Source organism: Rhodococcus sp. BS-15 (genome assembly GCF_000813105.1).
In the GTDB taxonomy this organism is placed as follows: Bacteria; Actinomycetota; Actinomycetes; order Mycobacteriales; family Mycobacteriaceae; genus Rhodococcoides.
Map to the genome: position 1 here is coordinate 1 of NZ_BAOX01000009.1, position 45,460 is coordinate 45,460.

43 protein-coding genes and 4 pseudogenes are annotated in these 45,460 nt (G+C 63.9%); 20 read left to right on the forward strand and 27 right to left on the reverse strand.

The annotated features are described in order from the left end of the window. Positions 1 to 172: 172 nt before the first annotated feature. Together RHBS_RS02360 and fdhA are read right to left on the reverse strand one after the other, a co-directional pair. Positions 173 to 751 carry an RNA polymerase sigma factor gene (locus RHBS_RS02360; RefSeq protein WP_183130216.1) on the reverse strand — a complete coding sequence of 193 codons (579 nt, stop codon included), beginning with the start codon at positions 749 to 751 and terminating at the stop codon, positions 173 to 175. Between the two features lie 201 nt (positions 752 to 952). Then, positions 953 to 2,170 (reverse strand): formaldehyde dehydrogenase, glutathione-independent, encoded by a 1,218-nt coding sequence (gene fdhA / locus RHBS_RS02365; protein ID WP_121872594.1) that lies wholly within the window; start codon positions 2,168 to 2,170, stop codon positions 953 to 955. A gap of 207 nt (positions 2,171 to 2,377) precedes the next feature. Here fdhA and RHBS_RS02370 point away from each other — a divergent pair, with 207 nt between their 5' ends. The 8 genes and pseudogenes from RHBS_RS02370 to araA all read left to right on the forward strand — a co-directional run bounded on the left by RHBS_RS02370 (position 2,378) and on the right by araA (position 12,129). Continuing rightward, positions 2,378 to 3,391, forward strand: coding sequence for an aldose epimerase family protein (locus RHBS_RS02370; protein ID WP_183130217.1), 1,014 nt, complete (start codon positions 2,378 to 2,380; stop codon positions 3,389 to 3,391). Positions 3,392 to 3,502: 111 nt separating this feature from the next. Continuing rightward, positions 3,503 to 4,504 carry an ABC transporter substrate-binding protein gene (locus RHBS_RS02375; RefSeq protein WP_121872595.1) on the forward strand — a complete coding sequence of 334 codons (1,002 nt, stop codon included), beginning with the start codon at positions 3,503 to 3,505 and terminating at the stop codon, positions 4,502 to 4,504. 11 nt (positions 4,505 to 4,515) lie between these two features. Next, the gene (locus tag RHBS_RS02380) at positions 4,516 to 6,129 is read left to right on the forward strand and encodes a sugar ABC transporter ATP-binding protein (protein ID WP_121870572.1); all 1,614 of its coding nucleotides are present in this window, start codon (positions 4,516 to 4,518) and stop codon (positions 6,127 to 6,129) included. After that, positions 6,126 to 7,190: an ABC transporter permease gene (locus tag RHBS_RS02385; RefSeq protein WP_128644729.1), complete on the forward strand. Its 1,065-nt coding sequence runs from the start codon at positions 6,126 to 6,128 to the stop codon at positions 7,188 to 7,190. Before RHBS_RS02380 ends, RHBS_RS02385 begins: the two co-directional genes overlap by 4 nt. Before the next feature lie 102 nt (positions 7,191 to 7,292). Next, positions 7,293 to 8,225: a galactofuranose ABC transporter, permease protein YjfF gene (gene yjfF, locus RHBS_RS02390; protein WP_272913835.1), complete on the forward strand. Its 933-nt coding sequence runs from the start codon at positions 7,293 to 7,295 to the stop codon at positions 8,223 to 8,225. Between the two features lie 35 nt (positions 8,226 to 8,260). Further along, positions 8,261 to 9,931 (forward strand): ribulokinase, encoded by a 1,671-nt coding sequence (gene araB, locus RHBS_RS02395; protein ID WP_121870574.1) that lies wholly within the window; start codon positions 8,261 to 8,263, stop codon positions 9,929 to 9,931. Beyond that, entirely contained in the window at positions 9,931 to 10,608 is a 678-nt protein-coding gene (locus tag RHBS_RS02400; protein WP_121870575.1) for an L-ribulose-5-phosphate 4-epimerase, read from the forward strand. Before araB ends, RHBS_RS02400 begins: the two co-directional genes overlap by 1 nt. A gap of 37 nt (positions 10,609 to 10,645) precedes the next feature. Then, a pseudogene (araA, locus tag RHBS_RS02405) lies at positions 10,646 to 12,129 on the forward strand (L-arabinose isomerase). A gap of 9 nt (positions 12,130 to 12,138) precedes the next feature. Here araA and RHBS_RS02410 read toward each other — a convergent pair. The 6 genes and pseudogenes from RHBS_RS02410 to RHBS_RS02430 form a co-directional block, all read right to left on the reverse strand. Next, on the reverse strand, positions 12,139 to 13,077 hold the full coding sequence (locus RHBS_RS02410; RefSeq protein WP_121872596.1) for a TAXI family TRAP transporter solute-binding subunit: 939 nt from the start codon (positions 13,075 to 13,077) through the stop codon (positions 12,139 to 12,141). Positions 13,078 to 13,102: 25 nt separating this feature from the next. Further along, positions 13,103 to 14,466: pseudogene (locus tag RHBS_RS02415) on the reverse strand (MFS transporter). Between the two features lie 121 nt (positions 14,467 to 14,587). Beyond that, complete coding sequence (locus tag RHBS_RS02420) at positions 14,588 to 15,709, reverse strand: HAMP domain-containing sensor histidine kinase (protein ID WP_306303499.1); 1,122 nt, start codon at positions 15,707 to 15,709, stop codon at positions 14,588 to 14,590. Beyond that, positions 15,634 to 15,987 (reverse strand): hypothetical protein, encoded by a 354-nt coding sequence (locus RHBS_RS31700; protein WP_306303500.1) that lies wholly within the window; start codon positions 15,985 to 15,987, stop codon positions 15,634 to 15,636. The genes RHBS_RS02420 and RHBS_RS31700 overlap by 76 nt, the downstream gene beginning before the upstream one ends. A 1-nt stretch (position 15,988) precedes the next feature. Continuing rightward, positions 15,989 to 16,648, reverse strand: coding sequence for a response regulator transcription factor (locus RHBS_RS02425; protein WP_121870578.1), 660 nt, complete (start codon positions 16,646 to 16,648; stop codon positions 15,989 to 15,991). Positions 16,649 to 16,773: 125 nt separating this feature from the next. Continuing rightward, positions 16,774 to 17,451, reverse strand: coding sequence for a hypothetical protein (locus RHBS_RS02430; protein ID WP_128644731.1), 678 nt, complete (start codon positions 17,449 to 17,451; stop codon positions 16,774 to 16,776). Positions 17,452 to 17,568: 117 nt separating this feature from the next. On the opposite strand from RHBS_RS02430, the gene RHBS_RS28670 reads away from it, so the two are divergent. Beyond that, positions 17,569 to 17,724, forward strand: a complete 156-nt coding sequence (locus tag RHBS_RS28670; RefSeq protein WP_183130218.1) for a hypothetical protein — start codon at positions 17,569 to 17,571, stop codon at positions 17,722 to 17,724. Positions 17,725 to 17,950: 226 nt separating this feature from the next. On the opposite strand, the gene RHBS_RS02435 is transcribed toward RHBS_RS28670, so the two are convergent. After that, positions 17,951 to 18,358, reverse strand: coding sequence for a DoxX family protein (locus RHBS_RS02435; RefSeq protein ID WP_121870580.1), 408 nt, complete (start codon positions 18,356 to 18,358; stop codon positions 17,951 to 17,953). A 90-nt stretch (positions 18,359 to 18,448) separates the two neighbouring features. On the opposite strand from RHBS_RS02435, the gene RHBS_RS02440 reads away from it, so the two are divergent. The 4 genes and pseudogenes from RHBS_RS02440 (at position 18,449) to RHBS_RS02455 (ending at position 23,766) form a co-directional block, all read left to right on the forward strand. Next, entirely contained in the window at positions 18,449 to 19,768 is a 1,320-nt protein-coding gene (locus tag RHBS_RS02440; protein ID WP_121870581.1) for a competence/damage-inducible protein A, read from the forward strand. Positions 19,769 to 19,840: 72 nt separating this feature from the next. Further along, positions 19,841 to 22,422 (forward strand): annotated as a pseudogene (locus RHBS_RS02445) (AMP-binding protein). Beyond that, positions 22,413 to 23,012 carry a sulfite oxidase-like oxidoreductase gene (locus RHBS_RS02450; protein WP_121870582.1) on the forward strand — a complete coding sequence of 200 codons (600 nt, stop codon included), beginning with the start codon at positions 22,413 to 22,415 and terminating at the stop codon, positions 23,010 to 23,012. The pseudogene RHBS_RS02445 and the gene RHBS_RS02450 overlap by 10 nt, the downstream one beginning before the upstream one ends. Before the next feature lies 1 nt (position 23,013). After that, positions 23,014 to 23,766 carry a ferredoxin reductase gene (locus tag RHBS_RS02455; protein WP_121870583.1) on the forward strand — a complete coding sequence of 251 codons (753 nt, stop codon included), beginning with the start codon at positions 23,014 to 23,016 and terminating at the stop codon, positions 23,764 to 23,766. Between the two features lie 11 nt (positions 23,767 to 23,777). Here RHBS_RS02455 and RHBS_RS02460 read toward each other — a convergent pair whose 3' ends face one another. Next, positions 23,778 to 24,758: an alpha/beta hydrolase gene (locus RHBS_RS02460; RefSeq protein WP_128644732.1), complete on the reverse strand. Its 981-nt coding sequence runs from the start codon at positions 24,756 to 24,758 to the stop codon at positions 23,778 to 23,780. A gap of 429 nt (positions 24,759 to 25,187) precedes the next feature. After that, positions 25,188 to 25,676: a nucleoside deaminase gene (locus RHBS_RS02465; RefSeq protein ID WP_121870586.1), complete on the reverse strand. Its 489-nt coding sequence runs from the start codon at positions 25,674 to 25,676 to the stop codon at positions 25,188 to 25,190. Positions 25,677 to 25,785: 109 nt separating this feature from the next. Between RHBS_RS02465 and RHBS_RS02470 the strand changes: the two genes are divergently transcribed. Continuing rightward, positions 25,786 to 26,361 (forward strand): GNAT family N-acetyltransferase, encoded by a 576-nt coding sequence (locus RHBS_RS02470; protein ID WP_128644733.1) that lies wholly within the window; start codon positions 25,786 to 25,788, stop codon positions 26,359 to 26,361. A 39-nt stretch (positions 26,362 to 26,400) separates the two neighbouring features. Here RHBS_RS02470 and RHBS_RS02475 read toward each other — a convergent pair whose 3' ends face one another. Next, positions 26,401 to 26,898: a MarR family winged helix-turn-helix transcriptional regulator gene (locus tag RHBS_RS02475; RefSeq protein ID WP_128644734.1), complete on the reverse strand. Its 498-nt coding sequence runs from the start codon at positions 26,896 to 26,898 to the stop codon at positions 26,401 to 26,403. A gap of 65 nt (positions 26,899 to 26,963) precedes the next feature. Here RHBS_RS02475 and RHBS_RS02480 point away from each other — a divergent pair, with 65 nt between their 5' ends. Together RHBS_RS02480 and RHBS_RS02485 are read left to right on the forward strand one after the other, a co-directional pair. Beyond that, positions 26,964 to 27,491 carry a phenolic acid decarboxylase gene (locus tag RHBS_RS02480; RefSeq protein ID WP_128644735.1) on the forward strand — a complete coding sequence of 176 codons (528 nt, stop codon included), beginning with the start codon at positions 26,964 to 26,966 and terminating at the stop codon, positions 27,489 to 27,491. A 1-nt stretch (position 27,492) separates the two neighbouring features. After that, entirely contained in the window at positions 27,493 to 28,326 is an 834-nt protein-coding gene (locus RHBS_RS02485) for an alpha/beta hydrolase (RefSeq protein WP_128644736.1), read from the forward strand. Between the two features lie 139 nt (positions 28,327 to 28,465). On the opposite strand, the gene RHBS_RS02490 is transcribed toward RHBS_RS02485, so the two are convergent. The 9 genes and pseudogenes from RHBS_RS02490 to RHBS_RS02525 form a co-directional block, all read right to left on the reverse strand. Beyond that, on the reverse strand, positions 28,466 to 29,257 hold the full coding sequence (locus RHBS_RS02490) for an enoyl-CoA hydratase-related protein (protein WP_128644737.1): 792 nt from the start codon (positions 29,255 to 29,257) through the stop codon (positions 28,466 to 28,468). An 84-nt stretch (positions 29,258 to 29,341) separates the two neighbouring features. After that, the gene (locus RHBS_RS02495) at positions 29,342 to 29,941 is read right to left on the reverse strand and encodes a TetR/AcrR family transcriptional regulator (RefSeq protein ID WP_121870590.1); all 600 of its coding nucleotides are present in this window, start codon (positions 29,939 to 29,941) and stop codon (positions 29,342 to 29,344) included. Between the two features lie 40 nt (positions 29,942 to 29,981). Then, positions 29,982 to 31,490, reverse strand: a complete 1,509-nt coding sequence (locus RHBS_RS02500) for an acetyl-CoA acetyltransferase (protein WP_128644738.1) — start codon at positions 31,488 to 31,490, stop codon at positions 29,982 to 29,984. Positions 31,491 to 31,544: 54 nt separating this feature from the next. Further along, a complete protein-coding gene (locus tag RHBS_RS29620; protein WP_220709109.1) occupies positions 31,545 to 32,945 on the reverse strand; it encodes a hypothetical protein in 1,401 nt (466 codons plus the stop codon). 182 nt (positions 32,946 to 33,127) lie between these two features. Continuing rightward, positions 33,128 to 33,529 carry a DUF427 domain-containing protein gene (locus RHBS_RS02510; RefSeq protein ID WP_121870591.1) on the reverse strand — a complete coding sequence of 134 codons (402 nt, stop codon included), beginning with the start codon at positions 33,527 to 33,529 and terminating at the stop codon, positions 33,128 to 33,130. Positions 33,530 to 33,755: 226 nt separating this feature from the next. After that, complete coding sequence (locus RHBS_RS02515; protein WP_128644739.1) at positions 33,756 to 34,913, reverse strand: diguanylate cyclase; 1,158 nt, start codon at positions 34,911 to 34,913, stop codon at positions 33,756 to 33,758. After that, on the reverse strand, positions 34,906 to 35,451 hold the full coding sequence (locus RHBS_RS32045; protein WP_374700516.1) for a hypothetical protein: 546 nt from the start codon (positions 35,449 to 35,451) through the stop codon (positions 34,906 to 34,908). The genes RHBS_RS02515 and RHBS_RS32045 overlap by 8 nt, the downstream gene beginning before the upstream one ends. A gap of 42 nt (positions 35,452 to 35,493) precedes the next feature. After that, positions 35,494 to 36,318, reverse strand: a complete 825-nt coding sequence (locus RHBS_RS02520) for an alpha/beta hydrolase (RefSeq protein ID WP_237668948.1) — start codon at positions 36,316 to 36,318, stop codon at positions 35,494 to 35,496. 166 nt (positions 36,319 to 36,484) lie between these two features. Continuing rightward, positions 36,485 to 37,281 (reverse strand): annotated as a pseudogene (locus RHBS_RS02525) (SDR family NAD(P)-dependent oxidoreductase). Between the two features lie 79 nt (positions 37,282 to 37,360). On the opposite strand from RHBS_RS02525, the gene RHBS_RS02530 reads away from it, so the two are divergent. Both RHBS_RS02530 and RHBS_RS02535 read left to right on the forward strand, forming a co-directional pair. Further along, positions 37,361 to 37,924: a TetR/AcrR family transcriptional regulator gene (locus tag RHBS_RS02530; protein ID WP_237668944.1), complete on the forward strand. Its 564-nt coding sequence runs from the start codon at positions 37,361 to 37,363 to the stop codon at positions 37,922 to 37,924. Further along, the gene (locus tag RHBS_RS02535) at positions 37,921 to 39,234 is read left to right on the forward strand and encodes a lipase family protein (RefSeq protein ID WP_128644740.1); all 1,314 of its coding nucleotides are present in this window, start codon (positions 37,921 to 37,923) and stop codon (positions 39,232 to 39,234) included. Before RHBS_RS02530 ends, RHBS_RS02535 begins: the two co-directional genes overlap by 4 nt. A gap of 57 nt (positions 39,235 to 39,291) precedes the next feature. Here RHBS_RS02535 and RHBS_RS02540 read toward each other — a convergent pair whose 3' ends face one another. After that, positions 39,292 to 40,455 carry an epoxide hydrolase family protein gene (locus RHBS_RS02540; protein ID WP_121872603.1) on the reverse strand — a complete coding sequence of 388 codons (1,164 nt, stop codon included), beginning with the start codon at positions 40,453 to 40,455 and terminating at the stop codon, positions 39,292 to 39,294. A gap of 208 nt (positions 40,456 to 40,663) precedes the next feature. Between RHBS_RS02540 and RHBS_RS02545 the strand changes: the two genes are divergently transcribed. Together RHBS_RS02545 and RHBS_RS02550 are read left to right on the forward strand one after the other, a co-directional pair. Further along, the gene (locus tag RHBS_RS02545; RefSeq protein ID WP_128644741.1) at positions 40,664 to 41,509 is read left to right on the forward strand and encodes an AraC family transcriptional regulator; all 846 of its coding nucleotides are present in this window, start codon (positions 40,664 to 40,666) and stop codon (positions 41,507 to 41,509) included. Then, positions 41,506 to 41,907 carry a VOC family protein gene (locus tag RHBS_RS02550; protein ID WP_187298332.1) on the forward strand — a complete coding sequence of 134 codons (402 nt, stop codon included), beginning with the start codon at positions 41,506 to 41,508 and terminating at the stop codon, positions 41,905 to 41,907. The genes RHBS_RS02545 and RHBS_RS02550 overlap by 4 nt, the downstream gene beginning before the upstream one ends. 199 nt (positions 41,908 to 42,106) lie before the next feature. Here RHBS_RS02550 and RHBS_RS02555 read toward each other — a convergent pair whose 3' ends face one another. The 5 genes from RHBS_RS02555 to RHBS_RS02570 form a co-directional block, all read right to left on the reverse strand. After that, positions 42,107 to 42,817 (reverse strand): MerR family transcriptional regulator, encoded by a 711-nt coding sequence (locus RHBS_RS02555; RefSeq protein ID WP_128644743.1) that lies wholly within the window; start codon positions 42,815 to 42,817, stop codon positions 42,107 to 42,109. Between the two features lie 112 nt (positions 42,818 to 42,929). Then, positions 42,930 to 43,214, reverse strand: a complete 285-nt coding sequence (locus RHBS_RS30070; RefSeq protein ID WP_237668945.1) for an alpha/beta hydrolase — start codon at positions 43,212 to 43,214, stop codon at positions 42,930 to 42,932. After that, positions 43,169 to 44,248 carry an alpha/beta fold hydrolase gene (locus RHBS_RS02560; protein ID WP_374700517.1) on the reverse strand — a complete coding sequence of 360 codons (1,080 nt, stop codon included), beginning with the start codon at positions 44,246 to 44,248 and terminating at the stop codon, positions 43,169 to 43,171. The genes RHBS_RS30070 and RHBS_RS02560 overlap by 46 nt, the downstream gene beginning before the upstream one ends. Further along, positions 44,131 to 44,658 carry a hypothetical protein gene (locus tag RHBS_RS32050; RefSeq protein WP_374700518.1) on the reverse strand — a complete coding sequence of 176 codons (528 nt, stop codon included), beginning with the start codon at positions 44,656 to 44,658 and terminating at the stop codon, positions 44,131 to 44,133. The genes RHBS_RS02560 and RHBS_RS32050 overlap by 118 nt, the downstream gene beginning before the upstream one ends. Before the next feature lie 280 nt (positions 44,659 to 44,938). After that, positions 44,939 to 45,460 (reverse strand): BBE domain-containing protein (locus tag RHBS_RS02570; protein ID WP_187298333.1); only part of this gene is annotated, 522 nt, incomplete at its 5' end.

Genomic DNA, 45,460 nt, shown 5'->3' on the forward strand with positions numbered 1-45,460 from the left:
GGCGGCAGCGGTCCATCGACCGAATGCCGGGCCCGCCTTTTCGGCCGGTGCCGGTTCGGTGGCCGCAGCGAGCCCCTCGCATAGGCCTGATCGGACATCGGTGCGATGCCGCTGCGAAACTCGCGCAGGCTGCCGCTTCGCTCGAAGGTGCTCATGTCGGTCTCGTGCAGGTTCATGATTTCTCCTCGAACGATCGTAAAGTTTTGCGGGCCTGGTGCAGTCGAGATCGAACGCGCGCCACGGGCACGTCGAGCGCCGACGCGACCTGCTCGTACGTCAGGTCTTCCCAGGCGACCAACAGCAGGACGTCCCGGTCGAACGAGGACAGGGCGGCCAACGCGCCTGCTAGTGCCTGGGTCCGACGATGTGCACTGTCTCGGTCGACGACAGCGGACTCGAAGCCCGTCTCCGCGACCGGATCGATGCCGTGTCGCGCCAACGCACGGTAGCCCGAGACCTCGCGGCGGCGGTGCCGTGAGAGCTGATGTCCCGCAATGCCGTACAGCCAAGGCAGCACGCCGCCCCTGGTCGGGTCGTAGCTCGCCCATCCCGAGAACGCCACGGAGAACGTGTCCGCCGTCAGGTCGTCGGCGAGGTCGACTCCCACTCGACGAGCCAGGTACCGGTGGATCGTGCGGGCATGGTCCTCGTAGACTCCTGCGAATTCACCTGCCTCGTCCGAAGGTGGCATCACCGTGTTCGGGTGCCGCCCGGGACGGATCCGGGTCGGGCCGAAACGCATCATCGTCATACCTGTTACTTGCCTCGGGGCATCGGAACAGTTGAAGTACACACCAGTGACACCGCTCACACTGCACCAGGACATCCGAAGCGGGGTCGTCGGCGGGATTCGCCTCGCGTGGCCTGTCGGTTCGGGTTGCGTCCGTTGCACACACGGAAAGGCCGCCCTCTCACACTGGGTAGCGAGGGCGGCCGTCGTCGCGCGGTGGCGTCAGCTGGCGATCATGCCGTGTGGATCGATGACGAACTTCTGTGCGACTCCACTGTCGAATTCGCGGTAGCCCCGCGGAGCGTCGTCGAGCGAGATCACAGTTGCATTGACAGCTTTCGCGATCGAGACCCGCTCCGAGAGAATCGCATTCATCAGTTCGCGGTGGTAGCTCATCACCGGGCACTGCCCGGTGGCGAAGGACAGCGATTTTGCCCAACCGGTGCCGAGGCTGAGCGACAGAGCACCACGCTGAGCAGCCTCGTCCACACCGCCGGGATCGCCGGTCACGTACAACCCCGGGATGCCGATTCCGCCGCCCGCTGTGGTGATGTCCATCAGCGAGTTCAGGACCGTGGCCGGGGCCTCCCTGGACGAATCTCCACCGTGACCGCGGGCCTCGAAGCCCACCGCATCCACCGCGGCGTCGACCTCGGGCACGCCGAGAATCTGTTCGATCTGATCTTGCGGTGCGCCCTTGCCCACGTCGACGGTCTCGCAGCCGAACGTTCGCGCCTGGGCCAGCCTCTCGGCGTTCATGTCGCCGACGATCACCACCGATGCTCCCAGCAATTGCGCACCGACTGCGGCGGCGAGGCCGACCGGTCCCGCGCCCGCGATGTACACCGTCGCACCGGGTTTCACTCCTGCGGTGACGGCCCCGTGGAATCCGGTGGGAAAGATATCCGAGAGCATGGTCAGGTCCAGTATCTTCTCCAGAGCCTGGTCGCGATCGGGGAACTTCAGCAGGTTGAAGTCTGCGTAGGGTGCCATGACGTACTCGGCCTGGCCGCCGACCCACCCGCCCATGTCGACGTAGCCGAATGCCGAGCCCGGTCGATCGGGGTTCACATTGAGACAGATTCCCGTCTTGCGCTCCTTGCAGTTTCGACACCGTCCGCAGGCGATGTTGAACGGAACCGAGCAGATGTCTCCCACCTTCAGGAACTCGACGTCGCGTCCGACCTCGACGATTTCACCGGTGATCTCGTGGCCGAGCACCAGCCCTTCAGGTGCAGTAGTTCGCCCACGGACCATGTGCTGATCACTGCCGCAGATGTTGGTCGACACGACCTTCAGGATCACTCCGTGCTCGCACTTGCGTCCGATGTTCGCCGGGTTCACTCCGGGGCCGTCGGTCAACTCCAGGCCCGGAAATGCGATGTCCTGAACCTCTACCTTGCCCGGTCCGGCGTACGTCACTGCTCTGTTGTCTGCCACGATTTCTCCTGTTCGGCGGATTCCTGGTGCGATCGACAGACCGAGATCGATTGGGCGCTCACAGTTTTCGTGCATCTTCGTCAGTGAACGCGAGACGATGTGGCCTGCATCACACCATAGTATGCGCACGTGCGAATGCGGGTCGCGCCGCCCGCCGCACGCAACGATCACAGCACCGATCCCACTGGCCGGCGCTATCGTCGAGCCGTGCCATCCGATGAGAATTCCAGCCAGACCGTCACGATCGGCTCCGCGCCCGGCGTCGAGGTGGACGTGCTCACCTACGGTGCCACCCTGCAGCGCATGTCGGTCACCTGCGGCGACGGACAGCGACGCGACGTTCTCGTGGGCCTAGCCGGGGAGAGCGAATTACGCTCGTCCACAGCCTATTTCGGCTCCACGGTGGGTCGGTACGCCAACCGCATCGCGGATGGACGGCTCGACATCGACGGACGGCCGGTACAGCTGACGATCAACGACGGCGTCAATCACCTTCACGGCGGCGCCGACGGCTTCGACTCGCGACACTGGACCGTCGTCGAGCGATCGGTGGACTCGGTCGAACTCGAACTGATCAGCCCGGACGGGGATCAGGGCTACCCGGGCGAGGTTCGTGCGCGGGCACGGTTCTCGGTCACGGACGACACCGTGCGCTTGGAGTTGACCGCCACCACGACCGCGACGACCGTGGTGAACCTGACCTCGCATGCATACTTCGACCTCGACGGTCACGGCATCGACGACCACGTGCTCCAGGTCTTCGCGTCGTCGTTCACTCCCGTGAATCCGGACGGCATTCCCACCGGGAGCATCGACGACGTCGCAGGCAGTGCGCTCGATCTCCGAGAGCCGGGTCGCGTCGGCGATCTCGCCCGCGCCGGCCACCCGCAATTGTCGGCGGCCAGGGGAATCGACCACAACTTCGTCGTCGACGGCGACGGGTTGCGGTGCGCGGCAAGGCTCTCCTCGGCGCGCAGCCGTACCGCACTCGAGGTGTGGACCGATCAGCCCGGGCTGCAGGTGTACACCGGCAACTTCCTGGACGGTAGCGATGTCTCGCGCCGCGGAACCATGCTGCGCCAGGGAGACGGCATAGCGCTCGAACCTCAGCTGTTTCCCGACGGGCCGAATCATCCGAACTTCCCGTCGGCCGAACTGAACACCGGCGAGACGTACCGGTCCCTCATCGAGTGGAAGTTCTCTGTCGACCACCGTGGGTGAGCGTTAACAATTCTTCGATCGATCTTGGCCGAACTATTGACGACTGCCGATGTTAACGCTCACACTATGTTGCACACGTCACAGCGGAGTGGCGACATCGAGGAGATCACCATGGCGTCCAAAACATTTTTTGCGGCAAGCGCGCTCGTCCTGAGCGGCGCGATCGTCCTGAGCGCGTGCAGCAGCGGAGGCGACGACGCGTCCGGCGGCGGCAGCGAAGGCGGTACCGTCCTGGGCTTTTCCCAGGTCGGTGCCGAAAGCGGCTGGCGGACCGCGAACACGACATCGATTCAAGAGGCAGCCACCGAAGCCGGCGTCGATCTGAAGTTCTCCGACGCACAGCAGAAACAGGAGAACCAGATCAAGGCGATTCGCACCTACATCCAGCAGAAGGTCGACGTCATCGCCTTCAGCCCGGTTGTCGAGACCGGGTGGGAACCTGTTCTGCAGGAAGCGAAGCGAGCCGACATCCCCGTGATTCTCACCGACCGTGCGGTCGACACCACCGACGATTCGCTCTACGCGACATTCCTCGGGTCGGACTTCGTCGAAGAAGGCGTAAAGGCCGGTGACTGGTTGGTGCAGAACAGCGCGATCGCCGATACCACCGGAGACGGCAAGATCAACGTGGTCGAACTCGAAGGCACCACCGGTGCCGCTCCGGCCATCGACCGCGCCGAGGGATTCCGCCAGGCTATCGGCAGCGAGCCGAACATCGCCATCACAGCGTCGCAGACCGGCGACTTCACGCGCGACGGCGGCAAGCAGGTCATGGAGTCGTTCCTGAACTCCAACCGCGGCCAGATCGACGTCGTCTTCGCTCAGAACGACGACATGGGCATCGGCGCAATCCAAGCCATCGAGGCCGCCGGACTGGTGCCGGGCAAGGACATCAAGATCATCACGGTCGACGCTGTCAAGGACGGAATGCAGGCCCTCGCCGACGGCAAGATCGACTTCATCGTCGAGTGCAATCCCCTTCTCGGACCTCAGCTGATGGAGCTGACCGACAAAGTCGTCAAGGGTGAGGACGTACCCAAGCGGGTCGTCACCGAGGAGACCACTTTCACGTCCGATCAGGCGGCCGCCGTACTCGCCGACCGCCAGTACTGAGGTACGTCTTCATGACCACCGATACCGTTCCCGCTGCGGAGCCGGTTCCCATCGTGGAGATGAAGAACATCTCGATCACCTTCGGTGCCGTTCGAGCCCTCGACGGGGTCTCGCTCCGACTCTTTCCCGGCGAAGTGCACTCACTGATGGGTGAGAACGGTGCCGGTAAGTCGACGTTGATCAAAGCTCTGACCGGCGTCTATTCGATCGACAACGGAACCGTCACCATCGACGGGACCGAGCACGAGTTCGCCACTCCGAGCGCGGCCCAGGCTGCAGGTATCAGCACCGTCTACCAGGAAGTGAATCTGCTTCCCAATCTGACGGTTGCCGAGAACATGCTCCTGGGCCGCGAACCCCGTCGGCTCCCCGGAAAAGTGTTGGGAGCCATCGGCGGAATCGACAGACGCGCGATGAACCGTCGTGCACGCACCACTCTGGACCGGCTCGGTCTCGACATCGAACCGTCGTCGATCGTCGGTGATCACCCGATCGCCGTGCAGCAACTCGTCGCGATCGCCCGCGCGGTCGACGTCGATGCTCGGGTTCTGATCCTCGACGAACCGACGTCGAGTCTGGACAAGGACGAGGTCGAGACTCTGTATTCGGTGATCGAGCGTCTTCGGGGCAACGGGACGTCGATCGTGTTCGTCTCGCACTTCCTCGACCAGATCTATCGCATCTCCGATCGGATGACGATCCTGCGAAACGGCAAGTTCGTCTCCGAGCGACTGGTTGCCGACACCCCGCAGTTCGAGTTGGTCGAGCTGATGATCGGACGCGAACTCGACACTCTGCGCGAACTCGACAGCCGCGAACCGGTAGTGGTGGCGCCAGGAGACGCTCCCGTCGTGGAGGTACTCGGCATCGGCCGCAAGGGCGCTCTCGAGGCAACGGATCTTCGCCTTCACGCAGGCCAAGTCGTCGGCGTCGCAGGCCTGCTCGGCTCAGGTCGCACCGAATTGGCCCGACTGCTCGCCGGGGCCGACAGGGCGGATTCCGGATCCATCGAGGTGCACTCCACCAAACATCGCATTCGCAGTCCTCGGCAGGCCGCGGACCGACGCATCGCGCTCACCAGCGAGGATCGCAAGGCAGACGGCGTCGTCGGCGACCTGTCGGTGGCAGACAACATGATGCTCGCACTGCAGGCGAAGCGGGGATGGCTACGACCCATTCCCCGAGCGACGAGACACAAGCTCGTGCAGGACTACATCACTGCACTCGACATCCGGCCCGCAGATCCGAATGCCTCGATGCGCAACCTGTCCGGTGGCAACCAACAGAAGGTTCTGCTCGCCCGCTGGCTCATCACCGAACCGGAACTGCTGATCCTCGACGAACCCACGCGTGGCATCGACATCGGCGCGAAAGCTCAGATTCAAACTCTGGTCGCCGATCTCGCGGCCCGGGGAATGTCGGTGGTATTCATCTCCGCCGAACTCGAAGAGATTCTGCGCCTGAGCGACCGCATCGTGATCATGCGCGATCGCCGCAAGATCGACGAACGCATCAACGACGGAGTGTCGGTGGGCGACGTGCTGGCCACCATCGCAGCGGGCGTTCGTACCGACGAACCCACCGCGGTCACCGCCTCGAACATCGACAGGACTGTCGCACCATGACTCGAACTCTCGAACCGAAGACCGCCGCGCCTGCGCGCGTCCGCTCCGCTTTCACCCAGCCCGTGGTCTGGCCGCTGCTGGCATTGATCGCACTGATCGTCGTCAATGTCGTTGTCACACCGGACTTCCTCGATATTCGCATCGAGAATGGCGGACTGTTCGGTAACGTCGTCGACATCGCGCGCAACTCCGCGCCCCTCATCCTCGTCGCCGTCGGCATGACGCTGGTGGTGGCCACTCGCGGTATCGACCTCTCCGTCGGCGCGGTCGCAGTGATCGCCGCCGCGGTCGCCTGCACCCGAATCGCCGCCGCACCGGACGAGGGTGCCACGACGACCATGATCATGGCCGTCGTCTGGGCGCTGGGCGCGTGCTTGCTGCTCGGTCTGTGGAACGGACTTCTCGTGTCCGTCTTCGGTATTCAGCCCATCATCGCGACGTTGATTCTGATGGTCGCCGGCCGTGGGCTCGCCATGTTGATCACCGACGGAAACATCACGACCGTCAACAACGCTGCGTTCAGCGAACTCGCGTCCGGCACCTTTCTCGGTCTGCCGCTCGCCCTCATCATCGCGCTCGTGGTGGTTGCGGGTACCGCGGTGCTGACGCGTCGCACCGCTCTGGGAATGCTCGTCGAGGCAGTCGGAATCAATCCGGAGGCAAGCAGATTGGCCGGTGTGCGCTCGCGCACGATCGTCTGGACCGTCTACGTGTTCGCCGCGGTGTGCTCGGGAACGGCCGGCCTGATCATTGCCGCCAACACCAACTCGGTGAACGCCAACAGCCTCGGCCAATGGATCGAGCTGGACGCCATTCTGGCCGTCGTCATCGGCGGCACCGCGCTCACCGGTGGCCGATTCTCCATCGCGGGCACCGTGGTCGGCGCACTGCTGATCGGCACTCTCACTCGCACCATCACCAACGTCGGCATTCCGTCCGAGGCCAACTACCTGTTCAAGGCAGTCGTCATCATCGTGGTCTGCCTCCTGCAATCACCGCGAATCCGCGCCACGCTGCGGTCCTTCGTGCGACCCGACTCGACCAAGGCGGTACGAGCGTGAGTGATCTGCTGACTGCTCCCCCCCACCACCTCCACCAGTGCACCGGTCCCGTCGCCGTCGACGTGGGACCGCATCCGGCGCTACTCTCCGCCGACCCGATTCCTGCCGGTCATCGCAACATTCGCGCTGTTCATCGGCCTCTTCGGACTCGGCGAATTCCGCTACAGCGGATTCGCCGACCCACAGGTGTTCCTGTCGTTGCTGATCGACAACTCCTTCCTGATCGTTCTCGCGGTCGGAATGACGTTCGTGATCCTCACCGGGGGTATCGATCTGTCCGTCGGATCCGTAGTGGCACTGTCGACCATGATCGCTGCACGCACACTGCAATTGGGCTGGTCGCCGTTCGTCGTCATGGCGGTGGTGCTGCTGTGCGGAACGGTGCTCGGCACGATCATGGGAGCGTTGATTCACTACCTGCAGATTCAGCCGTTCGTCGCCACACTCGCCGGCATGTTCCTCGCCCGCGGCCTGTGCTACATGATCGGCGTCGAGTCCATTCCGATCACCGACGACACCTTCTCGTCCATCGCCTTCGCCGTGATCGAACTCCCCGGGGGTTACACGATCACGTGGAGCGTGGTGATCGCACTCGTCGTAGTGGCGGTCGCCATGTACGTCCTGGCCTGCACCCGCTTCGGTCGCTCGGTGTACGGCATCGGCGGCAACGAAGCGTCCGCACTGCTGATGGGGCTCAAAGTTGCCGCGGTGAAGGTGGGCGTCTACGCGATCAGTGGATTCTGCGCTGCACTCGCCGGACTCCTTTTCTCCTTCTACGCCCTGTCCGGCTACAGCCTCAACGCCGTCGGTATGGAACTCGACGCGATCGCGGCGGTGGTGATCGGCGGAACGTTGCTCACCGGTGGACGCGGATACGTGCTGGGTTCGCTTGTAGGCGTGCTCATTCTCGGTGCGATCCAGACATTCATCGCGTTCGACGGAACGCTGAGTTCCTGGTGGACGCGAATCACTATCGGAGTCCTACTGCTTCTGTTCGTCGTGGCCCAGCGACTGATGACGGCGAGACGTAGATGACTACGACCCATACCGCAACACACCAGGGAGTTCCCATGAACGCTGACCGATACACGGTGGGGGTCGACTACGGCACACTGTCCGGACGCGCCGTCGTCGTTCGAGTGTCCGACGGTGCCGAAATCGCCTCGGCAGTGCACGATTACCGACACGCGGTGCTCGAGGAGACGCTGCCCGACGGCACGGTGCGATTGCCCGACGCGTGGGCCCTGCAGGTGCCCGACGACTATCGCGACGTCCTGCGTCGTGCGGTTCCGGCTGCGCTGGCCGCCGCAGGCATCGCACCCGAGCAAGTGGTCGGCATCGGAACCGACTTCACTGCGTGCACCATGGTGCCCACCTACGCCGACGGCACTCCGCTGTGCGAGGATCCACGCTTCGCCGATCGTCCGCACTCGTACGTCAAACTGTGGAAACACCATGCAGCACAGGGGCAGGCCGACCGCATCAACGATCTCGCTGCGCGTCGCGGCGAGAGTTGGCTCCCTCGCTACGGCGGACTGATCTCCTCGGAATGGGAGTTCGCCAAGGCGCTGCAGATTCACGAGGAAGATTCCGAGATCTACGACGCGATGGACCGATGGGTCGAAGCGGCCGATTGGATCGTCTGGCAGCTCTGCGGACACTACGTACGCAACGCGTGCACAGCCGGATACAAGGGCATCTATCAGGACGGGCACTACCCGTCCGTCGACTTCCTCACCGGACTGGCACCGGGCTTCGGTTCCTTCGTCGCCGACAAGCTCGATCAGCCGTTGGGCGAGTTGGGTTCTCGAGCAGGTACGTTGACCGCCGAGGCCGCGCAATGGACCGGGCTGCCCGAGGGTATCGCCGTTGCTGTCGGCAACGTCGATGCGCACGTGACGGCACCCGCGGCCGGAGCGGTGGAACCGGGCCGGATGGTCGCCATCATGGGAACATCGACCTGCCACGTGATGAGTTCGACCGTGCTGAAGGAAGTTCCCGGCATGTGCGGGGTGGTGGACGGCGGAATCGTCGCCGGATCGTTCGGCTACGAGGCAGGACAGAGCGGCGTCGGCGACATCTTCGGATGGTTCACGCGCACTTCGGTTCCCGCGTCGTACAGCGAGGCGGCGGCCGCGGCAGGTGAGTCGGTCCACGAACACCTGACGCGGCTCGCGCAGACGCAGGACGTGGGTGAGCACGGGCTCGTCGCGCTCGACTGGCACAGCGGGAACCGGTCGGTTCTGGTGGATCACGAGCTCTCCGGGCTGGTCGTCGGGACCACGCTGGCCACGCGTCCCGAGGACACCTACCGTGCGCTGCTCGAAGCTACGGCGTTCGGAACCCGCGTCATCGTGGAGACGTTCCGCGACAGCGGCGTTCCGGTCGAGGAGTTCGTGGTGGCGGGTGGGCTGGCCCGTAACCCCCTGCTCATGCAGATCTACGCCGACGTGTTACGAATGCCGTTGTCGGTCATCGACTCTGCCCAGGGACCGGCCCTGGGATCCGCCATTCATGCCGCAGTGGCGGCCGGGTGCTACTCCGATGTGCCCGTTGCATCGAAGTCGATGGGCAAGGTTCGTCGCGCCGCATTCGTGCCCGACGAATCGCGATCTCAGGCGTACGACGCTCTCTTCGAGATCTATCTGGAATTGCACGACCGGTTCGGCCGGGACGTGCCGATCATGCGCCGTCTGCGAGCACTCCGACGCGACGCACTGACCCGAAAGGTGGATGCATGATGACCGTTGTCGACGACGTGCGTGAGGTCATCGAGGAGGTCCGCCGCGACGTATGCACCCTGCACGCCGAGCTGGTGCGGTACGGACTGGTCGTGTGGACGGCAGGCAACGTCTCGGCGCGGGTCCCCGGCCGGGACCTGATGGTCATCAAGCCCAGTGGCGTCTCCTACGACGACCTGACGCCCGGCAACATGGTGGTGTGCGATCTGTACGGCAGGGTGGTCGAGGGCGACCATGCACCGTCCTCGGACACCGAGGCGCAGGCCTATGTCTACCGACACCTGGAACACATCGGCGGTGTGGTGCACACACATTCGCCCTATGCGGTGGCGTGGGCGGCCCGAGGGGAACCGATTCCGGTGGTCACCACGATGTGCGCGGACGAGTTCGGCGGCGACATTCCGGTCGGGCCCTTCGCCACGATCGGCGACGACTCGATCGGCCGCGGCATCGTCGACACCCTGGCAGACAGTCGATCTCCGGCAGTCCTGATGCAGAACCACGGCGTGTTCGCAGTGGGGCCGACGGCCAGGGCTGCCGTCAAAGCAGCTGTCATGTGTGAGGACGTCGCGAGGTCGGTACACCTGTCCTATCAACTGGGACAACCACTTCCCATTCCGAGCTCGAAGGTCGACGCACTCTACGACCGCTACCAGAACGTCTACGGCCAGCGCTGACCGGCGCGCCGAATCTTCTCTCCACGGAGGTACCCCCATGTCCGAAGTATGGTTTCTCACCGGCAGTCAAAGCCTCTACGGCCCCGAGACACTCGATCAGGTAGCCGTCCAGTCCCGCGAGATCGCGGACAAACTCGATGCGGCACTACCCGTCTCGGTGGTCTGGAAGCCGGTGCTGCTCGACGCGTCGTCCATCCTGCGCTGCATGCGCGAGGCGAACGCCGCCGACGAATGTGTGGGCGTGGTGACCTGGATGCACACCTTCTCCCCCGCCAAGATGTGGATCGCCGGGCTCGACGCGTTGGACGTGCCGCTGCTGCACCTGCACACGCAGGCCGGAATGTCGTTGCCGTGGTCGACGATCGACATGGAGTTCATGAATCTCAACCAGGCCGCCCACGGCGACCGCGAGTTCGGACACGTCGAATCTCGGGTGGGTGTTCTGCGCACGATCGTGGCAGGCCACGTCGACAATCCCGCGGTGATCGAGCGGGCGGAACAGTGGGTGCGAGCAGCTCTCGGCCGCGCGGAGCTGAGGTCACTGTGCCTGGCACGTTTCGGCGACAACATGCGCGACGTCGCAGTGACGGAGGGCGACAAGGTCGAAGCGCAGTTGCGATTCGGAGTCTCCGTCAACACCTACGGCGTCAACGATCTGGTCGAGGTCGTGGACGGCGTGAGCGATTCGTCCGTGTCCGACCTCATCGACGAATACCGGTCGCTGTACGACATCGCGCCGAGCCTCGACAAAGACGGCGACCGCCACGAATCACTGCGGTACGGCGCCCGCGTAGAGGCCGGCCTACGGCAGTTCCTCACCGAGGGTGGCTTCAAGGCCTTCACCACCAACTTCGAGGATCTCGGTGGCTCCGCCAGTTGCCGGGCCTAGCGGTGCAGCGCCTCATGGCCGACGGCTACGGGTTCGGCGGTGAGGGCGACTGGAAGACCTCGATGTTGTTGCGCGCCATGAAGGTGATGGCCGAGGGTCTCGACGGTGGAACGTCGTTCATGGAGGACTACACCTACAACCTCGTCCCGGGGGCGGAGAAGATCCTCGGCGCGCACATGCTCGAAGTATGTCCCTCGATCACCGACTCGCGGCCCACCCTGGAGATCCATCCACTGTCCATCGGTGGCCGCGAAGACCCAGTGCGCCTGCGCTTCACGGCGGACCCCGGCCATGGCGTAGTCGTCGGACTCTCGGACGTCGGTGAACGATTCCGATTGACTGCCAACGTGATCGACGTCGTGGAGCCCGACGAGGCTCTGCCGAAGCTGCCGGTCGCCTGCGCGGTATGGGAACCGCAGCCCTCACTCGCGGTGTCGGCGGAATCCTGGCTGACGGCCGGTGCGCCCCACCACACGGTTCTGAGTACCGCGATCGGCTTGCCTGTGCTGGAGGCATTCTCGGACATGATCGGTGTCGAGCTGCTCACCATCGATTCCGACACCACGACACGAGGATTCCAACAGACACTGCGATGGAACGCGGCCTACCACCGACTCGCAGCGAGGTTGTGAGGTCGTCGATCATCCGTGGCGTCGTCGATATTCCTGCTCGGCTCCGGGGTGAAGGGGAATGTTGCCGGTCATGACGAGCGACCGCGCGTCGAGAAATTGGCTGCCGATCGCCTGACCGGGAACGAGGCCGGACGACTGATCGAGAAGCACACTCACCAGTGCGGCGACAACACGGTCCGGCACCTCCGGATGTGCCAGCAGAAGATTCGGAATCCCGACGGTGGTGACCTCCGGGTGTTCGCCGTACACGTTCGCCGGAACCCGCACGGCCTCGTACGCGGTACCGAATTCGCGTCTCAGATCAGCGACGACGGCGCCCAGATCGAGTAGACGGATCGCGGCTCGCGGCTGGGCAAATGCCGGAGTCGGCAACCCGCCCGCCCACATCACGGCGTCGACTTCGTTGGCCGTCAAAGCATCTGCCGCCGAGCTCATCGACAGCTGAACCTGTTCGACAGCACCTGCTTCCGCCATACCCGCTGCGCGAAGGACTCGCTGAGATACTTCGGTGGCACCGGATCCCGGGGCACCGACACTCACGTTTCGCCATCGCAGATCGTCCATGGTTTCTATAGCTGAGTCTGCCCGCACAGCCACTTGGAAGTAGTTCTCGTAGACGCACCCGACAGCTGCCAGCTCTCCGCTCGGATGACTGTAGGCGGCGTCCATGAGTGTCAAGGCCAGCTCGGCCCGCCGAGATCCCAACGCCTCGAGGTTGTCGACGGATCCGGCCGTCGTGAGCGGAACTATCTCGGCGGCATCGGTTTCGGCGGCAGCGTCGGACAACAGTCCGGCGAACTCCCAGAAGAAGCCGCCGACCTCGCCCGCCGCGAGCCGCAGCTGCATCGGCGGGTCCGAGGTGCAGGCGCCCACGACGGCAGCGCTCAGTGCCAACAGACCTGCCTGCAGCGCCGTTCTACGTGAGAACGACGCTGCGGGCTCGGGCATGTCAGTCACTGTAAGGCGTGACAGGTCACTGGAACGCTCGACCCTGCTCTCGGTCGAGCACGGTCTCGGACTTGTTGCGCAGTACGAAGATGTACACCAGCAGCGAGATAGCGATCACGACCGTCACGTAGAGGATGAACCAACCACGTGCCCGCCGTTCTTCGCGGCTTGATAGATCAGTGGTGCTGTGCCACCGAAGGCCGAGTTGGCGAGTGCGTATCCCAGGCCGACGCCGAGTGCCCGGACGTGCGAGGGGAACAGCTCCGCTTTGACGATCGCATTGATGGAGGTGTAGCCGGTGAGGATGACGTAACCGACGCACACCAGTGCGAGCGACTGCACCACCGAAGTCGCCGTCGGCAGGTACGTGATGAGCACGTAGGTGTACAGCACGCCGCCGATGCCGAAGAAGACGAGCAGCGGCTTGCGACCCACCTTGTCGCTGATCATTCCGCCGATGGGCTGCAGCAGCATGAGGAAGACCAGTCCGGCGAGGTTGATCCAGGTACCGGTCATCCCCCGGTCCTCGTACGCGGTCTTGACCATCGAGGGTGCGTTGACGCTGTAGGTGTAGAACGCGATGGTGCCACCGGCGGTCACCATGAAGCAGATCAGCAACGCGCGCCAGTGGTTGGCGACCAACTCCTTCAAAGAACCGGAGGCTTTGTCCGCACCGCTGCGAACGGCGGCGAGTTGATCCTTCGTCAAGGATTCGTCCATGCTGCGGCGCAGCCAGAAGACCACCACTGCCGCCACTCCGCCGATGAAAAAGGCTATGCGCCAACCGAAGTCCTCGATCTGTTCGCGCTCGAGGAACACCTGCATCAGCAACAGAGTCACCTGTGCCAGCACATGTCCACCGACGAGGGTGACGTATTGGAACGAGGAGAAGAATCCCCGACGCTCGCGCGTGGCGGCCTCGGACATGTACGTCGCCGACGCACCGTACTCACCGCCGGTGGCGAAGCCCTGAACCAGGCGGCACAGGATCAGGATTACGGCGGCCCATACGCCGATGCTCTCCCGGCCCGGAGTGAGCGCGATGACCAGCGAGCACGCAGCCATCATCGAGACGCTGAACGTCAGCGCAGCCCTGCGCCCGTTGCGATCGGCATACCGGCCGAAGAACCACGATCCCACCGGTCGCATCAAGAAGGTGACGGCAAAGATCCCGTACACGTAGATCGTGGAATTCTTGTCGGCGGAGTCGAAGAACTGATTCTCGAAATACGTTGCGAAGACGGTGTAGACGTACACGTCGTACCACTCGACCAGATTTCCGGACGACCCCCGCAGCGTGTTGAAGACAGCACGGCGGGTGGCAGCGCGAGAGGAAACGGGTGGACTCGGGAGCGTCGTACCGGCGATCGAGGTGGCCTCGTTGGCCATGGTTTGGTCCTTCCACAGTCGGGCATTTGGGCTGCCGGTCGACGATCGGCAACCGAAGCCTCCCTACTGTGACGGCAAGCACAGGCCGGAACCAAGCCGTTTCGGATTTCCTAACACTCCCTTAGGAAACGACTTTCGGAAGGCGCAGTTCGATCCGCAGTCCCACTGGTCGACGCTCCATGACCCGAAGGGATCCGCCGGCTCGCTCGGTCAGAGCGTGGACGATCGACAGACCCAGACCGGTGCCGTCGCCGTGCGAACCGGAGGCTCGGTAGAACCGATCGACGACCTTGCCGAGTTCGTCTGCGGGCACGCCAGGTCCGTTGTCGGACAACCACATCGTGACGTCCGCGTCACTGCTTCGGTAGTCGATCTCGATGCCGGAGCCGGAGCCGGCGTACTTGGTTGCGTTGCTCAGCAGAGCGTCGAGAATTCGAGTCAGGTCGTCCTCGGACATCGCAACGCGACACTCCGCATCGGCATCCGGCTCCGAGACGTGAACGGTCATTCCCGCCACGAATATCGTGCTCGACCAGAATTCGACTCGATCTGCGACAACCGCACCGAGATCGCAGCCGGGAGACCGGGTGCTCGCCGGGGTCTCGGCAGCTGCGAGAACGAGCAGATCTTCCACCACGGAGCTCAAGCGATCCACCTCGAGTGTGGTCCGCAGGTGTGCATCGGTTGCCGAATCCGGCACCCGCATTCCCAGAACGTCCATCCGAATTCGCAACGCTGCCAGTGGGTTCCGGAGAGCATGGGCGGTGTCGGCCACCAATCGACGTTGCGCAGCGGTGGCGGCCTCGACGTCGTCGGCCATGGCCTCGAAGGCACTGGACAGCTCACGCACCTCCGGTGGCCCGACGTACGGCACCGGCTCGAGACGATGCGATCCCTCGACCGACACCTGATCGTGGAACTTGTCGCCGAACGAATGGACTCGCGAGGACAATGCGCTCAGCGGACGAACGACCCAGCGCGACAACGCAACAGCGATCACCGCGACCGTCGCGAGGATCAGCATGGCACCGACAGCGATGACCACCCAGGCAATTGCGACGTCCCGACGCGCAGAATCGGTGGACGCCTCGAGAACCACTGCGCCGTCCACTTGCGTTCCCCCACCGACCGGGGCGGCAATCAACACCGAGGAATCCGACCACGGCGTCAGACTCGACGGTAGGTCGCCGCGCTGATTGCGCAACGCTCCTGCCACCGCCTGCTGGATGTCGGAACGCTGCACGTCCAGGCCGGACGCGCCCGCACCCCTCCGGTGCGATCGACGACGGCAACTCCCTCGTCGTACAGACTGTTGTAGCGTTGCAACGATTCTCGGATACGGGCTACACCGGATTCGTCTTCTCGCGAGCTGAGTTCTGCAAAGAACGATGCTGCGGCGGCCCGATTCTCGCCGAATCGTTGAGCCCGTTCGCGGCCGACCAACAGCGCGAGGGGAACCGACAGAGCAAGCACGACGACGGTGGAGTAGATCATCAACACCAACAGGACTCGCCGCCGCACGTCAGGTATCCCAGCGGTAGCCGAAGCCGCGGATGGTGACGATCGCACCCGGGCGAGCAAGCTTGGAACGCAACGCCGTCATGTGTACGTCGAGCGTTCGTGAGATCGCGACATAGGCGTCGCCCCAGATTGCGTCCATCAACTGTTCCCGGCTCACTGCTTCGCCGCGTCGCGTCACGAGATGGGCCAACAGGTCGAACTCCTTGGTGGTCAGCGCAACTGAGCGTCCGCCGACTTCGACGGCACGGCCGGAGAGATCGACGACGACGTCACCGAGTGTCAGCCTGTCCGCCGTGGGTTCGGTCGCCGCGCTTCGACGATGCGCGGCCACCTCGAGTCTCGCGTGCAATTCACCCAAACGAGCCGGCTTGACGACGTAGTCGTCGGCGCCGCCGCGCAGTGCCCGGACCACCGAGCGCTCGTCGTCCCGTGCCGTCAGCACCACCACCGGAACCGAACTCAGGGTCCTGAGCTTTCGGAGAACTTCGAGGCCATCCATGTCTGGTAGTCCGAGATCGAGCAGCACGACGTCCATCTCGTGGTAGCCGAGCAGGGCATCGGCACCGCGGCGCATGCGGACAGGCGTGTGCCCCACCTCGGTCAACGCGTCCACCAACGCATCCCCGAGTCCGTCGTCGTCCTCCACCACAGCTATTCGCATCGAACTCAAGATAGGCCACTGGACGCGCGCGGACGTGACTGTTCACGATCGGGTGTCGTGCGCGGGATGCCGCCGGTGGGCGACGGTAGTGAACGCCCAGGTGCGGAATGGATCGACGAAAAGGATCAGCGTCGATCGACACCCGCGGGCCGAGTGATCAGGCGGGCGCGCTCGCGAAGGCCGGGTGCCAGTGCGATATCGATGACTTGCTCGAGCGTCAGTACGCCGTTGGCGCTCACATCGATTCGGGTGCCGTCGGTGGCCTGCGCAACGACGCGACTCGCGTCTTTGCTGTCCTGAATGTCGAGCACTGTTCCGTCGGCCTGCGTCGAGCGCTCGTCGACGACGCCCGCGAAGCACGGACCGACCGGCTCGGAGGACAGCCAGACAGTGACTGTCAGCGTGCCGGTCCGATCGCCGACGGTGACGGTTCCGAACGCGTCGGCGTATCCGTCCAGTGACTGCCGTACTGCGAGTGCGTCGAAGCCGAAGGCCGGTGCGAACGGATCGGGTTCGACCACTGCCCCGGTGGGTAGTGCCACGATCAGGGCATCGGTCATCGCTTGTGCTTTGGCCTCGAACCTCCACGGCACCTCGGAAACGTCGGCGTCGCCCTCGCTGACGAATGCATAGTTCACTCGCACCAAATCCTCTGGCGGAATGACCTCCGCGCAGCCTGGAATCGCGATCGGTTCAGGCTGCGGTTCGTGCAGCAGGCCGGCCACAACCGTGCCGACAGCAACAATCCCGACGATCACCGCAACCGTCGACCATACCGAGCCTCGTGCGCCTGTCGATTTCATGCGGTCCTCGTCCTTCAGGGAATGAAGTCTTCGCGGGGTGTAATTCTGAGCTCAGCGGGGCACACCCATGAGGTCCAGCTGTTGGCGACCTTATCGCCTCGACCCTGTGGAGATTCAATGACGATGCCGACCGATGCAAGCGATGCAGTTCCGTCCCACGGCAGCAACGACGGCCCCCGCGAGCACACCGCCGAAACCGACGCGATCGAGGGCGCGCACGTGGACGACGAGAACGTGCCACACCCGCCGGAAAACGGGACCGAACTGAGCTGAACCGCGCGCCGAGAAACGCTGTATGACGGCGGAGCCACCGGAATCAGCCCGAGTTGCATTCGTGGACAATGAATTTCGCGGCAAATTCGCGCGCATTCGTCAGACGCGCGCGAGTTCGTCGACGATTTTGCGAGCACTCGGCGAACGCGCGCGCGTTTGCGGAGAACAGGGAGAGCCTCGGCTATCCGAACGGTCGTCCAGCGGCGACCTGAAGGAACTCGGAAATCTATGTTCGTCGCAACGGAATGATGCTGCGAACTCGCTCGTCCCGTAGGTACAGCGCTCCCCACGCTGCGATACCCACATAGATCGCAAAGAACACCGTACTCAGCAGCGGCTTCTCGACGCGCCAATTGGTCAGCACCGCACCGCCGAGGTAGCCGGTGAGCACGATGGCACCCAGGATCGACCTCGCGGGAACTGCGTAGAGAACCAGGATGACCAGCATGACGATGCCGGTGATCGGCGCCATCTCGTCGCGCAGGCCTAGGTCGACCGATGCATCCTTCACCACCTGCAAATTCAGAATGTGGCTGATCGCGTCGAACAGGAGGAAGACGATCACGAGGATCTGTAGAACGAGGCCGATCCGCGGGGCGATCTTCCCCGACGCCGGGGTGTGGGTGGTGGTCATGGCTGTCTCCTCGGTAGCGGTCGATGTCACTTCTTGGACCCGGGCCAACCGCAGAAGTCACCGGCACTCGCCAGTCAGTAAGGTCGAAGGATGACTGTGCGAGCAGGTGTGGTGGTCACGGGAACCGAGGTTCTGGCCGGTCGCGTCACCGACCGGAACGGCCCGTGGGTTGCTCAGCGACTTCTCGAGATGGGGGTCGACGTTGCCCACATCACCGTCTGCGGTGATCGGCCGGACGATCTGACTGCGCAGGTTCGGTTTCTGGCCGACCAACGCGTCGACCTGATCGTCACCACCGGCGGTTTGGGTCCGACCGCGGACGACCTCACCGTTCCGACCGTCGCCGCGCTGTACGGCCTTGAATTGACGCTGGACGCCGAGCTCGAAGAACGTATCCACGCGATCGTGCAACGGTGGCGAAGCCGAATGAGCTCGGCAGCCGACTCCGAGCCGCTACGGGCCGGCATCCGAAAGCAGGCGATGGTTCCGGCAGGCGCGCAGTCCATTTCACCGACCGGAACCGCACCCGGAGTCGCGATATCTGCTGACGATTCCCGGTCACTGCCCGCCGTCCTCATCCTGCCCGGCCCTCCTCGCGAACTGCAGGCGATGTGGCCGGAGGCCCTCGACAGCGCTCCCATCGCCGAGGTTCTCGCCCGCCGCACACAGATGCGTCAGGACACCATTCGCGGCTATCGACTGTCCGAGGCCGACCTCGCCGCAACCCTGCGCACGGCCGAAAGCGAGATCACTGGATTCGGCGATCTCGAGATCACCACCTGTCTGAGTCGCGGCGAGCTCGAGATGGTGACCCGCTACGCCGAATCAGCGCGAACGGCATACACAGATCTCGAACGTCTCATCGACAAAGAACATGGCACACAGGTCTTTTCGACCGACGGTTCCACCATCGACGACATCGTCGCGAACCGTCTGTCCGGGCATCGCATCGCCACGGCGGAATCGTGCACCGGCGGCATGATCGCCGCACGTCTCACCGATCGCGCAGGATCGTCGGCGTATGTCATCGGGGCCGTGGTTTCCTACGCCAACGAGGCGAAGACCGGCCTTCTCGACGTCCCCGCCGAGGTCATCGATCGACACGGAGCCGTGAGCGAGCCAGTGGCCGCGCTGATGGCCGAAGGCGCACTGAAGCGGCTGAACGTCGACATCGCGGTATCGACCAGTGGCGTCGCGGGCCCGGGTGGCGGCACCGAGGCCAAGCCGGTCGGCACCGTCTGTTTTGCCATCGCCTCCACCGGCCAGCCGACCGTCACTCGCACCCTTCATCTCCCCGGCGACCGGGCGAGTGTGCGCGCACTGTCCACCACCGCAGCAATGCATATGCTCGCCGACGCGTTGGGATCCCCACCTGACGACCCAGGACCGGTCGGCGGATCAGATGCCTGAGGAGGCATTCAGCGCAGAGCCGTCTAGTTAGGTTCGGCATCCCTTATATACACTCCGTCGGTGCTCAGCGAGATGACCTACCTCGACCGCCCCGGTGTGCGCTTCGCGCGCGATCTCGGCCGCTTCGGTGACGAACCTGCCCTGATCACGTCCCACGAGACACTCACCTACCGTGACCTCGACGAACGGGTCGAGCGTCGGGCATCGGAACTCGGGACGACGCGTTGCCTCGTTCTGATCGCCGGGTCAAACGACGTCGATGTGATCGTCACGTATCTGGCGGCGCTGCGGGCCGGGCATCCGGTACTGATGGCTCCGGGCGACAGTTCAGGCCACTTCGACGGCCTGATCGACGCCTACCGGCCCGATGTGGTGGTGCGCACCGTCGACGGCCGCAGTGTCGTCGAGAAGGACGATCGACGACCCAGGCATCACCTGCACCCCGACCTCGCGTTGCTTCTCAGCACGTCCGGCTCGACCGGTTCACCCAAGCTCGTCCGACTCTCGCACCGAAACGTGCAGTCCAACGCCGAGTCGATCGCGGAGTATCTCGCATCCGCGCCACCGACCGAGCAGTGACGACGCTGCCCATGCACTACTGCTACGGGTTGTCGGTCGTGCACAGCCACCTTCTGCGCGGTGCCGCGTTGATTCTGACCGATTCTTCCGTGACCGATCCTGACTTCTGGACCCTCGCGCGGACGCAGCGCGGAACCACGTTCGCGGGTGTGCCGTACACCTTCGATCTACTCGACCGGATGGGGTTCGAGGAGCTGGATCTGCCCGATCTGCGCTACATCACGCAGGCCGGCGGCAAGATGCCGCCGGACCGCGTCCGGAAGTACGCCGAGCTGGGTCGACGTCGGGGATGGGACCTGTTCGTCATGTACGGGCAGACCGAGGCAACGGCCCGAATGGCCTATCTGCCATCCGATCTGGCCGCCACTCACCCGCACACCATCGGCCGTCCGATCCCCGGGGGTTCCTTCCGCCTAGAGGTAGCCGACGACTGCCCCAGTGGGACAGGCGAACTCGTCTACTCGGGGCCGAACGTCATGCTCGGCTACGCCGAGAGTCCCGACGACCTTCGCCTCGGTGACACCCTCGACGGAGAACTGCACACCGGCGACCTAGCCCGGCTCACGGACGACGGACTCTACGAGGTGGTGGGCCGTCGAAGTCGATTCGCGAAGGTGTTCGGACTGCGTATAGACCTTCAGCGCGTCGAATCCGCGCTCGCGCAGAGCGGGCTGACGGCGTGCTGCACCGGTGGTGTCGACGAGTTGGTCGTCGTCTCGGAGGGCGGAGACATCGACGCCGCCCGCCGCACTGCCGCGCAGGCCAGTGGTCTTCCCGCGGCAGCGGTTCGGGTGTGTCTCGTTGATCAACTGCCGCGAACACCAACCGGAAAACCCGATCTGCGAGCGGTGGCGGACATCGCTGCCCGGCACGATCTCGACCCGTCGGACACCGTCCCGACGACCGCCGACGTGAAGGCGTTGTTCGCCGAGATCCTGCACTGCTCACAGGTGGAGGACGACAGTACGTTCGTTAGTTTGGGCGGCGACTCGCTGTCGTACGTCCGAATGTCCATGCGGCTGGAGGCCATGCTCGGCAATCTGCCCGGGAACTGGCACACCACACCGGTGCGAGACTTCGATCGAGGTCCGCGCTCACGCCGCGGCTGGTGCCGAACGGAGACGAACGTTCTGCTGCGCGCCCTCGCGATCGTTGCGATCGTCGGCTCGCACATTCACCTGTTCGCGGTACTCGGCGGGGCCCACGTTCTTCTCGGGATAGCCGGCTACAACTTCGCCCGCTTTCACCTCGGGGCCGCAGATCGAAACGAACGGACTCGACGTGTACTCCGAAGCGTTGCCCGGATAGCCGTCCCCAGCATGGTGTGGATCGGATTGGTCATCGCCCTCACGGGGGATTATCGAATCACCAGTGCCTTTCTGCTCAATGGGATCTTCGGCCCCGACGGGTGGTCTGCGGAATGGCGGTACTGGTTTGTCGAGGCGATCGTGTACATCGTTCTCGCCGCTGCTGCGGCACTGGCCATTCCATTCCTCGACCGTCTCGAGCGTGGCCATTCGTTCTGGTTCCCGATGGGACTCGTGGGCCTCGGACTCGTCACCCGCTACGGACTGATCGACATCGACGACAGCCCCAACCGCATCCTGACCGCGTCGGTCGTCTTCTGGTTGTTCGCATTGGGTTGGGCTGCGGCGCAGGCGAACACGATACGGCAGCGACTGTGTGTGACAGCGGCCATCGTGGCCACGGTCCCCGGGTTCTTCTTCGGCGACACGCAACGAGAAGTCATCGTCACCATCGGCCTGTGCATGTTGGTGTGGCTGTCGTCGATTCCGTTCCCCGCGTTGCTGAGCCGGGTGGCAGGAGTGTTGGCGAGCGCCTCCCTCTTCATCTATCTGACCCACTTCCAGGTCTACCTGCCGCTGCGCGACGACCATCCTTGGTTGGCATTCGCCCTGTCGATCGTCGTCGGGATTCTGTACTGGCAGGCGGTCGAATTCGCATTCTCCCTCCGCCGTCGAATCGTCGATGTCTTCGCAGACCGCCTTAGAGCACGCGCCTTCGACTTGTCAGACTCCCGACCACGAGCGCACAATTTGCCACCATGGCATTGATCTCGAAGGGCTTCGTGGGTCGACGACGCGGCGACGACGGGCGCACTCCCCCCGGTCAGTATCTGACCAAGGATTTTCCCGTCCTCGCGATCGGGCCCGCGCCCGTGGTCGCGACCGACACGTGGTCCTTTTCGATCACCACCGAACGCGGCGATACGCGCAGCTGGACCTGGGACGAATTCGCGGCACTTCCGCACGAGAGCCCGACCGTCGACATCCACTGCGTCACCAAATGGTCGAAGCTCGACACCACGTGGAAGGGCGTGAGCCTGGACGTTCTGCTGGACGGTCTCGATACCGATGCCGGGTACGTCGTCGTGCACGGCTTCGACGGCTACACCACCAACCTCCCCCTCGAGGACCTCAGGGACGGGAAGGCCTGGCTCGTCACCGAGTTCGACGGCGCTCCCCTGACACGCGAACACGGTGGTCCCGCACGGCTTCTCGTCCCGCATTTGTACTTCTGGAAATCGGCGAAGTGGATCTCACGCATCGAGCTCACTCTCGAGAACGAGCAAGGCTTCTGGGAGCGCGGTGGGTACCACGACTACGGAGATCCGTGGCGCGAGCAGCGTTATCAGGGCGACTGACGTGACATCGGCGGCCGGGGCGAAACCCTGGCTCGTTGCCACGGTGCAGACCGTGCGGCGTGAGACACCCACCGCATCCACCCTCGTTCTCGACGTCGACGGTTGGCCCGGCCACCTCGCCGGGCAGCACGTGGACGTCAAGCTCACCGCCGAGGACGGCTACAGCGCACAGCGAAGCTACTCCTTGGCGTCGGCACCCGACGACACGTCGCGCATCGAGATCACGGTGCAGAACGTCGCAGACGGCGAGGTGTCGCCGTACCTGGTCGAGGCCGTAGAGGTCGGCGATCGCATCGAAATCCGCGGGCCGGTGGGTCGATGGTTCGTCTGGCGGCCGTCCCAGCCCTCCGAGACCCCGTCTCCACCGATTCTGTTGGTGGGCGGCGGTTCCGGCATCGTCCCGCTACGCGCAATGGTTCGGGCTCAGGCGTCCGCGACGGGCGGCCGAGTGCCCTTTCGGGTGCTGTACTCCGTGCGCGAACCCGCGGAGGTCTACTTCGCGGACGAGTGGGCTCGCCCTCCGGCCGGCGTGGACGTCACCATGATCCACACGCGGCGTGCACCTGCCGGCAACGCTCGGCCCCTCGGCCGCATCACGGTCGAGGACCTGGACGCCCACGGATGGCCGGCCGAGTTCGAGCCGCGATGCTACATCTGCGGTCCCACGAGCTTCGTCGACACGGTGGCCGACATGTTGGTGGACAGGGGTCACTCGGCAGCGAACATCCGAACGGAGCGTTTCGGACCGAGCTGAGACGCAATGAATCAGACGATGTCGCGGAGGAACTCGATCTTGAGGCGGCTGTATTCGTCGGTCCACTGTGAATCCACCGACATGAACGAATGGTCGAGTCTCGCCTCGTTCTTGCTGTACAGGTTCAGGCGATTGGCGACGCCCACTCTGTCCAGCTCGGCGCTCAGTTCGGCTGCCTGATCGGGGAAGGTACCGGTGTTGCCGTCGGAGATGAAACTCGGTGGAAAGTCGGCGGTGACATTGTCGATGACGTTCGCCTGCGCCACCAGTGCTGCGTCGGTGGTATCGAGGTAGTTTCGGGCGGCGACGTCGAAGAAGAAACCGTTGGACGGGCTCGGTGATTGCGGCGCGCCCGCTCTGCCGACATCGAGGGCAGCACTCTCGAACACGATCGCCTTCAGCGCATTTCGGTCCATGGTGGGTTCGATACCCAGCGCTCGCGCGTAATCGGAGTTGGTCTGCACGGTGGCATAGTTGCCCACGATGTGGCCACCTGCACTGGTTCCGGCGAGCACGACGCGACTCATGTCGAGTCCGTAGCGGTCGGCGTTCGTTTCCAGGAACTGCATGGCCTGGCCCAGTTGGATTGTCTGCGTGGGGAATCGGTAGCTGGGCGCAAACGCGTAATTCACCGACACCACGTTGTAGCCGGCGTCGAGCATGGGGCCGGCCCACGACGCACCGCCGGAATCTGTGCTGGGAGCACCATCCGTTTTGTCCCCGACGATCCAGCCACCACCGTGAACCGTGATGTACGTGGGCCGGCCGACCGATGGATCGTCGTCGGCGATGTAGATGTCGAGGAACGAATTCGGAAGCGTCGAGCCGTATTCGATGTCGTTGGTGAGGCGGGCACCGTCGACCATCGTCGTCGCTGACTGCGCGTCGGGCTCGAAGGAATTGCTCTGCCCCAGTGCATGCAGCGATCGAACCAGCGGTGCCGGACTGGCCGCAGTGCTGACCACCACGGCGGAGACCACCAGTGCAACCACTGCGGCGAAGCGGCCGGGATGGCGGTGGCCGCCCTACGAGTGGAGGCTTCCGAACGGCCTGCCCACGCCGTCGCGAGCAGAAAGAAGCCGAGCGCAATCGTCGCGGTCAAGGTCGTGACCCACAGAGCGTGGATGCCTGTCACCAGCCATGCGGCCTGAGCGACGACGGTGACGGACCCGAGCGACGTTCCTACGGCTACGCGCTTTCCAGCAGAGGAGGCGCGCACGAGAGCGATTGCCACGACTGCCGCGGCGATGACCCACAATCCCACCGCGAGTTGCTGACCAATGAGGAGGAACTCGAGCCATGCGAGAACCACGCAGACGCCGCCGGTCATCGCGAGCGCGGTCGTCATCGCTCTCGTACGGCGCCCTGCTCCGACCTCGATGCCGTCCGGCACGGTCTTCCCCTCTTCGTTCTCGAGTGCGCTACCGAGCAGACGCGTGTCGTTGCCTGTGCAGTTCACGAACGGCATCGCTGAACTCGGCCACCGGACCGTCCACCACGATGCCCGGCACGATCTGTTCGATGGGCGACGGCGTGATCGCCAGTGGTGCAGCACCGAATTCTTCGAGCCACGTGAGCAATTGAGCCGTCGACGTGGCGTAGACGATGCGGCCGAGTCCGACTATTCCGTGGCTCGCAGAGCACATCACGCAGTGCTCACCGGAGGTGTAGACCGTCGATGACCGCCGTGCACCGGGGTCCAGGTTGGTCGCAGCCCACCGAGACAGCGCGATCTCGGGGTGCTGGGTGGGATCGTTCAGGTCGCCGACCCTGTTCCTGTCCTCGGCCAACAGCTCGCCGCTGTCCGAGACCAGCACCGAGCCGAACGGATCGTTGCCCGTGCGCGCCGCCTCCGCCGCCAAATCCACAGCGCGGGCCAGGAATGCACGGTCGCTCGAGGAGATACTCACATCGCACCGGTGCCGACGATCGAAGTTTTCACGCCCTCGACCGTACCGCCTCGAAACTCACCGCCTGCTGGACCAGTGGTGCGGCACAGATGCTCGGTATGGTCGGCGGGTGAGCTTCTCGATACGGCCTGCCTCGTCGTTCGCAGATCTGCGGACGATTCTCGGCCCGAAGAACCCGACGTCGTCGGTCTGTTGGTGTCTGAGCCACCGTGTCGATTCCGCCACGAACAAAGCGCTCGTCGGCCCTCAGCGCGCCGAATACGTGGAGAAACTGACCCGTCGAAGAGTTGCGCCGGGCGTGCTGGCCTACGACGGGGACGAGGTGGTCGGCTGGGCTGCGGTTGCACCACGCTCGGAGTTGCCGTTCGCGCGGTCGAACAAGATTCCGCACGTCGACGATCTGCCGGTCTGGACAGCCTGGTGCTTCCGCGTCAAAGCCGGACATCGCAGACGCGGGATTGCGCACGAGTTGTTGGACGGTGCCGTTCGGTTTGCGGCCGATCACGGTGCCCCGGCGATCGAGGGATACCCGGTGGACAACAAGGGCGCGAAGGTCGATCTGACGATGGCCTATGTCGGCACACGCGGACTGTTCGAGTCGGCTCGCTTCGAGTTCGCTGCCGAGACGACGTCGGTGTCGGGCGGCATCCCACGGGTGATCATGCGAAAAGACCTGCGCCACTGAAGAAGAACAGCATCGACCGGAGTGGACGTGTGCGACGCTTCAGCTCTGTCGGGGCTGTCGAGAAGAGGGGGCCTCGCCGGCTTCCAGTTCAGCGCGGATCTGCCCGAGCAACGGAACGGCGTCACGCAGGGTGCGTTGCTGAGCTTGCGTCAGGTCGCCGAGTACTTCCACGAGAAGCCCTTCCGCCGCGATGTCGTAGACGCGAAGTTGCTCTCGTGCAAGATCAGTGAGGCCGACGCGCATGCTTCGAGCATCCGAGTCGTCGGGTCGGCGAGCGACGAGACCGTCCGATTCCATGGTTCGGACGAGGTTGCTGATCGTGGGACGGGCCAAACCCAGCTGACGCCCGAGCACTGTAGGGCCCTCCCACTTGTCCGGAAAGAGCCGCCGCAGGATTTCGATCTGCGCGTCGGGCAGGGCTTTGAGCCCCGCGCGTGAGCGGGAGGTGTTGAGCAGCACGCGCCGGAAGGGGCCGATCTCCTCGCTGAGGCGGCGGGCGATATCGGCGAGGCCGGGTGTGCTGTCGGAATCGTCCACCGGGCCAGACTACTCAGGGTAAATTTAGGTTTGCAACAAACGCATTTATGAGTGATCATGGATTCATGAGCATTCACACCAGCATTGCGGACCCCGCCCCCGAGCAGGCCCTGGACTCGATCATCGGCCATCGATTCATCTACACCTATGCCAACGGGTGGCAGTACGAGATGTACGTCAAGAACGCCACCACCATCGACTACCGAATCCACTCCGGGATGGTCGGGGGCCGGTGGGTCAAGGGACAAGAAGTCGACCTCGTCGGACTCGGGCGCGGCGTCTACAAGATCTCGTGGAACGAGCCCACCGGCACGAGCGTCGTCGTCAACGTCGTCCCCGAGGACCGCGTTCTGCACGGCACCATCTTCTTCCCTCACTGGGTGGAACTCGACGGGTCCAAAACCGTCCTGTTCCAGAACGACCACCTCGACAAGATGCGCCGGTTCCGCGATCAGGGCCCTACCTATCCGATCTACGTCGTGCCGGAGTTCGCGCACATCACCCTGTTCGAGTTCGTCGGCATCGAAGACGAGACCGTGATCGACACCGCACCCGCAGACTTGCCGACAGGCTTCGCCGACCGGAGCAACTGAGATGAACATCCAGAGCCCCGACATGTCCCCGGTCACGCTCTCCCACGGTGGTCAGCTGATCCGTGGTAACGAGTACCGGCCCGTCGACGCCGACGGAGCAGCACCGCCCGTTCTCATCGTGCACGGCTTCAGCGAATCCAGCGTAGGACCACAGCGTCTCTTCGTGCAGATCGCCCGACGCCTGGTCGAGGCTGGAGCGGTCGTCCGCGCGTACGACCGGCTCGGGCAGGGCGTCAGCGACGGCGAGTTCGAGGCCATCACCCTGCGCGACGAGGTCGAACAGGTGTCGACCATGATCCGGGCGTTCGCTGCAGACCACTCCGCTCCGGTTCACGTCGTCGCTCACAGCCTCGGCGCGGTGGAAGCGGCCATGGCGGCCGCGCTCCTCCCCGACCATGTCGCAAGCCTCACCCTGTGGTCACCTGCAGGCGTTGTCGTCGACGACATCTCCGTGAAGAACGAGATCCAGGGCCGGCCTCTCGATTCCGTCGCGCACAACGGCGGCTTCGACTTCGGTGGCATGTGGCTTGGACCGGCATTTTTCGACGACATCCGCAATGGCCTCGATGTGTACGCGGCGGCGGCCGGTTACGGCGGCCCCGTCGACGTCGTCCACGGCACCGCAGACCAGATCGTGCCGCTCGAATACGGACGCCGTTACGCAGAGTTGCTGCCGCACGCGACATTCACCGCAATCTCCGGTGCCGACCACTCCTGGTCATCGCGTGCCTGGCGGGATGAACTCCTCACGCGTCTGCTGTCGTTGATGGGGCTACCGAAGACCGATCGAACACAGGGGTCGTCTGGTTCCCTTGCACCGAACGGCGACTTCTAGCGGAATCCTCTGCACCGCTGCCTAATCCGTCGATATCGACGGCCGATTCGACTTCGAGGGATCGGCGGAGAGTTCCGATTCCGAGACGCGCATTCACGTCGAAAGTCGCTGCGCCGCAAATTGAATACGTGGGCGGTGCCTACTTGCCGGTCCAGATCGGATCGCGCTTCTGCATGAAGGCCATGATTCCCTCGATCGTGTCCGCCGACCGGCTCAGTGACTCCAGGGCTTGTTCACTGAGCTCCCAGCTGCGGGCTTCCGTCTCGATCACGCCGTCACTGATTCCGCGAGCGACGCGCTTGCTCGCCTGAACCGCGAGCGGTGCGTTCGCGGAGATGACGTCTGCGAGGGCAAGAGCAGTGCTCAGCACATCGGCCTGCGGAACGATCCGGTTGACCAATCCCCACCGGAGCGCGTCCTGGGCGCTCATGGCGGCCCCCGTCAGCAGTAGCTCCAGCGCGACGGCACGCGGCAGGGCCGTGGTCAATCTGAATACTCCGCCCGCACCGGCGATGAGACCGCGTTTGACCTCGGGCAGTCCGAAGCTCGAAGTATCCGCAGCGACAACGAGATCGCCGGCCAATGCAAGTTCGGTCCCACCACCGAGTGCACTACCGTTCACCGCGCAGATCACCGGCTTCGTGATATGGTGCTTGACGATTCCGGCGAAGCCCCAGTGCGCGGTGTCCGGTGGAGTCACTCCGGCGGGTCCGGCCGTTCCCAGGGCTTTCAGATCGGCTCCGGCACAGAAGACTTTGTCGCCTGCACCCGTCAACACCACGACGCGGATGTCGTCGGTCTTCTGCGCACGCTCCCACGCCGCGCCCAAACCGCGATGCACATCGGCGTTGATGCTGTTGGCCGCCTCCGGGCGATCGATGGTGACGACGAGGGTGTGTCCCCGCACTTCGGTGAGTACCACTTCGGACACGTCGATCCTCATTTCTTCGGGCCGTGAGACCTGACAACACTAATTCAGACAATCTCTGTCTGCAATGGTTCGGTCGTTTATCGGCTAGCTCAACGCTCGCAGGACAGTGTCGACGATCAGTTTCGAGTGGCTCACGGCGGCGCGACTTCTCGCGCCTGCGTGCGCTTGCGAGAACAGCGCACGTGCCAATACCGCACCCGTCACGAGTTCGAGCAGCAACGTCGTCGACGTGCCCTCCGGTAGCTCTCCTCGCGCAATCGCGCGGCGGACGATGCGTCGGGTAGTGACCAAGCGGCTCTGATTGAGAGTCTCGGTGAGATGCGACAACAGGTCCGGATTCACCCTCGCGTCGAGAGTCACCCGCAATGAGACCAAGCCGGAGAGCTCTCCGTAGCCGACGGCCAATTGCTCCGCAAGTTCGACGAGGTCCCCGCGGACCGATCCCGTGTCGATCGGCGTGGACAGCGGCGACCGTGCTTCGAGCGCTTGAACCAAGAGCTCTTCCTTGTCGGCCCAGCGGCGATAGAGTGCGGCCCTGCCGACCTTGGCCCGCCGCGCGACTGCGTCGAAGGTGAAGCCTCGCCAACTGGTTTCCCAATACACCTCGAGCACAGCGGCATACACGCGGTCCTCCATGTCCGCGTCACGGGGACGTCCCGGTCCGCGCGGAGACTCCTGAGACATGACTGCATCCTCTCACCCGTCTGCCGACCGACGACGACGATTACATGCAGCGGTCGACGGCAAGGTTCCCCTCGTTGTCCACCAGGTCGATCCGGTGTCCGACGGCCGACTCGTTCCGCCCAGACACGAGGTCGTGAAGCGTCGCTGCGAATACGCGTCCGGCTCGGCCCGCCACCCGCGCCCCGTCGTCCGTTGCTGCAACGACGAACGCTTGCTCCGGCAGGCCGCAGCGGTCGTACGTGACCGTGGCGGTCTCGATCGTCGCCTTTCCCGAGTAGCCATGCGCGGCATGTACCGGCGTGCCCGAGGAATCCACCGGCTCCGGGTCGCCGATGTATCCGTCGCGATGAGCTGTCGTGGACAGCAGCACCACATGCTGATACGTCAGGTAGCCGCCGTTCGCATGAACCAACGCGACTCCTGAGTTCTTTCGCAGCAGCCGCGTCGACTCCGCTACAGCGTGGAGCGAATAGCTGCTCAACGGTCCGCCGAAGAACGAATGTCCGCCCAGGACAGTGGGAGTCGCGCCCTCTGCCAGGCCCAGCTCGTCGGCCAATAGCTCCGGCACGATCGGGAAGCAGCTGTACGCGTCGACGAATGCAAGGTTCGCGCTGGTGACATCGGCCCTCGACAAAGCGCGTTGCACGGCCGCGCGGAGAGCCGGAGCGTCGTCGAACACCGAGCGCGCCAACACATCCGGATTGTCGACGGCACCCGCACCACCCCACAGGTACACCATCCGATCCTCTGCCACACCGGCTTCGCGAGCAGTCGCCAACGAACAGATCAGGACCGCAGCTGCTTGATCGACGAACGGCATGGCGTTCATCGACAATGGATAGCAATCGGACACAGGCCGGTTCGACGACGTGACAGTGCCGATGTCCTCCGGCGTGCGAAAGACCGGACTCCAGGCAACAGGATGTTCAGCTGCGATTGCCGAGAAGCGGGAGTACATGTCGGCCGATTCGCGCAGTGCCTGTTCGGGGGTCAGTCCACGGCTGTGGGCACGGGCGTTCCCGAAGAGCGGGTAGATCTGTACCGGTGCCAGGATCCCTGCTCGCTGCATTTCGGCGCTGCCGAGGTCCTCGGGCGAGAACGACGGAGGGCCTCCCGGTGCGGTGGTCCAACCCGACTCACGGGGGTCCACACCCGCCTTCATCAGGGCGCGGACCGAGGCCTGCGCCTCACCGCCCACCACGAGTGCTGCAGTAGTGAGCCCTTCGGCAATATCTCGGCCTACCTGGTCGAGGAGACGCGCAGGGTGGTGCCCGCCGATGGTGCTGGTCGACCGGGAAGTGAGGGTGACGCCCAGCCGCTCGGCTAGCAGGGATGGAAGGTCGTCGTAATTCCAGCTCGTGGTGCGAACAGCGTGCACAGCGTCGAGCTTGTGCTTCAGGCCGTGTGCCCCAGCGTCATCGATCGCTGCGTCCACAGCACGCAGAACGAGCTCGAGAGGTTCGATGGCGCTCTGTGCAGGCCCGGCACCTGTGAACTTCAGGTCACCCACACCCACGATGACCGGGACTCGTTGCGCACTGATGGACATGCTCACAGCATATACAGACAGGGATTGTCCGCAATATCGTGAGGCACGATCAGGCTACGAGAATCCCCGAAAGATTCCATCGTGGTCAGCGCTGTCTGCGAATGACTCGAAGTCCATGTTCGCGATGGACAGATTGTTCTCCACCGACCACATCTCCGATGGGATGACACGGAAAGCCCTGCCGCGGGGTCGCTCTGAATAGTCGGGGCCGGTGTAGACGGCGACAATCGGCATTTCAGGATTGGTCACGGTTTCGGCGTCGACGAGAAATGCATAGTAGGGCGGTGGCTCGCCGATGGCTTCGAGCAATCCCTCGACGGTCATGCCGTCGTTCTCCGAGTTGTCGATGCAGGTGAGATACGCGGCGAATTCGACGTCGCCACCCTGCGGTATCGGGGCCATAGCGGCGACAGCGACTGCGCGCCAAGCATCGTCGTCGCTGAAATCTGTCCGAATCAGTAGTGACTGGTGTTCGAGATGATCAGCAAGGACCCGCCCGGTTCCGAGGGTGGCAAGCACCTCTGCTTCACGACGGTCGCGCTCCTCCGCGGCGAGCTCGGAGACGATGACCGCTGCCTCACGCTCGGGCGGGTCGACGGGAATGATCGACTCGATGATTCGAATGCAGTCGCCCTCGTCCATGTCCTGATAACTACGTATCTCGTAGGTCCAATCACCGGTGGACTGCCGGTAGCGCTCAGGCGTCGAGTCGTTCGGCCACTCGAGGGTCGGCTCGCCGATAGCAGTGACCCAGCGGCGCAGGGTGAACTGAGGCGCATTTCCGCCGATCGACAGACTCAGCTCTCCGGTACGCGGATTGCCCGCCTGCACTTGAACATACGTCTGCAACGGCAGCCATGCCGGGACCGCCTTGGGCATACCATCCAGCGCTCGTTGCCGTTCTTCGTGCTCGCGGCGGAGCTTCTCCATCTCGTCTTCGGCTGGGCGTGAGGGACCTGTCCACTCGAACAGATTCGGATCGAATGGCTCGTCGAGGGTGGGGTGCTCGAGTTCGATCCAGTCTTCGCCTCTCTGCCACCGAAGTGCGACACCGAGTTCGGCATCGAACACGTAGACAACCTGGTCGTTCGCATGTTGGTCGTGCGCGGTGACTTCCCATCCAGCGCGACCGCGGACCGTCACTTCTCTGGGCGCACCAGGATCGACGAACCGCTGTTGGTCGAACCCGTGCGAGGACTTGGGCGGGAATGTGTCGTATGCGCGCAGCAGTTGGGACGGGAGGCCGACCCCCATGACTGCATACATGGTGTGGGGAGACTTGACGGAGTGAATCATCGTCCCGTCGGCATCACGGGACCATCTGTCGGTGGCATTTTCGATGAATGTGGGCTCGCCGGCGGCATTTTCGTGTCGCCACGTCTCGTCCGGTATGTGCATCACCGTTTGCCTGGATCCGTCGGAATGGTGGACGGTCCCTCCTACGGTGCGTCCCATAGTGCCGTAGTTTGCGCCTCGGATCTGTTCCCACGTCGGAGCCATGATGGAAAAGTACCCGACCGCACGGTCTCTTGCCCATCGAATTCAACAAGGCGGTTGGCTGAAAATCCTCCCCTTCGTCGCCGCCACAGTGGCGTTGGCATCCACGAGATCGCACGGGGACAACAGTTACCGAATTGTCAGGGGAGGCTACCGGGTTCCGCGTCGACGTCGCTGATCACGACGTCGGCTCTGTCGGTGTAGAAGGCCACGTGACGTCCGATCATCGCCACCGCAGGGAAGGGCGCGTTGTAGGTCCAGACGACGTCGGCGACAGTTTCGGACTCGGCGGCGACGCTGAAATACTCGGCATCGCCCTTGAACGGACAGTAGCTGGTCGTGGCGCTCTTCCGAAGCAAACGTGTATCGACGTCACTCATCGGGATGTACTGGACTGCAGGGTAGCTCGATTCGATCAGGGTCAGGGCGTTGCTACTGTCCGCCACCTGCTGCCCGTTGATGTGGACGGTCACGCGCCCTTCGGTGGGCTCGACGGTGATCGGGTGCTCGGCGTTGGGTTCGAGGACGACGCGTTCGGACACGGTGCATGCCTTTCACTTTTCGGGTCGTGCTGACGGATGATTCAACCGCAACCCTGGACATTTTCATCCCTGCGGCAGGCTCCTTCTTTCTGCACTTGGCAACGCGCCGACCGATGGTTCCCTGCACCGTCCGATCTCAGCACCCACACTGCTGTACGGAAGCAGTGGAGCCCGGTCAACCTCGGCATTGCAACCCAGAAGCGAGCCCTCCACTCTTCCAGTCACGTCAACGACCAGCGCCTCCACCGCGATCGGTCTCGGACTCTCGATCCGAACTCGCCGCGATGTGTGGACGATCCAGAGCGATACGGTTGCGGCCGTTGCGTTTTGCAGTGAAGAGAGCAGCGTCGGCGGCGGCCAGTGTCCCGTCGAATATCTCCCGGGAAGTGCTGCGGTCCATGTGCGGCAACGAACCGCCGATGCTGACCGTGATCGCGATGTCGTCGTCGACGTTGTGTACGGCACGACGCAACCTGTCTGCGAACTCGCCGAGGGTCGGCGTCGGATCCGGAACGAGGACGACGAATTCGTCGCCGCCCAGTCTTGCGACGACTGCGTGCCGGCCGGCAGACATGGTCAGACGCATCGCGGTCAGTCTCAATGCCACATCACCGGCTGAATGGCCATGGTGGTCGTTGACCGCTTTGAAATGGTCGATGTCGATCAGCAGAATCGCGGGGTGGACAGCGCCGTCGCCGACGTCGAGTGCTCTGGCTTCGAGGCCCCTCCGGTTCAGCACTCCGGTCAACGGATCCGTCATCGCATCGGACAGGTGTACCCGAGAGGACTTCAACACCGCCCGTGAGTACGCCGACAGCAGTGTGACAGCGCCGTTGATCACGATGACGGCCACCAACATTCGCAGGACGATCGATACGGTGTCGGTCGAGGCACTTGCCAACGCCCGGGCTCCGAGCCCGAGCACGAAGACGGTACTCCACACGACGTGAAACCAGATCACTTTCGGTCGGGCGAAGTGGGCAGCGTACGCACCGACCAGCGCCAGCAGCATCGCGCCGTGAAGCGCCGCCAACGGGTCGGAATACGTTGCGGTCACGACGGTGACACCGAGTTCGCAGTACACGACGAACCAGTTGTTGACCGGTGCCCGGCGTGACCACAAGTCCATCCGGTAGTCGGCTTTGCTCATGATCCATGCAACGGGAATCGTGCTGATGCACACGGCGTAGGTGAGCACGGTGCCGAGACCGTCGGTGGGGCCGTCCTGCGTGAAGGTGGTGCCGATGCCGACGAGCCCGAACAGCAATGTTTGAACGACGACGCCTATTCGCAGCAGCGGGTCGGGAGATTCCTGGTACGTCCGAGCGTCCGCCGGAATGTCGGTTGCCGTCGTCCTTCCCGGCGATTCCCGGTGTCTACCCACAGGAACCGTCTCGCGTCATCTCCGTTCGCCACCGCAGACTGGCTCGGATCGCGTCGCCGACGCTTGCCGTGAGTTCGGCGACCGTTCGCTCGGAATCGATCTGTGCAGGTTCGACTTCCGTTGTCGGTCGGCGAACCGGCTCGCTCGAGCGCCCGGTATTCGGTGATCGGCCATCGATCCCCAACCGAAAGGCACTGGGCGGGGCCATACGGATTGTGGGAAGGCGTTCGGCGTTTCGTGTCACTGCAGAACAATCGATGGTGAGCAGCATTCGATCGTGGCGCACGAACGTCTGCTTGTCTGCAATGACAACGTACAAGCCGTCGTTCGCCTCAGCACGCGTGGCAAGTCGCGTGAGGACCCGACGAATGCGTTGCTGACACTGCGTTCGGTCCGAGGAAACGACCAGCGCGGCACCTGACACCGAAGATCGCGTGTGGCGGGCCTGCTCCGTCAGGCTGGTCCACGCGGAATCGTCGTCATCACCGAAATATGTTCGCAACAGCCAAAGTTCAGAGTTGTTCGTGCCGTCGGGCATGGTGATCCAATCCGAGAACGACGGGTGCAGCGAACCGCACGATCAGATGGAGGAAACCGTCCGCAATTTCAAAGGCACGTTGTCGGCGAGGAATGCGAGTTGATCACCGATCACCGAGGAGAACAGGGGTTCGACGTACGGATCGAAATGACCGCCTGAATAGGTGCGTACCGTGGCTTTGCGAACTTTCGCCGCGGCGCGTTCCGCGACGGACGCCGGGGTGACGGAATCCTCGGACGCGATCTGCACCAGCGTTGGGCAGTCGATCTCGGACATCGTGCGGCCCGGGGAGTACCGCCAGATTTTCAGCAGTATCCGCGCCGCCACGGTCTCGGGGTAGTCGCCGTCGGTCAGACCCGACTCGAGGACCAAGCGGTCACGCCCTTTCATCGCGTCCGGTGAGACCATCACAGCGCGGGTGCCAGGTAGCCCGACACTGTCGACGTAGTGCGGCGATCGCCCGAGGGCGGCGCGGATGCTGTCGGTGATGGCGGCCGGTGCCAGCCGCAACGCCTGCCTGAACCCGGTCGCGCGAACAGCGGCGATGCCGTCGATGTGGGGCACCTGCGCGATGACCGCTGCAAAGCGAACGCCGGTGCCCGCCAACGTGAGTACGTGGCCGCCGGCGAAGGACGTGCCCCATCCGACGATTCGGTTCTCGTCGACGCCGTCGAGCGAGCGAGCGAAGTCGACTGCGTTTCGCCAATCCGCAAGCTGCGAACCCACGTCCAACAGTTGGCGCGGTTCGCCCTCACTGTCGCCGAAGTACCGATAGTCGAAGACGCAGACCACGTAGCCGGCCTCGACGAAACGCTCGGCGTACGCGTACAGGCGCATCGCCCTGGGTGAGCCGAATCCGTGTGCCATCACGATTGCCGGCCGTGCCTGGCGGCGGTTACAGCGGGACGAAAGACCGTTGCCGCGCAACGAACTCCGTCCGACACGAACGAGGTTTCGGTACGGGTGAAGCCGGTGTGTTCTTCGGCGGACATGCGTTTGTCTCTCTGTTCTGCAGCAGGGTGGTGATCGGATCTCACAGCTTGAAAGGGTTGAGCGTTTTGCCGAGGTAGTACCCGATGCGAGTCGGAATCGGCTTCGCGGCAGCAGCAGTCACCTTGTTGACCATCCCGGGGACGCACACCGGCGTGCCGTTGTTCACGGCCCGCCAACCTTCGCGGACGACGTCCTCGGGGGTCTGCCACAGAACAGAGGGCAGCTTGGAGGTCGCTGCATCCCGGGTTCCCATGACGTCGTGGAACTCACTGTGGGTGAAACCAGGGCAGAGCGCAGTGACGTGGATGCCGTGCGGCCGCAATTCCATGTCGAGTGCTTGCGACATGTCGAGCACATAAGACTTGATTCCGGTGTACAGCAGACTTGCACCAGGTGGAAGCAACGCAGCCAGCACGACAGATTCACGACCCGGCCGTATCCGCGTTCTTTCATGCCGGGCACCGTGAGATGAGTGAGTTCGGTGACGGCAGTGATCATCACCTGTATCTCCGCAGCGAGCGCGTCGAACGGCGCATCTGCGAACGTGGAGTTCCCCGACATGCCCGCGTTGTTGACGAGGATATCGACGTCGACGCCGAGGGATTTCGTTTTCTCGAGGATGGCCCGGGGCGCGGAACGATCGGCGAGATCCGCGGGTACGACGTCGCATCGCACATCGTGCTGGGACGACAGCTCGTCGGCCAGCGCGATGAGTCGGTCCTCGCGTCGCGCGACGAGAACGAGGTTGTGCCCCTCGGCCGCGAGGTGTCGGGCAAAAGCCGCGCCTATGCCCGCTGACGCGCCGGTGATCAGCGCGGTTCTTCCGGTCTTCGACATCGAACTGGCCTCCACTCTTGAACGGTATCCAAGGGACGGTAGCAGGCTCTTGAAGACCATTCAAGATATAGTCGGTCGTATGCCCAGGAATCGCGGACTCCACGACCGGGAGAGCAAGCGAGAGGACATCGTGATCGCCGCCCGCGAGATGTTCGTGTCCGACGGCTTCGATCGCACCTCGATCAGCCGTCTTGCGAAAGCAGCAGGCGTCACCGCGAATACGCTGTACTGGTACTTCGGCGACAAGGACGACATCCTGGTCGCTGTTCTGACGGCCATCGCCGCCGAGGATGCCAAGGACTTCTTCGAAATCGTCGATCTACCACTGGCCGACCGGCTGTTCTGGCTGGTGGAGCGACTGCGAAGAGTTGGTCCGTTGGTCTCCACCGTGCACGATCGGGTGACCGAGTCCGAGGCCATCGATCAATGGCACAACGGGTTTCATGCCTTCGCGGAATCGCTGTTCGCCGCCGATATCGAAGCTGCAGGCCTGTCCGGGGAGGCGGCCGACGCCATGCTCCGCATCGGTACGTTCGTCGTCGAGGGATTGCTGACTCACGCGGCATCAGCTGAAGTCTCCCGAGCTGTCATCGACCAACTCGTCGACACCATCACACCCGCACCAGGAAGCAATCCACTATGAGTACCGAACCCGATACCGCGTCGACCGGTCGTCCGCGAGCCTCGGCCGACCATGCCGACTCGGAATCGATCATCGCGATTCCCAGCGTGGACCCGTTCTATCGGGCCCCTGCCGGTTTCGAGCGCGCGAAGCCGGGGACCGTGTTGCGGTCCCGCGAGGTGACCCTCGCGTTGTTCGGTGTCATTCGACAGAAGGTGTCGGCGTGGCAACTTCTGTACCGGACCACCAGCCTCGACGGGGCAGCGCGTGTCGCGGTCACGACGGTGGTTCTTCCGGTCGGGGGCCGAGCGCGACCGCAACGCGCTCTGCTGTCCTACCAGTGCGCGATCGACGCCGTGTCGGATCGATGCTTCCCGTCCTATGTCCTGCGGGCGGGCGCTCGAGCCGTAGGCTCCGTACCGCAGTTCGAGTTCATGATCATCCTGTACGCACTGCGCCGCGGATGGGTTCTGTCCCTTCCCGATCACGAGGGCATGAACGGGCAGTGGGGAGCACCCATCGAGCCCGGCTACTGCACACTCGACGGAGTCCGCGCGGCACTGTCTTTCGAGCCGCTCGACCTCGCCGACACCACCCCTGTCGCACTGTGGGGGTACTCGGGCGGCGGATTGGCGACGTCATGGGCCGCCGAGGTTGCGGCCGACTACGCCCCCCGAACTCGATATCGTCGGCGCTGCACTCGGATCACCCGTCGGCGATCCCGGGTCTGCATTCTCCCGCCTCAACGGCACGATCTTCGCGGCGCTGCCCGCAATGGTGGTGGAGGCTTACGCCGCACCTACCCCGAACTCGACCGCCTCGTTCGCGAACACGTCGCCGCTTCGGGGCTCGAGGCCCTCTCATCCCTGCACCGCAAGACGACAGTGCACGCCGTCGCGTCCATGGTGATGCACGATCTGGAGCGGCACCTCGATATCCCGATGGCAGATCTCTTGGCGACACCCGAGATGGTGCAGGTTTTTCAGGATATTCAGCCCGGGAAGTCGGCACCCAAGTTTCCGCTTCTCGTAGTGCAGGCGGTGCATGATCCGATGATCGACGTGGACGACGTCGACGGGCAAGTGCGCCGGTATCGTGCTGCAGGAGCGAATGTCACGTACATCCGTGATCGCCTCAGCGAACACCTGTCGCTGCACCCGATCGCGGCCCCCGTCACTCTGGACTGGCTCTCGGATCGCTTCGCGGGCAAGCCGACCGACGAATCGTCGACGAACACCGTGTGGTCACTGGCGGGATCGTTGCCGGGGTTGCGCGGATTGCTCGGACTCGCTGTGTCCACTGGACGCGCGTTCGCCGGCCGAATCGGTTGACACACAACCACATCGAGATCCGAAAAACGCCCAACACGAGTCGGTCCGAGACACTAATCAGCGACCCGACGGTAGCGCGGACAGAAACAAGCGCAGATCCGCGGCAAGACGCGCCGGCTCCTCCATCGCCGCAAAGTGACCACCGTGATCCGGCACCTCGGTCCAGTGCACGATGTCGAACTCGCGTTCCGCAAGATGCCTGATTCCGATGTCGTGCGCGAACATGATGGCACCGACCGGTTGCGACGGCTTTGCCTGCGGACCGGCCCAAGCCCCTCCCTCGGCCGCGTACACCGTGTAGGCGGCACTCCCGGCGCTCCGCGTCAGCCAGTACAGGGTGACGTGGGCGAGTATCCGATTGCGGCCGAGGGTGCCATCCGGTTCCTCGTCGAACGGGTAGGTCCAGGCGCGAAATTTGTCCAGCATCCATGACAGTTGACCGATCGGACTGTCGGTCAGGGCAGTGCCGATCAATTGCGGACGCGTCGACTGGATGGAGATGTACCCGAACTCCGATTCCATGAACTCGCCCACCCGACGGTAGCGGTCCAATTCGGTTTCGGTGCAACGCTTCTGCTCCGCCTCGTCGGGTTCCTGAAAGGGTGCACCGATGGACCCGTTGACATGAATGGCCGTGCAGTGCTCCGGATCGAGACGGCCCATCGCCGGCGCTAGTCCGGCACCGTAATCACCGCCCTGCACCACGTAGGAGCCGTATCCGAGAATGCTCATCAGCTCGACGAACGCCTGCGCGACCCGATCGGTACTCCACCCGTCGTCGACCAGCGGTGTGGAGAAGGCGAATCCGGGGACCGATGGCACGATCACGTCGAAGGCCTGGTCGTCGGCGTCGTCCGGCTCGGTGAGCAGTGGAACGATGTCGAGGAACTCGAGGTACGACCCCGGCCACCCGTGACACAGCAGCACGGGAGTCGAGTCGGCGCGCGACGACCGCACGTGCAGATAGTGGATGCGCTGCCCGTCGATCTCCACCAGGTATTGAGGGAACGACGCGAGCTGCTTCTCCACCTCCCGCCAACTGAAATCGTCGATCCAAGTGGTCGCCATAGACCGCAGGACGGAGATCGGGACTCCGGAAGTCCAGTCGTCGGCACCGATGGGTTCGGGCAGACGTGCGTCGCGAACACGACGGGTCAGGTCGTCGAGCTCGGACTGCGGGACATCGACTACGAATGGGACGGGAGGCGCGGTGATTGTCATGAACTGATCGTGCAACGCATCGCGGACAGCAACGGTCCGGAATCACTGGCACCCGGCACCCGAGTAGTCAGCTTTGCGAACTGTTGTCGAGCGCCATCGCGCCTGCGTGGTGTTCGCATCCCGTTCACCTGCCGGCAGGCACAGTTGTTTTCAACGACCTTCCACGACGCAACGAGAGGAGCTCCCGCGATGGGCGTAACCTGTTGGCATGGGCGGAAAGTCGACCTACGTTGAGGTGCAACCGTCGCCGCCCCTACGACGCTTCGTCACGTCCTATGTCGGTTACCGCATCAGCGGGTACGACGCCGGGATCCACGTGGGCGTGCCTTCGCCGACCATCACTGTGATCATTCCCTTCGACGACCCGATCGAGTTGGCGTGGATGGGTGAGCTACCGTCGCGTTTCGGGTCACTGGCCAGCGGACTCGGAACCGAGCCGATCTCGATTTTTCACGACGGATGCCAACATGGCGTCCAGCTCGCCCTGACACCCGTGGGTGCGCGCGTTCTGCTGGGAGTGCCCGCCTCCGAGATCGGAAACATCGTCGTCTCGCTGACCGATCTACTCGGTACCGCCGCGCCAGAGCTCGAGCAGCGCATGGCATCCGAGGAGGCATGGACCGCGAGATTCGCCGTTCTGAACGAGGTGTTGACGCGGCTGGTCCACACGAAAACGATTGAACGCAACTTGGAACCGGACCGACACCTGACGTCGGCGTGGCAACTCCTCACCGAATCGGACTGCCCTCGCATCCAAGCCGTGGCCGACGAGATCGGCTGGAGCCGTCGCCACCTGATCACCAAGTTCAGGGCGGAGTTCGGAATCGCACCGAAAGATGCAGCCCGAGTGGCGCGGTTCGATCGATCGTATCGATTGCTCAGAAGTGCCCTACCGCAGTCGATGGCCGACATCTCCGTGCAGTGCGGGTACTACGATCAGGCGCACATGGCCCGCGAGTGGCGTGAGTTCGCGGGGTCCGCTCCAACGGTATGGCGAGCGAACGAGGAGTTCGCATTCGTACAAGACACGTCGACGGTGCCGACCGAACAATGAACCCCATGACGACGAATCCTTTGATCTGGCCCACCCTCCGCTACAACGATGCACGCGCTGCCATTGTATGGCTCGTCGACATGCTCGGTTTCGAGGAGACCGCAGTCTATGGCGAGGGCGACCGAGTGGATCACGCGCAGCTCAATCGGCCGGGCGGAGGTGGAGTGATGCTCGGCACTGTCCGAGACGACGGCCCCATATCGGTGCCCGCAGGTGTCGGGTCCATCTACCTCGTGATCAACACCGACGACGAACTTTCCCGGATCTACGACCGAGTTCGCGCGGCGGACACCGTCGTGCCGCGTGAGTTGCGGACCGAAGACTATGGCGGGAGCGGTTTCGTCTGCCGCGACCCCGAGGGCGTGTACTGGAGCCTAGGGACATACCGAGGCGAATAGTCGAGACTCCGTGAACGTCGACGTTCATTGGCGGGTGCAGCTCTGTCGACGCTTGTTGTTCATCCGAGTTCGTCCCACTGGAGCTACATGCGCCGAGGGTCAGGAGCGTCTGCGACGCCATCGCTACCTCGGTCACCGCACGCCTTCGTCGTGATGTGGATATTTGCGTCGAACTCCAATCGATTGCCAACTGGTTCGACTATTGCGCCCGGCCGAGGCCGATCCGACGCAACACGTCGAGCTGGGCCGGGTTGTACAACTCGGACATCACCGCTTTCACGTCTTCCCTGGTGCGGGTGTCCTGAGCGTTCGGGTGCTCGAACGCACCAGGATGTTCGACGGCCAGTGCCTCGACCTCCGGGATCATGCGGCGGGCGAGGTCGGCTCTGGTCGATTCGTCTGCGTCGCTGGGTAACTCGTCGAAGTCCACGGTGGCTCGGGTTGCGGGCGATCGAAGAAGGTCGGCGTAGGAATCGAGTTCCGGCGGGCTCAGCACCCTGCTCATGTAGGTCGCGAAAGAACGATCCGCATCGGATAACTCACCATCGTGGCCCGCCAAGTCGAGCTCCGGCGGTAGATCGGGTCGCGCAGAGTGCCGCAGAATCAATCCCAACTCCATCCGTGCACGCTGCAGTCGCTCGATGGTGGCCGCCAGTTCGGCGTCCAGAGCGCGCAGTGAATGCTCGGGGTGGTCGACCTCGTCGCCCATGGCCGCGACCTGCGAGAGCGAAAAACCCAGGGCGGTCAGACGCTTGATCTGTAGTACCCGAAGAAGGTGCACGACGCCGTATTGCTTGTACCCGTTCGAGGCTCTCTCAGGTTGTTCGAGAATGCCGATATCGTGGTAGTGCCGCACCGACTTCACCGTCGCGCCTGCCAGTTCGGCGAGCTCCCGAGTGCTCCATCCCATGCTGTCTCCCGTACGGTCCGCCGCGTCGTCGTTCCATGAAAAGTGTGAACCGTGCCCCTGGGGCAAAGTCAAGACCGCGACCGATCCGGTTCCGCTGCAGGCTGTTCGAGGACTACCGACAGGTGAGGTCGTCGCTCGGCATCACACCGTCGACCAGATATCCGGCCACGACATCCTGGGCGCATGCGTTCTTGCCGAGGACGAAGACACCGTGACCGCTTCCGTCGACGGTTAGCAGGGTGGAGCGATCACCGAACTTGTCGTCGAGCAGCTGCCCTCCGGCCAGTGGGGTAACCGGGTCCCGCTGGTGCTGCGCGATGAGGATGTCGGCCGAGCCTTCGTCGTCGATGCTCACCGCGGGTTCGGACGGTGTAGTTTTCCAGAATGCACACGGCATGATGTTCGCGGCGGCTGCACCGAAGACGGGTACGTCGTGCGGTCGTCTTCGACCGCCTGCCGGTATGGTGCAACGTCATTCGGCCATTCGATGTCGTTGCAGGTGACGGCCAAGAACACTGACCAGTTGTTGTCCATTGCAGGTGCCTGATCGGCGACCACAGAGTCCTCCGAGGGCACTCCGCCGGCTCGATCCGTGAAGTACTTCCAGCTCTCCGCCGCAGCCTCGTACGACAACGGGTTGTACAGCGTTGCGAAGGTCGACAATCGGAACAGGCGGCCGTTGATTCCGTCCACCGGAGCCTTGTCGAGTTCGTCGGCAATCCTGAAGTAGGTTTCGCGGACGTCTTCAGCCGTTTCGCCCAAGCCGTACCGATCATGCTCGTTTGCGGCCCATTCGGCGAAGTCGGGGAACGTCTCCTCCATTCCTTGCGCGTACCTGCGCAGACCGTCCCGATCGAGGTGGGTGTCACCTATGTTGCTGTCCAACACGATTCGATCGGTCGTGTCGGGAAACATCGAGGCGTAGGCGGCACCGAGTGCGGTCCCGTACGAGTACCCGAGGAAGCTTGCCTGTTCTTCGCCGAGCGCCAACCGAATACGGTCCAGATCGCGTGCCATGTTCGCGGTATTCACGTGGCGCAGAGTCCCGTCCTCATCGTTGGCGGCACAGCGTTCGGCCACCTCTTTCGACGTCGCCATCTGCTCAGCGAACGCCGCCTCGTCGACTGCATAGGGAGGGACGGCGCCGTAGTACTCGAGATCCTCGGTGAAACCACAACTGATCGGCGAGGAGTGTCCGACGCCGCGGGTGTCCATTCCGATCAGGTCGTAGGTGTCGAGGACGCTCTTGGGCATTCCCAGCGACTCGAGGAACTTCGGTTGGTCCAGACCGGTTCCTCCCGGACCACCCGGGTTTAATAGAAGCACTCCCCGTCGTGCATCAGGTTCCCGGATGGCAATCGCGAGATCGTGATGTCGATCCGGGTGCCGTCCGGATTTTCGTAGTCGAGCGGTACCGGCACTGTGGCGCACTGCAATCGGGGCGGTCCGTCGTCCGGGTTCTCCACGCCCTCGGGACAGGCGTTCCACTGCAGCGGGGGTTCGAGCTGAGGCTGGTCACTCGACTGCGTCGAGGACTGGGTGCATCCGGTCACGAGCACGCCCGCCATCGCGAGCGCGATGATCGCTGGGCGAAACACTCTGAAGCTCAAGGCTTTCCTTCCGTAGGTGATGTCAGTTGCCCGCGCCGTCGAGAAGCCAGTGGTAGCGAAGGTGATGTTGTTCTCGGGGTTGACGAATCCGTATCCTTCGTCGTCGAAGACGAGGTAGTCGACGTCGACGCCTCGCGACCGGAGTGTGTCGACGACGTTGTCGGATTCGGCCCGGGTGACGCGTGCGTCGTTGGCCCCCCGGGGCAACCAGCAAGGGTGCTTCGACGGCATCGAGCCGCGAGATCGGTGAAGTCTTTGGCGTCTCGATCTAGCGACGTCGTCATCACGTCCTCCTCGCTCGTTCCTTGGTCACCTCGGTTTGTCACAACTGTCAGAGTCGTCGCGACGAACGCCGGAAAACAGTGCACACGAACACCGATTGCAGTTACACCGTCACCGATCGGCCGAGACAAATGTCATGACTCCGCCACAACAGCGCTCGGACGCGTGCTCGAAATGGCCGGCAACAAGGTGACGACCGAAGTGCACACGACCGCCGGGCCCGGTGCCGCTATCGGTGCAGGGGGAACGGCGTGGCCTGGAAGAGGCCGTTTGGGTCGAGCCGTCGCTTCACCGCGAGGAGACGTTCCAAATTGCCGTCGTAGGCCGCCGCGGCCCGTGCGGTCTCTTCGGGCGCCAACAGATTGACATAGCCGGCCGGGAGGATGTGTGGTTGCAGATCATCCAGGACGGAGTCGGCCCAGCTTCTCTGCGCCTGGAGCCCTTCGGCGGACTCGGCGATACCGATGATCTCGACCATGTAGTGCTTGTCGCGGAGTGCGAACGGCGTGTCGTGCGCGGCCACCCGGGTGGCGACTCCATGCAGGCGATGTAGCGAGATGGCTCCCGTGGAGGACGAATGCGCCGCAGTGGTCAGCGCGGCGGCCACGGCCGGGGTGATCGCCGCCACATTAGCTGTGCGGATGACGTAGTGCAGTCCGTTGGGGAATTGCCCGTCGAGAGCATGCAGCGCCCCCGACGGTGTCGTGACGTCGAAGCGGGTGGCAGGGGTGCCGAGCCCGGCGAGCCGGCA

Coding starts and splice junctions, on each gene's coding strand:
- RHBS_RS02360 (WP_183130216.1), bottom strand. CDS start 751: ATGACGATGATGCGTTTCGGCCCGACCCGGATCCGTCCCGGGCGGCAC.
- RHBS_RS02375 (WP_121872595.1), top strand. CDS start 3,503: ATGGCGTCCAAAACATTTTTTGCGGCAAGCGCGCTCGTCCTGAGCGGC.
- RHBS_RS02380 (WP_121870572.1), top strand. CDS start 4,516: ATGACCACCGATACCGTTCCCGCTGCGGAGCCGGTTCCCATCGTGGAG.
- RHBS_RS02385 (WP_128644729.1), top strand. CDS start 6,126: ATGACTCGAACTCTCGAACCGAAGACCGCCGCGCCTGCGCGCGTCCGC.
- araB (WP_121870574.1), top strand. CDS start 8,261: ATGAACGCTGACCGATACACGGTGGGGGTCGACTACGGCACACTGTCC.
- RHBS_RS02400 (WP_121870575.1), top strand. CDS start 9,931: ATGACCGTTGTCGACGACGTGCGTGAGGTCATCGAGGAGGTCCGCCGC.
- RHBS_RS02410 (WP_121872596.1), bottom strand. CDS start 13,077: ATGCCCGAGCCCGCAGCGTCGTTCTCACGTAGAACGGCGCTGCAGGCA.
- RHBS_RS02425 (WP_121870578.1), bottom strand. CDS start 16,648: ATGCGAATAGCTGTGGTGGAGGACGACGACGGACTCGGGGATGCGTTG.
- RHBS_RS02430 (WP_128644731.1), bottom strand. CDS start 17,451: ATGAAATCGACAGGCGCACGAGGCTCGGTATGGTCGACGGTTGCGGTG.
- RHBS_RS28670 (WP_183130218.1), top strand. CDS start 17,569: ATGACGATGCCGACCGATGCAAGCGATGCAGTTCCGTCCCACGGCAGC.
- RHBS_RS02435 (WP_121870580.1), bottom strand. CDS start 18,358: ATGACCACCACCCACACCCCGGCGTCGGGGAAGATCGCCCCGCGGATC.
- RHBS_RS02440 (WP_121870581.1), top strand. CDS start 18,449: ATGACTGTGCGAGCAGGTGTGGTGGTCACGGGAACCGAGGTTCTGGCC.
- RHBS_RS02450 (WP_121870582.1), top strand. CDS start 22,413: ATGGCATTGATCTCGAAGGGCTTCGTGGGTCGACGACGCGGCGACGAC.
- RHBS_RS02480 (WP_128644735.1), top strand. CDS start 26,964: ATGAGCATTCACACCAGCATTGCGGACCCCGCCCCCGAGCAGGCCCTG.
- RHBS_RS02485 (WP_128644736.1), top strand. CDS start 27,493: ATGAACATCCAGAGCCCCGACATGTCCCCGGTCACGCTCTCCCACGGT.
- RHBS_RS02495 (WP_121870590.1), bottom strand. CDS start 29,941: ATGTCTCAGGAGTCTCCGCGCGGACCGGGACGTCCCCGTGACGCGGAC.
- RHBS_RS02500 (WP_128644738.1), bottom strand. CDS start 31,490: ATGTCCATCAGTGCGCAACGAGTCCCGGTCATCGTGGGTGTGGGTGAC.
- RHBS_RS29620 (WP_220709109.1), bottom strand. CDS start 32,945: ATGGGACGCACCGTAGGAGGGACCGTCCACCATTCCGACGGATCCAGG.
- RHBS_RS32045 (WP_374700516.1), bottom strand. CDS start 35,451: ATGCCCGACGGCACGAACAACTCTGAACTTTGGCTGTTGCGAACATAT.
- RHBS_RS02520 (WP_237668948.1), bottom strand. CDS start 36,318: ATGGCACACGGATTCGGCTCACCCAGGGCGATGCGCCTGTACGCGTAC.
- RHBS_RS02530 (WP_237668944.1), top strand. CDS start 37,361: ATGCCCAGGAATCGCGGACTCCACGACCGGGAGAGCAAGCGAGAGGAC.
- RHBS_RS02535 (WP_128644740.1), top strand. CDS start 37,921: ATGAGTACCGAACCCGATACCGCGTCGACCGGTCGTCCGCGAGCCTCG.
- RHBS_RS02540 (WP_121872603.1), bottom strand. CDS start 40,455: ATGACAATCACCGCGCCTCCCGTCCCATTCGTAGTCGATGTCCCGCAG.
- RHBS_RS02545 (WP_128644741.1), top strand. CDS start 40,664: ATGGGCGGAAAGTCGACCTACGTTGAGGTGCAACCGTCGCCGCCCCTA.
- RHBS_RS02550 (WP_187298332.1), top strand. CDS start 41,506: ATGAACCCCATGACGACGAATCCTTTGATCTGGCCCACCCTCCGCTAC.
- RHBS_RS02555 (WP_128644743.1), bottom strand. CDS start 42,817: ATGGGATGGAGCACTCGGGAGCTCGCCGAACTGGCAGGCGCGACGGTG.
- RHBS_RS30070 (WP_237668945.1), bottom strand. CDS start 43,214: ATGCCGTGTGCATTCTGGAAAACTACACCGTCCGAACCCGCGGTGAGC.
- RHBS_RS32050 (WP_374700518.1), bottom strand. CDS start 44,658: ATGCCGTCGAAGCACCCTTGCTGGTTGCCCCGGGGGGCCAACGACGCA.